Source organism: Endozoicomonas sp. G2_2 (genome assembly GCF_017744135.1).
GTDB lineage: Bacteria > Pseudomonadota > Gammaproteobacteria > Nevskiales > Salinisphaeraceae > Salinisphaera.
The window spans coordinates 57,447-111,946 of record NZ_JAGHQU010000009.1 but is presented as its reverse complement, the minus strand read 5'-3'; the positions used below and the strand labels follow the sequence as shown (position 1 = coordinate 111,946).

Below are 54,500 nucleotides of genomic sequence, written 5' to 3'. Positions count from 1 at the left end.
CGACGATGTCTTCGCGGTGCTTGATCTTGCCCTCGGAAAGCCAGCCGGCCATTGCCTGGGCGCCCTCGCCGTATCGCTTGGCGTAGTCGAAGACCACGAAGCCCTCCATGCGCGCCCGGTTCACGAGCAGCGACATGTAGTTCTTGGGCGCGTACATGCCGTCGGTGGCGTTATACTGCGAGATCGCCCCGCAGATCACCACCCGGCCCTTGAACGCCAGATTGGCGAGTGCCGAGTCGAGGATCTCGCCGCCGACGTTGTCGAAGAACACGTCGATACCCTTGGGGCAGTGCTGCTTCATGCCCTTGTAGACGCTTTCGTTCTTGTAATCGATAGCGGCATCGAAGCCGAGCTCGTCGGTGACATAGGCGCATTTTTCGGCGCCGCCGGCGATGCCCACCACGTGGCAGCCCTTGAGCTTGGCGATCTGGCCGACGAGCGCGCCGACCGCGCCGGAGGCCGCAGACACGACGACCGTATCGCCGTCGCTCACGCCGCCGACATCGAGCAGGCCGAAGTAGGCCGTCATGCCCGGCATGCCGAGTACGCCGAGATACGCCGGGAGTTCGGCGATGCCCGTGTCCACCTTTCTGGCGTCCTTGCCGGCGACCACCGCGTGGGTCTGCACGCCGAAGTTGCCGCTCACCTTGTCGCCCTCGGCGAAGTCCGGGTGATTGGATGCGAGCACCGTGCCCGCGGTGCCCGCGCGCATGACTTCGCCGATTTCCACCGGCTTGATATACGAACGCCCGGCGTTCATCCAGCCGCGCATGGCCGGGTCCAGCGAGATGTATTCGATGCCCACGAGGATTTCGTCGCTACCCGGTTGCGGGATGTCTTCGGTGACGAACTCCCAGTCGGTCTTTTTCGGAAGGCCTTCCGGGCGTTGGGCAAGCCGGAACTGGCGGTTCTGATCTGATTGGGTCATGGCGGTTTTCGCTTATCGGGACGTTGTTTCGTGCAGGCACCATAGAAGCTCCCCGCAGTGGCGGCAAGCGAAATCGAACGAACGTTCACCGCATGCTGCGCGGTCGTGCGGTGCACGCACAGCGCGACCGGGCTAGGCTGGCGCGCACGGGGCAGCACGGCACCGCGGTTGGTGTGGCGCCGGTCTCGCGCCCGTCGTCTGCGTTTTCAGGACATGCCATCAATGCTTTACGCCGCGCTTGCCGATGCCGTTCTGATATTGCATCTGGGCTTCATCCTGCTCGTGGCCTGTGGCGGTGTGCTCGTGCTCTTTCGGCCGTGGTTCACGCTCGTGCATCTGCCGGCCGTCTGCTGGGGGGCTACGTGTCGCTCGCCGGCCAGGTCTGTCCGCTTACGCCGATCGAGCAACAGTGGCGTATCGCGGCCGGCCAGCGGGGATATGACGGCGGGTTCATCGATCATTACCTCATGGCCGTGATCTATCCCGCCGGGCTCACACGTGAGGTGCAGATCGCGATCGGTATCGCGGTGATCGGCTGCAACATTGTGCTCTACGGCCTCGCGGTCGCCCGGCGTCGCCGTGCCGGATCACCGCGACGCTGACACGCGGTCGTTTCAGCGCGCGCGGATCAGCAGATTCTGATGCGCCATGCCGATGCGGCCCTGACTGTCGTAGAGCGTCGAGGTGCTCAGGCCGACCCCGTTCGGCTGGGCGATGGTTTCGGCATCGAGGCCGATCCATTCGCCGACCGGCGCGCGGTGCAGATACATCGTGAGGTCGGTGTTGGTGAACAGGTACTCGTCGAACGGCAGTATCCAGCTCAGGCCGTTGCCGAAATCCGATGCCGCGGCGGCGCGCATGGTCGGGGTTGTTTCGACGCCGTCGATCAGCGGATAACGCAGCCGAAACCAGGCCGCCGCGCTTCCCGGCGCATGGGTGCTGCCGTGCGCGACGCGAATATCCATGGTTTCGTGGTGGAAGTATTCGCCGCTGGGCATGCCCGGCGTGGCGAAGCGCTCGGTGCAGGCGGTCGGCCCGGGTTCGAGCCGCATCTCTCGGGCGTCGGGTACCGCCACGGTCTGTTCGCGCAGCAGCAGCGCGATCGCGCGCCCGACCGGCGCCCCGTCGTGCTCGAGCGTGAGGTGAACCCGCCGCGCACTGCGCCCACGACTCGGTTCGGCCACGACGTTCAGTGCCGCGATCGGGATCGGCCGCGACAGTTCGAAGGTGAGCCGGGCCAGGAAGAACTCGGGGCCGGCCGCCTGTGCGGCGACGTGGGCAAGCAGCGCCGCCGGCGCGCCCCCGTGCTGGGCTCGGTCATCCCACGGCCCGCGCGACAGGCCGGTCGCCACAAAGGTGTCGTTGTCACGAATGAATACGCTCTGTGCCGTGGTCGTTGTCATGCGGCTGCTCCTGTTGCTCGCGTACCGGGTGATTTGCTGCGCATCCTGCCACGGTTCGACGCGGCCGGGCGTTGCCGCCGCCGCTGCTCATGCCGCACTGGCGACGATGAACGATCGTTCGATTTTACGCGTCATGTGCTTGACGCCGCTTGCGCTCGCCAAAGATACTCGCCGGCGAAACGCTGTTTCACGCAATAACAAATACGCAGGTGCTTCATGAGCGATTTGGAGGAGTTCCGGGCCGAAGTCCGAGCCTGGTTGGAAGACAACTGCCCGGAGGAGATGCGCCAGCCGCTGGCCTCGGACGCCGAGCACGTGTGGGGCGGGCGCCGCTGGCAGTTTTCGTCCGAGGCCCAGCGTGTCTGGTTCGAGCGCATGGTCGCCAAGGGCTGGACCGCGCCGGCCTGGCCGGTGGAATACGGCGGTGGCGGCATGAGCGCCGACGAGCATGATGTGTTCAAGGCCGAGATGAAGCGTATCAACGCGCGCAGCCCGGTCAGCAACTTCGGTTTCTGGATGCTGGGGCCGGCGCTGCTCAAGTTCGGTTCCGAGGAACAGAAACGCAAACACCTGCCCGAAATAGCGCGCGGCGAAATCCGCTGGTGCCAGGGTTATTCCGAGCCCAACGCCGGTTCCGATCTGGCCAGCCTCAAGACCTCGGCCGAGATCGACGGCGATCATTTCGTGGTCAACGGCCGCAAGATCTGGACGTCCTATGCGGATCGCGCCGACAAGATGTTCTGCCTCGTGCGCACCGACCCGGATGCCAAGAAGCAGGCCGGCATTTCGTTCATCCTGCTCGACATGGATACGCCCGGGGTATCCACCCGGCCGATTCAGCTCATTTCCGGCGAATCGCCGTTCTGCGAGACATTCTTCGACGACGTACGCGTACCGCGCGCCAATCTCGTCGGGGAAATGAATCAGGGCTGGACGATCGCGAAGTACCTGCTCACCCACGAGCGCGACAACATCGGCGGCGAGCCGCCGGGTCTGCTCAAGGGGCGCGATCTGGCGCAGATGGCGCTGCAAGCAGTCGGTGCCGATGACCAGGGCCGGCTCGACGATCCGATGCTGCGCTCGGATATCGCGCGTCTGGAGATCGATGCCATGGCATTCCGCGCGCTGGTCGAGCAGACCCGGGCGAAGGCGGAAGCCGGCGAGGGCATGGGCGCGCGTTCGGCGATGCTCAAGTACTACGGCACCGAGCTGAACAAGCGCCGCTACAACCTGATGATGGATGCCATGGGCGGACTCGGCCTGGAATGGGAGAGCGAACAGACCGGCGGCGGGCGCTATGCCCGCGAATGGTTGCGTTCCAAAGGCAACTCCATCGAAGGCGGCACCTCGGAGATCATGCTCGGCATCATCTCCTCCGCCGTGCTCGAACTCCCTAAAGGTTAGCGAGGCATCCCGATGATTTTGAACGAAGAACAGCAGATGCTCGCGGATCTTTCCGAGCGTCTATTCGCCGACAAGGCCAGCGTCGATACCCTGCGCGCCATCCGCGGCGGCAGTCTCGGTGCGGACTACGACACCGATCTCTGGCAGGCGATGGTCGAGTCCGGCCTGACCGGCATTCTCGTGCCGGAGGCGCATGGCGGCATGGACTTCGGGCTCGTCAGTGCCGGGCTGGTCGCGCGCGAGACGGGCCGGCGTCTGGCCCTCACCCCGTTTCTGTCGACCGCCGTGCTCGGCGCGATCGCCATTGGCCGCGCCGGCAACGCCGAGCAGCACAAGCAGTGGCTCGGCCCGATCGCCGAGGGGGCGCTCATCGTGGCCCTGGCGGTCGACGAGAGCGGCAAGCACCGGCCCGAGCGGGTCGCCGCCGGGGCAACGGCCGAAGGCGATGCGTTCGTCCTTGGCGGCGAAAAGACGCTTGTCGTGGATGGCCCGAATGCCGATCTTTTCGTGGTCAGCGCCCTGCATGACGGCAAGCCGGCGCTTTTCGCCGTCGATGCCGCGGATGCTGGCGTAACGGTCGAGGCCGTCACGTCCGTGGATACCCGCAGCATGGCCAATGTGCGATTCGACAACGCCAGCGCACAACGGCTCGACGCCGAGGACGACGCGCTGGACGATGTGCTGAACGCGGGCCGCGCGATGCTGGCCATGGAACTGGTGGGGCTGTCGCGCGCGGTGTTCGAACGCACGCTGGCCTATCTCAGCGAGCGCAAGCAGTTCGGCATGCGCATTGGTGCCTTCCAGGCGTTACAGCATCGCGCTGCGCATCTGTCGGTCGAGATCGAGATCAGCGAGGCGATGGCCTTTCAGGCGCTGGCAGCCTTCGATGCCGGTGTTGCCGATGCCTCGCAGCAGATCCTGGCGGCCAAGGCCCGCGCTGCCGACACCGCGCGACTGGCGGCGGCTGAGGGCGTGCAGATGCACGGCGGCATGGGGATGACCGACGAGTTCGATATCGGGTTTTTCATGAAGCGCGCCCGCGTGGCGAGCGAATTGCTCGGTGACGCGAACTTCTGTGCCGAGCGTTTCGCCCGAGCGCGGGGGTACTGACCGCGCGTCGTTTCACACCGTGCGGGCGACCACGATCACGCGGGCTTTAGAGGGCCCGCGTGATTCGGCCCGATCGACGGCAGGGCGTTCGCGGGTTACTTGCGTGACGGGTTCGGCTGCAGCTTGCCTTTCGCATCGGCGCCGGTGCCCTTGACCCGTTCCATCGTGCCGTCCGGATAGACGAGATAGGTTTCGCCGCCGGACACGGGCGGGCCGATCGCGCCGCTGCGCGCGGCGTCCTGCATGCCGGCTTCGAACTGCTCGAGCGTGATGCCGCCGGCGCGCGCGTTGCTCGCGCTGTCCTCGATCGTGTTGGTCGTATCGAAGGATTCGTAGGCCGCACCCACGGTGGGGTCGGCCTCGGCTTCGGCCGCGCTGAGCAGGCCGTTTCGATCGGTATCGAGCTCGGCGAACTTGTCCGCCAGCGATGTCACCACGTCGGCCTCGGCGGTCGTCGGGCCGCTGGCCTGCGTCGATGCCCCGGCTTCGGCCTCGCCCGCGGCGGTGTCCTGCGCCAACGCGACGCCTGCGACGCCGGTGAGCAGCGCGACGCCAAGCACGGGCATGATTCGGAATAAAGACATCATCGGACTCCACGCCAACCTGTGGGTTGTCGGTTCAATCTACGCCGGCACGGCCGGTACCGCCAGTCGCCCCGCACAGCGCGCCCGTCGGGCATGCAATGCGCCTCCATGCGCTGCCGACGTCGCGGCGTTTTATTTGAGTGACCGTTCAGGTATTGTCGATTGGCATTTTCCTGCCCGATCAGTCGAAAGGGCCCAGTCGGAGTACGACATGATCAAGTTCTATTACCACCCGTCACCCAATCCCGCGAAGATCGCGCTGTTCCTGGAGGAGTCCGGGCTCGACTACGAGCTGATGCCGGTCGATACGCGCAAGGGCGAACAATTCGATCCCGCGTATCTCGAGATCAACCCCAACGCGAAGACCCCCGCGATCGTGGATACCGATACCGGCGCGACCGTGTTCGACAGCACCGCGATCCTGCTCTATCTGGTCGACAAGACCGGCCAGTTCCTGCCCGAGGATAGCCCGGCGGTACGCGGCGAGATGCTGTCCTGGCTGATGCTCGTGGCGACCGGCATCGGCCCGTATGCGGGCCAGGCCGTTCACTTCAAGCACTTCGCGCCCGAGAAACTCGACTATGCGATCAACCGCTACGACTTCGAGGCGCGTCGCCACTGGGGCCTGATCGACGCGCATCTGGCCGACCGCAAGTACATGTGTGGCGACACCTACACGATTGTCGACATGGCCGTCTGGGGCTGGGCCGGGCCGGTGCCGTTCGTGATGGGCGAGAACGCCTGGGACGAATTCCCGAACGCCAAGCGCCTGTTCGACGAAATCAGCGCCCGCCCGGCGGCGCAGCGCGCCGGCGAGCTCAAGCAGAGGCATGCGTTCAAGACCGAGATGGACGAGGATGCACGCCGTCATATGTTCCCGCAGAACAAGGCTTCGTAAACCAATACCGTGTCGCCCGACGCGGTGTCCGGCGACACGCTTTTCCGCCCAGCCAGCGGTAGTCGGTGTGCAGCGGTTTGGCGTCAGGAGCGCCGTCTCTGCGGTCGGGATGTCTTCCGCGCGCTGCCCGCGGTTTTTTTCTCGTCGCCACGTCGCGCGTTATATGTTGCGAGCTGGTCGGCAGCGCCGGCGATTTCGTCACGCAGCTTCTTGTAGTTGTCAAAGCGCCCCGGCTCGAGCGTGCCGGCGTCGATGGCGGCGCGCACCGCACAGCCCGGTTCGCTGTCGTGATGGCAGTCGCGGAAGCGGCACTCGGTCGCGAGTGCTTCGATGTCGGCGAACCCGTCTTCGGCCAGATCCTCCTCGCCGGTCGGCTTGAGCTCGCGCATGCCGGGCGTGTCGATCAGGCAGGCGCCGGAGGCGAGCGGGATCAGCGCGCGGTGGGTGGTGGTGTGGCGCCCGCGCGCATCGCTCGCACGCACGGCGCCGGTTTTCATGCGGTGCACGCCGGACAGGGTATTGGTAAGCGTGGACTTGCCGACGCCGGAGCTGCCGACGAAGACCGCGGTGGTGCCCGGCCCGAGCCAGCGTTCGAGGCCAGCCGTGCTTTCGGGGTTTCTCGCGTCGACCGCGCAGACGTCGACCTGTTGCGCTTCGAGTTCGCCCACGGTTGAGCGGGCGTCGGCGAGATCGGTTTTGGTCAGTACGACCACCGGGTGGGCACCGCCGCGCACGAGCAGCAGATAGCGCTCGATGCGACGTGGATTGAAGTCGCCGTCGAGGCTGCAGACGATGAACACCACATCGATATTGGCCGCGATGATCTGCTGTCCGTAGTGCTTGCCTGCGCTACTGCGCTTGATGGTCGTGCGCCGGGGCAGCAGCGCGAGCGCATGGGCGTTGCCACCGGCTTCGCCCGCGACCAGCAACCAGTCGCCCACGGCGGGTCGCCGATCCGCGGGCAGCCGCGGCCGCTGCCAGTCGGGCAGGGACTCGATGGCGTAGCTCGTGTCGATGTCCTCGGCCACGACATAGCCGCTGCGATGCTGTTCGACCACGCGGGCCGGGCGCCCCGCGGGATATGTCGCCGTCGACGCCGCCCAGGGGGCGTCCGCGGGTGGCCACCCGTCATGCGGCCAGCCGATGGCCCGCAGGGCGGCGAAATCGGGGATCAAGCTGTAGGCGCTGCGTCGTGCATGCGGTGATTTTACCCGCCACCGGCGATGCCGTGCCGGTGCGTCGCGTTGCCCCGGCAGGCATGATCGTGACGCCACGAACACGACAGGCAACGAGGACCGAACATGAAGGCGCTTGCGTACCGCCGCTTTGGCGCCCCCGAGGTGCTGCGCTGGGAAGCGGGTTGGCCGGTGCCCGAGCTGCGGCCGAAGACCGTTCTGGTCGATGTGCATGCCGGGGGCATCAATCCGAAGGATGCCCTGCTGCGCAAGGGACACTTCAGCCGAACCCTGGCCCGCGCGCCGCTGCCGCGGGTATCGGGTCTGGAAATCGCGGGTACGGTAGGAGCGGTCGGGCCCGGTGTAACCGATGTGGCGGTCGGGGATGCGGTATTCGGCATGACGAACCGCTTCGTCGGTGGCGTTCATGCGCAACAGGCGTGCCTGGCGATCGACGAGATCGCGCCCCGACCGGACGGTCTGACATTCGTACAGGCCGCGGCCGTGCCGCTTGCCGCGCAAACCGCACTTCAGGCGCTGCGCGACTGTGCGCAGCTGCGCGCCGGGCAGCGGGTGCTTATCAACGGCGCGACCGGCGGCGTCGGCCATTTTGCGGTCCAGATCGCCAAGGCGATGGACGCGGAAGTCCATGCGGTATGCAGCGGCCGCAATGCCGGGTTCGCCGCAATGCTCGGGGCCGACGCCGTGTACGACTACAACGCCACGCCGGCAGCCGCCATCGATGCGAGCTTCGATGTCGTGTTCGACGTTTTCGGTCGCGACGAGCGCACCGCTTACCGTCGTGCGCTGGGCCGTACGGGCGTGTATGTGAGCACTGTGCCCAAGGCGCCGACCTTGCGGGGCGAATTGATGGCCGCGCTGCGCATCGACCGCCGCAGCCGGCTCGTTCGGGTGCACTCGAATGCCGCGGATCTCGGCCAGCTGGCGGGCTGGATCGAGGACGCCCGGCTATACCCGCATATCGATACGACGTATCCGATCACCCGGGCCGTCGCGGCCCATCGGCATATCGAATCCAAGCATGCGACCGGCAAGATCGTGCTCGATATGGCAGTCGCGGAATGACCGGGTTTCTAATCATGTTGCCGTACGCGCGACCTGCGTCCGTTTCGTCGGTTGTCACCACGCCTTGGCGGCAGATAGGCGTTGGCCCGAGCCGGTATCTCGTCGTGAATCGCGCCGGTTAAAGGCGCGCGGGCTGCCGGCATGGCGTTCACCCATAACTGAAAAGATGACTTGTCGGAGTGTCGCAATACGGTTCTAATGACGCCATGTCGGCGCGAGCCGTATGCCGCGCCGCGAGATAACAACGAGGGGAGAGGGCGCATGAACCGGTTTCGATGGACGACATGGGCGTTGCTCATGGCCGCGCTGCTGGCGCTGTCGGCGTGCAAGGACGACGCCAGCGTGAATCTGGGCGGGGCGAACGGGGCCGACGAACCCCCGGCGAGTACGGTCGATGAAGAAACCGGCGGCGAAACGCCGGAAACCCCGGACGAATCCGAGACGCCCGATGCGGGTGGCGATGACGCCGAACCGCCGCCGTTGCCCGATCCGGACGGTCAGGGTGAGCCGGGGCCGGCAGAGGGCGAGCAGCGCGCCGGGGTGAGCTACGACGTGACGCTCACCGGCTTCGACGGTGAAACCATCGCCTTTACCGTGCACGAACCGGCAACACTGGTCGGGGGCGAAACCTACCCGCTGCTGTTGTTCGGCCACGGCTTTGGCGCGCAGCGCATCCCCGCGCTGGGGCGCGACACGTTGCTGTCCGATCAGCCCGGCGCGAGCATCGTCGGGCCGCCGCAGGCTTATCTACAGGCCGGCTACGGCGAGATATCCATCGACCAGCGCGGGTTCGGCCAGTCCACCGGCAGCGTGCGCGTGCTCGATCCGGAGATCGAGGGGCGTTATCTGGTCCAGATCGTCGACTGGGCCGAGGCCAATCTCGACTGGCTGGCCTATCGCGACGACAACCTCGTGCTCGGTGCGCGTGGCGGCTCCTACGGGGGCGGTTACCAGCTGCTGCTCAACAATGTCGATCCGCGCAAGCGCCTCGACGCCATCATCCCGCAGATCACCTGGTATGACCTCAACTACAGCCTCAACGTGGGCAACGTGCCCAAATCCGGTTATGCCACCGCGCTGACCGGCCTGTCGGGTACGGGTGGGTCGTTTCTCGACGAACAGTTCGTCAACGCGCTGCTCGAAGGGCTGGCCACCGGCACGATTGGTGAGGCCGCACAGCAGGAATTCACCTATCACAGCAATCGTTATTTCTGTGAAAACGTGCAGCAGCCGGGCCGCGAAGTGGCGCCGGATTCGCCACCGCCGGTGGACGCACTGTTCCTGCAAGGCTCGTTCGACGTGCTGTTCAACATGAACGAGGGGCTGGCGAACTACCAGTGCATGGAAGACGCCGGCGGCGACGTGCGTCTGTATACGTATCCGGTGGGGCATGTGCTGCCCAGCGGTGGATCGATCCTGCTCACGCCGCCCGATATCCGCGAGGCGGGGTTGTTCCAGTGTGGCTCGCTCGACGAGTTCACGCTGTCGATGAACTGGTTCGATGCCAAGCTCAAACAGGATCCGCAGGCGATCGCGTACGTCGAGAACCTGCCCGAGCACTGCCTGGTAACCGATGGCACCGGTCGCGGGGTGGTGGTCGACGAAATCGCCGTCGGCGGTACGCCGACCACGGCCTTCGACATGCTCGTGCCGCAGAGCGCGCTGGCGCTGCCTACGGGTGTGGCGACGACAATCTACACCGCGCAGGAACAGGGCGAGGTGGTCGCCGGCATTCCGACGGCGAATATTACCGTGGAGCCGCTGGCAGTCGGCGATCCCGACGGTGACGCGATCATATTCGTGGCGCTGGCACGCGGCCGCGACGGCCAGCCCGGCAATCTCGAGATCATCGACGATCAGGTTCGCCCGGTACGCGGCCTCGGCACGTTCGAGATCGAGCTGCACGGTATCGCCGAACGGCTGGATGCCGGTGACGAGATTCAGGTCATCGTGTCGGGCACGTCTCTGCCGCAGTACCCGCTCGAGTTCAGCCGCGATCTCGCAAATGCGACCGTGCGCGTATCCGGTGAAATCGAACTGCCGTTGCTCGGGGTGCTGCCCGAGGCGCCCTGAGCGCAATCGAACCCGCCGCGGCTTGCAAAGCGTTTGGCTTAGCGCGTTTCATGTCTTCGGGACAGGACCGAAAAGACAGGCGCGGGCCGTATCATCGCCCGCGCGGGAGGCGCGACGATGGTGGAGGCCGTGGCACGCGGGGTGGTAACGCCCTCGGGTTACTCGGTGCCCGTGACCTGGTTTGCCGGGCGCGAGGGCGCACCGGTGATCATTGTTATGGCGGCATTGGGCATGGGCAGCCATTTCTATGCACCGCTGGCCCAGGCGATGGCCGCAACCGGCTTCAACGTGGCGCTGGTCGAACAGCGCGGCCAGGGCGACAGCACGCTGCGCCCGTCGCGCCATGACGACTGGGGTTTCGCGGAAGTGCTGTGCAACGACCTGCCGGCGGTCATGTCCTGGGCGCGGGGCGACCGGGCGACCGGGCGGCCGTCTATCTGATGGGGCACAGCCTCGGCGGTCACTATGCGGCCATGGCCGCGGGCCTCTATCCGCAACGTATCGACGGCGTGATCCTGGTGGCCACCGGCAGCCCCTGGCGGGAGGCGTTTTCCGGGGCCATGCGCAACAAGGTGCGTTTTCTCATCGGCGTGATTCCGGTCTGCGATCTGTTGCTCGGCTATTACCCCGGCGCGCGTATCGGCTTCGGCGGCAACGAAGCGCGGTCGGTGATGGACGACTGGCGCGTACTTGCGCGCAGCAATTGATATCGCGCCTCAGGTCTGGACCAGAACCTGGATGCGCGGGTTGCAGGCTATTCCGGCGGGGTGCTCGCGATCCGCCTCGCGGACGACGCCTTCGCGCCGCCGGCGTCCATCGATGCCGTCACGGCCAAGTTCGTGAGTGCGCGCCTGACCGAAAAGACGCTGGACGCCGAGACCATCGGCGACCGTGCCGATCACATGCGCTGGGCGCACACACCGGCCGCGGTGACACAGGCGGTGCGGGACTGGATCGGTTTCTTCGTCTGAACGGGCACGCCCGCGCTCACCACATCAGGTCGTCGGGCACCTGATAGGCCGCATAGGGGTCGTCCGGATCCGGGGTGTCGTCTTCGGGCGTGGCCAGCCAGACACGTTCAGGAATCAGCGGCTGGAGGCGCTCGGCGATCGCGGCCGTGACCAGCGCCGCATTGCCCCGGTGGCGCACGATGGCCATCCTGCCCGCCGCGAGGCTGCGGCGCTGGGCATCGCTCACCATGATGCGCTTGATCTTGCCCTTGACGGTGTAGTTGTAGGCCACCGCGTTGTCGCCGTCGCCTTCCGCCTTGATGCGGTTCTGATCGATGATCTGAGCCGCCATCTGCTGTTTTTCCTGCGCCTCGCGCTGGGCCTTGCGCTGTTCGTTGAGGCGCCGGTCGTAGTCGCGCTTGCCTGCGTCCTTGGCGGCGATTTCGCGCGCGAGTGCCGCCTGTTCGTCAGGCGTCTTGCCGTCGCGGCGTGCGGCCTGGGCCTGGCGTGTCTTCTCGCGGCGCGCCTTCTTGGCCTGCTTGGGCTTGGCAATGCCGGACTGAAGCAGTTGTTCCTGTAGCGTTTTCGACATCGAGGTCTCGTGCGCGGGCTGCAATCGTGTTGCCCCATTCTATCGAAGGCTGCCCTGGCCGGGCATTATCAGTGGCGACATCATCCGCCCATCGCGGCGCGCACGTAGATTTGGGGGACACGCTTCGCCTCGGCGCCTTGTGGATTGCCGTAGGCTCGTCATTCACGCTTTTGCGCACAGGTTCGCCATGAGACGACTCGCCATTCTGATAACCGGTCTGCTGGTGCTGGCCAGCGGTGTTCTCCATGCCGCGCCCCGGGGCGAAACGCTCGTCGAAACCGACGCCGGCCCGGCGACGCTGTACCCGATCGCCCACGCCAGCTTCGTGCTCGAATGGAAAGACCGCACGATCTATGTGGACCCCACGGGTGGCGCCGAAACCTATGCTGGATTGCCGACCGCCGACGTGATCCTGCTCACCCATTCCCACGGCGATCATCTCGATCGCGACACTCTGGCCGCGCTCGATACCCGAGAGACCATCGTGGTCATGCCGCAGTCGGTGGCCGACGAGATCGGCGAGGCCTACGGGCATACCCGCACCGTGATGGCCAACGGCGAGACCGTGCATACTGATGCCGGCCTCGGTATCGAGGCGGTGCCCATGTACAACCTGCCGGAAGGCCCCGAATCGCGCCATCCCAAAGGCTGGGGTAACGGCTATGTGCTCACCCTGGGCGACAAGCGTGTCTATATCTCCGGGGATACGGAAGGTACCCCGGAAATGCGCGCGCTCAAGGATATCGACGTGGCCTTCGTGTGCATGAATCTGCCCTACACCATGGGTGTCGAGCAGGCGGCGGATGCGGTCGCCGAATTCGCGCCGGCGGTGGTCTATCCCTACCACTATCGCGGCCAGGACACGGAAGTCTTCCGCGATCTGCTGGCGGCGAAGGACGCGCCGACCGAAGTGCGTCTGCGCGACTGGTACGGCGAGTAGGGCGCTGCCTCAGGCGTTGACGACCTGGTCCCGACCTTCCCGCTTGGCCGTGTACATGGCGCGATCGGCGCGTGCGATCAGTGACGGCAGTTCCTCGCCGCGTACATACTGGGCCGCGCCGACGCTGATGGTGCAGTCGATCGTCTGATCCGCGGCGCGGATCGTATGGCCGGCCACGTCCAGCCGGATGGCGTCGGCCACCTTCATGGCGTTTTCGAGCGTGCAGTCGCCGAGCAGGATCAGGAATTCATCACCGCCCCAGCGGCAGACCGTGTCGTTGTCGCGCAGATGCGCGCGGAAGATATCCGTGAGCGTGAACAGCACCAGGTCGCCGGCCGCATGGCCGTACTGATCGTTGATCTGCTTGAAACGGTCGACGTCGATGGCCAGCAGCGACAGCGGCACGTCGTTGCGCAACGCGTTCTTGAGCGCCTGGGTGAAAATCGCCTCGAACACTCGGCGCGTGGTGCATCCGGTCAGGGTGTCGGTACCGGCCATGGCTTCCAGTCCGGCCTGGTAGTTGCGCACGGAAAACCAGCCGATCGCGGTCACCACGGCGGCGATCGCCAGCGCGACGGCGATGTTGATCAGCAGCGCGCCGAGTACGCGGGTCTCCGCCGAAGACTGGGCCTGCTGGACGATGAGGTACCAGTCGAACTCCGGAATCAGCCGGCTGTTCACGTACACCCGGCGCCCATCACGACCCTCATAGCTTACCGAGGCGCTGGGCGTCGCCAGAATGGTGGTCGCGATCTGGCCCATGCCGTGACGCTCGCGCAGTCGTTCCGAGCCCTCGAAACCGGGACCGCGCAGGGTGACGTTGCCTTCGCGATCGGTGAGATAGATCTCGCGGCCATAACGGTTCTGATAACTCGCGATCAGGGCGGCGACCGAATGCACCGACAGGCCGATGCCGGTCACGCCGATGAAGCGGTCCCGATAGTCGGTCACACGGTAGTTCACGAAGATGGTCAGCCGGCTCGGATCGGCGGTATCGGTATCGACGTTGATCTCGTAGGGCGCATTCATGGCGCGCGTCCGGAAGTACCAGTCGTCCTGCGGATCTTCGCTCGATACCTGCTTGAGCACGCCGCTGGCGTGATAGTAGTTGCGGGTCTTTTCGGATACGTAGAAGGCGGTGGTGGTGTCGTACTTCTGCTGTATCTCCCGAAGATAACGCACCATTTGCTCGGCGTTGATTTCGCCGTCCAGCGTCCAGTCGCGCAGGAGCGTGTCGTGTGCCATCAGGGACGAAATCAGCACCGAGCGCAGCAGATCCTGCTCGATCTCGGAATAGATGTTGTCGCTGGTCAGCGGCAGCGTCTCTTCGGCGATATGGTCGCTGACTGATTCCTGCGCCAGGAAATAGCTGATCACGCTGGTCGCGATGAAGCCGAACACGAGCACGCCGGCGAGCGCGATCGCCGAATAGAGTTTCTTTTGAGCCAGCATGGATTGGTTTTTTCCGAATTCGGTCGGATGGCCGCAGGCCACCGGCATGGCCGGTCGCCGTTTCGCCCCACAGATTCCCCCGCTCAGAGAGTAATCGTTCGATCACGCCTTGGGTAGAGCAGGCGGCTTGTCGCGTTCGGCGGCGTCTGGCGATACCGTGCTGCGAAACGCATCGACCAACCGAGACACCACCATGGCCCGTTATTCGTGGCAGCGACCGGTACGACACACGGTTGCCGCGCTTGCTCTGGCATTCGCGCTACTGCTGGGCGGCTGTTCGGGGGCGCCGGACGCCGGCGATCTTCAGCCACTGCTGCAGACCCAGTTGCGCGCGAATCTGCAGAGCGCGCAGTCGGCGATGCAGGCGCTGGGCGGCGATCAGGGGGTGGCGTTCATGCGTGCGCTCGGCGCGCCCGATCCCGCACAGATCCGCGTCGAGAACGTCGAGATATTCGAGTCGCGCGAACTCGACAACGGCGACTACGAAGTCCGCCTGCGCTATGACATCGTCGCCGGCGACCGGCGCGACATACAGACCCGGACCGTGGTCTCGGACAAGGCGGACAGCGGCTGGCGATTGCTGCCGGACTGACCGGCCGACGCCGCCGGGGGCAGACGCGGCGGGCGCCGAATCGATTACCGCGTCTTGCGTGCCTTCGGCGGCGTGTCCTCGAGATCGGTGTCGGTACGGCCGTAGAACAGGATCGACGACCGGTCGTAGTGCGAGTAGCCGTAGAGGGGCATGCCGCCACTCTGCAGCGTGCCGGTCTCGGCGTCGTAGAAGCTCAGCAGCACCTTGGCGATGCCGGTACGGCGCTTGCTTTTCCACAGCGCGACCTCGGGCGTGGTCGCGTCACCGGCCAGCGGAATCGGAATGTCGGCGCTGGGGATCCCGAACAGTTTCTCGGTACGGTCGATCGACAGCGCGCCATTGCTGACATCGAGAATGGTGTCGGCGTTGCCGATGTCACGTGTCAGCCCGTAGCCCTGACGCAGCAGCTCGGCCTTGATCGCGCTGATCAGATACTGGCTGCGGTATTCGCCTTCCGAGCCGAAGTTCGTGGTGTCGACATAGATCCGGGTGCCCGCCGGCAGGTTCGGCGCGACCCGCGCGCTGACGTCGTCCGCGGCGTTGCTCAGCAACAGTTGATGCCGCGCCGTCTGGCCGGGTTCGGTTTCGCGAATGGTGGTGCAGCCGGCCACGACGATCATCAGGGGTAGGAGCAACGGGAGAACGCGGTTCATCGACAAGCTCGGAGTGAAAGAGGGTAATCACGCTAACAGACCGGCCGTCGGGCTGCCTCCGGCTTTCGTCGTACGTCTTATCCCGATTTTACGGTGGGCCTGGCGGCTGTGAAACCGGTGGTCTGTCACGGCGTGGGTTGCGCAGAAAGTCCGGTTTTTCGCGTTTTCGGGCGTTTGTTCCGATACCGGCCGATGCCGCGCCAGGGCCCGTGGGCGTATGGCTGCGCCGCGACAGACATCGCAGACACCACATGAGCAGATGCGGCTATACGGATGACAACATGATAATAATTGATACCGAACACATCGGCGTTTCGTGGTATTCGCCGGCATGGAGAAATCGATGACGAACACGCAGACGTTTCCCGCACGCGGTGCCTGGATCGCCGGGCTCGCCATGGTTTTCGGTGTGATGGGGTGCGCCAGTGAAGAGGCGGACAGCGCGGTCGCCTGGGAGACGATGGAGGTCACGGCGACGTCCTTCACCCTCGCCGAAGAGGAAACCAAGCGCGGCAACGTCGGCCTGACGGCGTTTGGCGACCAGCTCGAACCCGGCGACAAGGCGATCGCCGTGTCGCGCGATCTCATCCGCATGGGCCTGACGCACGGCACCAAGGTGCGCGTCGAGGGTCTGCCGGGTACCTATACGGTGCAGGACAAGATGAACAAGCGCTGGAAGAACAAGATCGACATTCTGTTCAAGAAGCGTTCGCGGGCGCTCGAGTGGGGCCGTCAGAATATCGAGATCGAGTACCAGGTTGCCGATGCCTCATGACTTGAGGCGGTAGCCGGTCTTGAATATCCACGCCACGATGACGAGACAGGCCGCCAGAAACACGCCGATCATCAACAGGCTGATGCCGACGTTGACGTCGGCCACGTCGTAGAAACTCCAGCGAAAGCCCGACACCAGATAGACCACCGGGTTGAGCAGGGTGATCTTCTGCCAGATCGCCGGCAGCATGTCGATTGAATAGAACGTGCCGCCGAGAAAGGTCAGCGGCGTGACGATCAACAGCGGCACGATCTGCAGCTTTTCGAAATTATCGGCCCAGATGCCGATGATGAAGCCGAACAGACTGAACGTGATCGCCGTCAGCGCCAGAAACAGCAGCATCATGAACGGGTGCGCGATGCTGATATCCACGAAGAAGAACGACGTACCGAGGATGATCAGCCCGAGCGCGGCGGACTTGGTCGCCGCGGCCCCCACATAGCTGATTACGATCTCCACGTAGGAGATCGGCGCCGAGAGCAGCTCGTAGACGGTGCCGATGAACTTGGGGAAGTAGATCGCGAACGACGCGTTGGAGATGCTCTGGGTCATCAGCGACAGCATGATCAGGCCGGGTACGATGAAGGCGCCATAGCTCACCCCCTGCACCTCGTCGATCCGCGAACCGATCGCGGAACCGAACACCACGAAATACAGCGAGGTGGAAATCACCGGCGACACCACGCTCTGGAACAGCGTGCGCCAGGTGCGCGCCATTTCGAACTTGTAGATGGCCGCGATGGCGTGGAAATTCATGCGTTGTCCTTGGCCGTGGCCTGCGCGTCGGCGGCCGGCTCGGGGGTGGGTGTCTTGACCAGATCCACGAAGATCTCTTCCAGCGAACTCTGTTTGGTATCGACATCGCGCAGGCGAATGCCGGCGCTGTCGAGGTCGCGGAACAGCGAGTTGACGCCGGTACGCTTGTCGTTCGCGTTGTAGGTATAGAGCAGGGCGTGGCCGTTATCGACCAGATCGAGTTCGTGGCGCGCCAGCGTGTCGGGCACGGTGTCGATGCTGTCCTGCAGATGAAGGGTAAGGCGTTTTTCGCCGAGCTTCTGCATGAGTTCGTTCTTTTCCTCGACCAGGATGATCTCGCCGGCGTTGATCACGCCGATGCGGTCGGCCATCTGCTCGGCTTCTTCGAGGTAATGGGTAGTGAGGATGATGGTCACACCGTGCGCGCGCAGCGAGCGCACCACCTCCCACATGCTGCGGCGCAGTTCCACGTCGACGCCGGCCGTGGGTTCGTCGAGGAAAAGAATCCTGGGCTCGTGCGAGAGCGCCTTGGCGATCATCACGCGCCGCTTCATGCCGCCGGAGAGCGTCATGAGCATGTCGTTGCGTTTGTCCCACAGCGACAGATCCTTGAGCACCTTTTCGATATGGGCCGGGTTCTTGGGCTTGCCGAACAGCCCGCGCGAGAAGCTCACCGTGGCCCAGACCGTCTCGAAGGCGTCGGTGGTCAGCTCTTGGGGCACCAGGCCGATCAGTTCGCGTGCGCCGCGATAGTCGGCAATGATCTCGTGGCCGTCGACACGCACCTCGCCGTCGCTGGGGTTGACGATGCCGCAGATCACGCTGATCAGCGTCGTCTTGCCGGCGCCGTTGGGGCCGAGCAGGGCGAAGATGTCGCCGTCGGCGATATCCAGATTCACGTTTTTCAATGCGTGGAAGCCGGAGTCGTAACGCTTGTTGAGGCCCCGGATCGAGATAATCGGCTGCACCGCGTCGTCCTTGTCACTGAATGGCGGGCCCGCCGGCAAGCGACGGGCGTCCGGCCGGGTTGGCCGAAAGGGCGTAGGTTACGGCGGTACGTGTCGAAGTGAAACGCGGGATTCAGCCGCGGCGCGTCCAGCGGGCGAATGGGCTTCGGCGATACGTGCTCGCGTGCCCGTCACGGCGCTGGTGTACGCTCAGCGCTCGACAACAAAGAGGAGAGGCCGATGATCGGCTATGTAACCATTGGCGTGAGCGACATGACGCGCGCGAAAAGCTTCTACGAATCCCTGCTTGCGGACATGAACGCGCGCGTGCTGCTGGACATGGGCCGTATCTGTTTCATCGGCGAGAAGATGAGCCAACCGATGCTGGCCGTGTGCATCCCCTACGACGAGCAGCCGAACCATCCCGGCAACGGCAACATGCTGGCCCTGCAACCCGGTTCCAAGGCCGCAGTCGACACGTTCTACCACAAGGCCATCGAACTCGGTGCCACCTGCGACGGCGAGCCGGGCCAGCGCATACCCGATCAGTTCTACGGCGCCTATATCCGCGACCCCGACGGCAACAAGATCGCCTTCTTCCACTTCGGCTGATCGGTCGCGCCGCCGGGCCCGGCGGCGCGTGCCCTGCAACCATGTGCCACGCGCATGGCGTAGCCTGAAGGAAACGGCGAATCGCCGGACCGGGAGGAAACGCATGCCAAAGCAATCCGTCTCATCCTTTCACCCGCTGGCCAAGGGTTTTCACTGGATCATCGCGGTGCTGGTATTCGCCGTCTGGCCGCTGGGCGCGGTGATCGGGTTCATCAAGGACGACGCCAAGACGTCGTTCTATCTCTGGCACGAATCGCTGGGTTTTCTGGTGCTCTGGCTCATGCTGGCGCGGCTGTGCGTGCGGTTTCTCAAGACGCCACCGCCACGCCCGGCCATGCCGGCAGCCCAGGCGCGTCTTGCGGATACCGTCCAGTGGGCGCTTTATATCGCGCTGATCGCGATGCCGGTCAGCGGTTTTCTGGCCACCAACGCCCACGGTTTTCCTCTGCAGTGGTTCGGCCTGATTCCGGTCTGGAGCCCGATCGGCAAGTCGCCCGATATCGCGCCCGTGATATCGGCGGTGCACTACTGGCTGAGCTGGACGATTATCACGCTCGTGGTCCTGCATGTCGCCGGTGCGCTCTATCACCGCGTGATCCGGCGCGACGACACGCTCGAACGCATGCTCTAGCGTTCGCCGGTATTAATGCGGATAGTCGGCTGCCTGCAACCGTTGCATATTGAACCTATGCGGCCTGCGAAGGTCGGTATGTAAGCGGCATCCCGCCGCCGTATGCGCCGTGCATTCCTGCCCCGGAAAGTCCCGCCGGCGTATCCGTGAACCCAGCGTCGAACGCTGCAGGAGTCGCGTCGACATCACACGGAGTCATTCCATGGTTGATGAACATCGCAAGAAAGGCACTGCCGAGCGCGTCAAGGGCGCCGTGAAAGAAGGTATCGGCAAGGTTACCGGCGACGAGCAAAAGGAAGCCGAGGGCAAGGCCCAGCGCAAGAAAGGAAAGCTTCAGGACAAATACGGCGAGGCCAAGGACAAGGTGCGCGACAAGCTGTAGATCGCGGCCGAGAACGCACTACAGAACGGCGCGCCGGGGTCATTCCCGGCGCGTTTTTTTGTCCGCCGCCAATCGAGGTCGATGCGAAGTCGATTAAGGGGGACTTTTAAGGCTCGACCACCTCTTTCTGCTCTGCAGCCGCTTCCGGCAGCAGATCGGTTTCGGTCCAGCCGAGCATCAGGATCTTGCGACGGTTCAGATGCGAGAAACCGTAGACGGGGCCGACCGTGTCCTGCAGTTCGCCGGTCTGCGCGTCGTAGAAGCTCAGGCCGAATTTCGCCACGCCCGTGCGGTCGATGGTGCGGAACAGATCCAGACCGGGCGTTTCCAGCGGCCCGGCCAGGGGTACCGGCACGGTGATGGTCGGAATGCCGAGCCAGAGCTGGCTTTCCTTGTTGATCGACAGGGCGCCGGAGCGAATGGCGACGATCGTATCCGCCTCGCTGCGGGACGGCACCAGCCGGTAGCCGCGTTCCAGCAGCCGGTCGTTGATGGCGCTGATCGCGTAGTGGCGATCGGATTCGGTCTTGAAATCAGCCTCGTCGACGAAGACGTTGGCGTCCCTGGCCACGGTCGGGTCGATCTGCTGCGTCGCCTCGTCGACGGCCTTGGACAGCAGCAGTTCCTCGTTCGCCGTGCGCGGCGGCTGGGTCTCGCGCATCGACGCGCAGCCGCCGAGCAAAACGCCCGCGGTCAGTAACGTGATCAGCGTAATCCGGCGCATGGACTCCTTCGGACGGACTCGAGATGTGTCGCTGTGACAGGCGGTCCGGGCGAAAGTTTTATCCGCCGCCATGCGCGCGCATGGCGATCAGGCATGTCCGCGGTGGAAACGCGGCGCGTGCTGTCGGTCAGTTACCGCTTTCGAACGCCTTGCGACGCTGTTCGATGGTGTCGCTGAGCGGTCGGGAATCGCTCTTGAACCGTTCGCGTCGCTCGATCACGGCGCCGCTGCTGCCACTCGAGCCGTTGAGGGTCGATCCGCTGCTGCCGGTGTCGGGCGCGCTGCGCAGCCGCGCGGGTGCGGATTCGCGTTGCTGGGTCGGCGGGGTGATCGCGCGCCCGCCGTTCGACGTTTCCGGCTGTATGGCGCGTTGGCCCGAGGTGGCGCCGTCGATGGCGTCGGCCGCGAACGTGGTCACGGGCAGCGCGAAAAGACCGGCGATACAGACAATCAGGGCAGGCCGCAGGGTCATGGTGAACTCCGTGTTGCGCGGCGCGCGTCAAAGGCGCCTTCCGCATGAACGATCATGGGATTATCAGACGCCCACGCCGCTCGGATGTAAAGCCGGGGCCGGGTGGCTCATGTTTCTGTCGCGGTTTTTCGCGTCACCGCCACGCCCCAGATCGCCAGGCCACCCAGCGCCAGCGCACTGCCTACGATGCCGGTCGACGGCAGGCCGTAGCCCGCGGCGAGGGCCAGCCCGGCCAGCCATGGGCCGAGCGCGTTCGCGGCATTGAAGGCGACATGATTGAGCGCGGCGGCGAGGTTCTGGGCATCGCCGGCCACGTCCATCAGCCGGGTCTGCAGCACCGTGCCGAGCGCGCCGCCGATGCCGATACAGAACACGTCGATGGTGATGCCCACGGGGCTGTGCGCGACCAGCGGGAACACCGCCAGTGATAGCGCGCTCCATACCAGCAGGCCGCCGGCCGTGGGCATGAGCGCCCGGTCCGCAAGGCGGGGCAGCACGATATTGCCGAGCGTCATGCCGATGCCGAACACGGCCAAAACCAGCGGCATCCAGTAGGCGTTCATGCCGGTGACTTCATCCAGCGTGGATGTGAGATAGGTATAGACCGCGAACAGGCCGCCGAAACCGATTGCGCCGATCGCCAGCGTGAGCCATACCGAGGCACGCGCCAGTGCGCCCAGCTCGCGCAGCGGGCTTGCCGTTGACGAGGCCCGGTCGCGCGGTGCGAACAGCGCGATGAGCGTGGCGGCCAGCAGGGCGAGCGCGGCGATGACCCAGTAGCCCGAACGCCAGCCGGCGAGATTGCCCAGCCAGGTCGCCAGCGGTACGCCGACCACCGTGGCCACGGTCAACCCGAGCATGACGTAGCCCACGGCCTGGGTGCGCTTGCCGGGATCGACCACCGACGCGGCCACCAGCGAGGCCAGGCCGAAATAGGCACCGTGCGGAACACCGCTGAGAAAGCGAAACACCATCAGCCAGCCATAGCTGGGCGCGAGCGCGCTCAATGTATTACCGAGCGCGAATACCGCCATGAGCACGATCAGCAGCGGCTTGCGTGCCACGCGCGCGGCCAACACGGTGATGACCGGCGCGCCGAATACCACACCCAGCGCGTAGGCGCTGATGATATGACCGGCCGTGGACGGATCGAGATCGAAACCGCGCTGGATGAACGGCAACAGGCTCATGGTGGCGAATTCGGTGGTGCCGATCGCAAAACCGCCGGTGGCGAGCGCGATCAGAACAGGCAGGGCACGGGTCGAGCTCGGCATGGGGCTCCGGGTGGTGATACAGAACGTGGATAGATCGTTTCTGTATGCAGCAATTTCAAGGCCAGGCCGGCAATCGGTTCAAAAGGCCGGCGAGGGCGAGAGTGGCGTGGCTCGCATGACGCCGTGATGACGCCGGCACGCCAGGCTGGCGGCCGGCCTGCCGGACAGGGCTAGTCCCGGGCGCGCGCGGCGGCGAACTCGGGCTCCAGCTGTTCGGCGCCGCGTACCTCGGCGAGCAACCACGGGTCCAGGGTGTCGCCGCGGCAGAGCACCGAGCAGTCGCCGGTGGTCTCGAAAACCACGGCGAGCACCTGTCGTCGGTCGGTCACCCCAGCCATGCGCAGTTTCGAGCGCAAGTCGTCTTCCGTGACCCGAGCAATGCGCAGATTGGCTTCCAGCACCCGTTCGCGGGCCATGAGCAGCAGCGGCTCGTTATCGACCAGCCGCTGGATGCGCGGGCTGACATGGCGCGCCCGCGACACCGTATATTGCAGGCCATAGAGCACCGCGAGCCCGAAGGCCGCGCTCGCCAGCGGTGGGTTTTTCGACAGCAGTGTCGACGCGATTATCGAGCCGAACGCGACCGTGGTGGCGAAATCGAAGCTCGACATCTTGGAAAAGCTGCGCAGTCCCGCCAGCCGGGTCAGGGCGAGCAGGGCGACATAAATGCCGATGCCGGAGACGAGCACCATCGCCAGCGTGGTGCCGGTGGCGGTAATCCATTGCCAGTTCATGCGGGGTGTGTCCTGTTCGTTCGGCTTCGGGCGGCGTCATTCGGCGCCGGCATGGACGAAAGTCGCGTGAGGCCGGCCGCGCGTGCCTGCTAGCGTCAGGCCCACGATAAAGCACGAGGAGATGGGTATGGCGCGTTTCGATACATGCCGCGCGCGAACGGCAACGATCACCGCGACCGTGATGATGGCGCTACTGGTGTTCCCCGCCTGGGCGGGTGCCGCGGCCGAGTCACACCGCGTACAGAGCACGACCGACGAAAACATCGCGCTTCACGTGGTCGAGCGCAGGCCGGATGACGCCAGCGACCGCGATGCCGCGGTGCTGTTCGTGCACGGTGCGACCTATCCGGGGGTGACGTTCGACACGCCGCTGAGCGATGGTCCGAGCTGGCTGCAGCGCACCGCCGAAGACGGGTATCACGCCTTCGCCATGGACGTGCGCGGCTATGGTCGTTCCACGCGCCCTGCAGCCATGGCCGCGCCCGCCGAGGAGAACGCGCCGTTCGCGCGCGCCGAGACCGTGATCCACGATATCGACGACGTGGTCGAGTTCATCCGCGAACGCACCGGCGTCGACAAGGTCAATCTCGTCGGCTGGTCCTGGGGCACGGTGACCACCGGCATGTATACCGCCCGTCATGGCGACAAGGTCGAGCGGCTGGTGCTCTACGCGCCGGTCTACAGCGACCGCAACGAAGCCTGGACCGCCAAGCTGGCCGACCCCGACAACCCGGAGCAGCTGGCCGATGTCGGCGCCTATCGCACGGTCACGCGCGAGCAGGCCGACGAGCGCTGGGCCAGCCAGATCGATGCCGACGATAGCACCGAATGGCGCGATCCCGCCGTGTTCGACGACTGGTTCAGCGCCATGCTGCGCATGGAACCCGGCGATGACGTGACCCAGGTCAAGGCGCCCAACGGCGTGCTGGTGGATATCTGGGAGATCTTTCACGAACGCCCGGTCTACGATGCGGCGAAGATCGACGTGGCCACGCTGGTTATCCGCGGCGACGACGATCCGACCTCGACCGACGCGGACGCCCGCGGGCTCTACGCCGCGTTGTCCTCGGCGACCAAGCGCTATGTCGTCATCGGCGACGGCACGCATTTCGTGTGCATGGAAAAGAACGCGCCGCAGCTGTTTGCGGAAACGGCGCTGTTCCTCGACGGCGCCGAGTAGCCGATACGGGCCGACGCGCCGCCCGGCGTCGCCGGGTCAGGCGCGTTCGCGCTTGGGTGTCACCCACATGGTGATCACGGCACGGAATACGGTCGTGCCCCGGGTATCGGTCACATCGACGTGGACGGGGTAGTCCTGGCCCTCGGGAGCGTCCGGCACATCGCCGGCCGAGGCGGTCGCGAGCAAGTCGGTCTCGGCCTTGGCCAGATACTCGACGGTCATGCCCTTGGGTATCCACCGGTGGGTTGAAGGCACGGTCACGTCCGTCATCACGCCGCCGGCCAGTTCGGCCATGTTGCACATCGCGATCGCATGCACCGTGCCGATATGGTTGTGCACCGCGCGGCGCTTGCCCATGCGTACGCTGGCGCGGCCCGGTTCCAGCGTGTCGAACGTCGGGCGAATGGTCGCGAAGTAGGGCGCGCGCAGACAGATCAGGCGAGTGAACAGCCATTTGCCGCCCGGTTTGGCGGCCATGCGATGCCAGAGATCGAGTACACGGTTGGAAGTGCGGGTCATGCCGGTGGGCAGCCGGGGAATGGGTACGTGCATGATAAGCACAAACCGGCGCGGACTTTTGCACACCGGCGCTGAACAGTGCTGTGGATAAACCGTGTACGCAGATGCTGATCGCTTATATGCCAACGCCCTCGCCTGTTCTGCTTAATTTTTGATCAGCGCGAATAGGCGGTAGCGAAGATGCCAGAGCGGGCCGCGACCAAGGCACGACTACCGCTGGTGTGACGACGCGGTTTGTTTGCCCTGCGATAGTCGCTTGGCGCTGAAGCGAGGCGCCCGCCGATAAATCGATAAACGAACGACCGCCGGCGAGGCAGGTAGGGCGGCCCGGCGCATCGTGTCGCCGGGCCGCGCGGTTGCATCAGTCGTCTCGGCTCACGCGATAGATCACGCCGTTCTCATCGTCGCTGAATAGCAGCGATCCGTCTTCGGCCACTGTCAGGCCGGCCAGCCGGCCGATCTGCTGCCAGCCGTCATCGGTCTGTTGCACGAAGCCGGTGATGAACGGTTCGATGGACTGCGGTTCGCCCTCGTCGAAATCGACGCGCACGATCTCGTAGCCGGACGGCGGCTTGCGGTTCCAGGAACCGCGCATGGCCACGAAGGCGTCGCCGCGATACATAGTGCCCAGGGCGTCGCTTTCGTAGAAACGCATCTGCATGGGCGCGGCGTGGGGTGTCCACATCAGCATGGGCTCGACGCTCTGCTCGGCCCATTGCTTGTTCGTACCTTCGGGCGGCACATCCTGCGGGTTGAGTTGGCTGTCGGCATAGACATAGGGCCAGCCGTACTGCTTGCCCTGCTGGAGATGGTTGAACTCCTCGGGCTGTTCGTCGTCGCCGAGCCAGTCGATGCCGTGGTCGAAACCGTAGAGTTCGCCGGTCTGCGGTTCGAAGTCGAAACCGATGGTGTTGCGCAGGCCCGATGCGAAGATCTCGCGCTCGCTACCGTCACGAGACATGCGCACCATCGTGGCGCTGAGCTTTTCGGTTTCATCGCAGGCGTTACAGGTCGAGCCCACCGACACATAAAGCGCGTCGTCCGGGCCGAGGGCCAGTGTGCGATTGGGATGCTGGCCGCCGGAGGGGAAACCGGTGGCGATTTTTTCGAGTTCGCCGAAACTGCCGTCGTCTTGGATCGTGGTCCGATACACGTCGTTGACGGTCATGAGCCAGGCTGTGTTGCCGTCGATTTCGATGCCGTGCATCGCGTCTTTCTTCGCCACGACCTTGCGATCGTCAGCGCGACCGTCGTCGTCACGGTCGACCAGCATGAGCACGTCCCCTTCTTTGCGACGGGTGACGTAAATTGCGCCGTCCGGGCCCGTGGCCATCATGCGCGCATTACCCAGATCCTTGGCGAACACATCGACCGATAGCCCGTCGGGCACCGACAATGAGGCACGGTTGGCCGCGTTCGGTGCCACCGGCCGCGGCTTGAAGACATGGCCGGTCACGGTAACGTCTGCGGTCGTGGGATCGTCGAGCTGAGCCGGGACATTCGAAGGGTTCTGGCCGTCTTCCTCAGCGATGCCGGCCCGCGCGTTCGAAGGCGACGTGTCGGCCGCCGTGGCCAGCCCGGCGGCGGCAATCAGGCTGCCGAAGAGCAGGGCATGGGATCGATTTCGGTTCGGCTTGATCATCATTCGGTTCGAAGGTGGGTCGATTGCAGGCCCTAGTAGTAATCGTGTTTACCTGAGTTTGTCTAGCGCGATCCGGTACGTTCGCCCGTGCCGCACGCGGGGTCGTAAGCAGCAAATGCGCGGCGATAACACACGATATAAGCGCTGAAGAAGCCGGCCGCGATATAGAACGGCGCGGCGAGCATGCCGCTGCCGAACATCAGGCCCGCGAACAGGGGGCCGGCCGCGCGCGGCAGCTGGATCGCCACGCTGCCGGTGCTGACCGCCGTGCCCCGACGGTGTGCACGCACCAGGCTCACCGTGAGCGCCTGGCGGGCGCCCGCGGTGCCGCGATTGAACGCCGAGCGCACCACGTGCAGCGTCGCGGCCATCCAGAAAGTGGGCACCAGCGGCATGGCCACGAGAATGAGCACGCCCACGGCACGCATCCACACCACCGCGCGAATCACGCCGATGCGTTCTACCAGCCGGCCCGCGCCGACCGACGACAGGGCGGTGGCCGCATAGGCGCTCGCCATGACCGGACCGATATCGGCCGGCCCCTGGCCGAAGCGCACCGCGAACCAGTAGGCCATGAGCGGCCCGACCAGGCCGATACCCACGCCGTTGAGCGCGTTGATGCCGAACAGGCGCAGCAGCAGGCCGTTCTCCTGTTGGCGCGTGGTGGCGTCGTCGTCTGCATCGACATGTTCATCGGCCGTCGGTGCATGCGCGGGCGTGATGTCGTCCGGGGTGCAGGCCAGCAGCACGAAACACGTCAGCGAGCCGCCCAGCGAGAGCGCGAACAGTGGCCGGTAGGCCAGTGCGCCGGCGAGTACGTCGTCGAACAGGGCGGGCAGGCCGCCGAGCAGGGCGCCGCAGGCCATGCCGCCGAACCCCACGGCCATATTGAGGCTGAACACCGGACCGCGCGACGGCGCCGCCAGCGCCTGGGTGAGCCACGACAGCTCCACGGGCGCGAACGGGCCGCTGCCGCCGTTCGCACCGCGCCCGAAACCACCCACCACGGCTGCCGCGGCGAGCGCGATCGGCGCGCTGGTGCTCAGCGCCACGATGGCTGCGGTGGCCTGGGCGGCTTCGTAGACGAGCAGAAAACGCTTGCGGCCCACGCGATCGCTCAACGGGCCGAGCAGGGTGATCAGCGTGGCGTCGATCAGCAGCCCGGTGGTGAACAGCGCGCCGATGGCCGGTGCCGACCAGTCCAGCGCACGCAGATACAGCGCAAAGGTCACGATCAGCGCGCCCTGGCCCACGCTGCGCGCAGCGCGTGCGCCCAGCAGCAGGCGTGTGGCACGGGGCAGCCGGGACCAGGTGTTGAACATAGCGTGGAGCACGCGGGGCGAAGGCCGTCGAGCCTAGAGGCTGTTGCCGTTTCGTGCGAGCGCCGCGTCATCGGCCGCCATGCGTGTTCCGCTTCCGCCGCGCGAGTCGCCGCGCAACGGTCTGTCGCGATCAGGGGCTGCTAAACGGCATGCCGCGTACCGTCTCGTTTTTCCGACCCATGCAACCGGCGACCGCGGGCCAGCGTTACCCACCGGGTGATTTTTCCGGGCGCGTTTGGCAACCGCACAATGTTGAGGCGAAGCCTCGCAGGCAGGCATTGCAACGCAGCGTGCCAGGGCGCAGGTCGGGTATCGTGGCGGTATGGGGATCGCGCCGAACATGCCATGAGCGAGGCACTGAAGCCGCTGCGCCCGGTGATGGCCACTTTCGCTGTGCTCGGCCTGCTCTGGTGGGGCTTCGATGCGCTGCTCGAGCGCCGCGCGCACCCCAACGCCGGCATCGTCACCGGGCCCGAGGGCGACCGGCGCCTGACCCTGGAAGCCGGGCCGGGCGGGCACTATCTCGTGCCCGGCGAGATCAACGGCGCGACCGTGGATTTTCTCGTCGATACCGGCGCGAGCCACGTGGCGGTGCCGGCGCACATGGCCGAGCGGCTGGCGCTGACGCGCGGGCGGCGCATGCAGGTCAACACCGCCGCCGGACGCGCCGTGGCCTGGGACACCACCATCGACGAGATTGCCGTGGGCGGGCTTCGCGCACGCGACATCCGGGGCTCGATCAATCCGAACATGGACAGCGACTTCGTGCTGCTGGGCATGACCTTCCTGCGCCATGTCGACATGCGCCAGCGCGGCGGCCGGCTGATTCTGAGCGCCGACGACGATGCGGGCTGAGGGCCGGGCAGTACAGCCATGACCGGCCCGGATATCGCCACGGCCGATATCGACACGCTGCTGCAGGCGTTGACCGCGCGCACACTCAGCGCGCGTGACCTGGTGGATGCCACGCTCGCGCGCATCGCCGCCCTGGATACCGCGGGCCCGGCGCTGCGGGCGATCACGCATATCGGCGCGACGGATGCCTATCGCGATGCCGCCGCCAGCGACGCGCGTCGTGCGCGCGGCGTGCGGCCACGGCTGCTCGAAGGCATTCCGGTGCTGGTCAAGGACAATATCGAAGTGGCCGGCTGGCCGACCCGTGCCGGCTCGCGTGCGCTCGACGGTTTGGTGGCAGCCACCGATGCCGCGATCGTGACGCGGCTGCGCGCCGCCGGCGCGATCGTGGTGGGCAAGACCGCCATGCACGAACTGGCGTGCGGCATCACCGGCGCTTCATCGCTCACCGGCTTCGCCCGCAACCCCCATGCGCTCGATCGTTCGCCCGGTGGTTCCAGCAGCGGTGCCGGCGTAGCGGTGGCCGCCGGCTATGTCGCGCTCGCGATCGGCACGGATACCGCCGGCTCGGTGCAGATTCCCGCGGCCTTCAACGGCTTGTACGGGCTGCGGGCCACCCGCGGCGCGCTGCCGCTTGATGGCATTGTGCCGTTATCGCCCACGCAGGACATGCCCGGGCCGATCACGCGCCATGCCGCCGATCTCGAGCGCGCGTTCGCCGCGTTGACCGCGCGCACGCTGACGCCCGGCATGGCCGGCGCGCCGCTGGCCATCGGCCGTCTGGTCAGCGCCTTCGAGTCGGACGGCGTCGGCGTCACCGATGCCTGCGACCAGGCCCTGTCGCGCCTGGCGGCGGCTGGTGCCTCCTGGCGCAACATCGCGCTCGACGGCCTGCATGCGCAGCTCGAGCGCGCGAATGTAATCGCCTACGAGTTCGACGCTGCACTGCGCCGCTTTCTCGCTGCCCGGCCCACGAGCCCCTGCGACAGCCTGGCCGCGATTCGCGCGAGCGGATGCGTTCATCCGCAGCTCGCGCCCGTGCTGGCGAAACGCGATGGTCATCTGGGCACGGACAGCCCCGGCTATCGACAGGCGCTGGCCACCCAGGGCGCGCTGCGATGTCGCATCGACGCCGTTTTGAACGACCACGGGCTCGACCTGCTCGCCTATCCCACCGTCCGGCAGCCGCCGGTCGAGCGCGGTGGCCTGCAACCCGGCAGCAATGGCCTGATCGCCCCGGTGGCGGGCCTGCCGGGGTTGAACCTGCCCGCGGGGCGAGATGCCGACGGCCTGCCCGTGGGCCTGCACCTGCTGGCGCGTGCCGATGACGAAGCCACGCTGTTGCGCGCCGCCCGGCAATGGTCGACGCACGGGCATGGCTGGCAGCCACCGGCGGCAATTGCCGCGGCGCTCGCGCCGACCCGCACGGGCCCAAACGGCGAGGGACCGGCCGGTTGAAACATGCCACGCCATGGGTAATGCTGATCGTTCAACCCTGACGGGAGCACAGCATGGCAACCGGTTGGGCGCGCGAGGGCGCGGTACAGGAACAGATCGACAGCACGGTGGCCGAAGGCGTGGAGCTGGCCCGCGCCCGCCTGGGGCAGGCCGGCGAGAGCCTGGAACATTGCGAGGAATGCGGCGACCCCATCCCGCCGCGCCGCCGCGAGGCGATACCGGGTGTGCGTCTCTGCGTGGCGTGTCAGGAGGAAGTCGATCGCGATCATCGGCACAATGCCGCGTTCAATCGCCGGGGCAGCAAGGACAGTCAGCTGCGCTGACCGGCCGCCCGGCCCAGACAGGATCGCGCCATGTTCGACCCGAACCAATCCTTGAGTCCGTCGCCCTCGCGCTTCGTATGCGAGATCGGGGGGCAGGAATATCTGATCGACGCCGACACGTTCGAGGCCGCCGCGCAGCAAGCCGCACAACGCCACGCCGCCGAACGAGATATTGAACAAGGCACGTTCACGGTCAATGTCGCGGAGGCGAACGAGGCCGATTTCCCGCTCATCGCCGGCAACGACTACACCGTCACCCTGCCGGCTTGAAGCCGCACCGCCGCCGCGAGCGGATCCGTGGACCCGACCGCCCGGCATGCGCCGGAACACGGCGGGCGATCGCGCAATCATGCGGGCGAAGCATGTTGCCTGTGGCAGGATGCGCGGGAGTCCTGATCACATGAAAGAGAAGCCCGCATGGCCGACGCCAACCCGTTCGAAAGCCTGCCGCAGAACGCGGCGAACTATGCCGCGCTGTCGCCGACCAGCTTTCTGGCCTGGTCCGGCGAGGTCTATCCCGAGCGCACCGCGCTGATCCACGGCGAACTGCGCCAGAGCTGGGGCGAGACCTACCGTCGCTGCCGCCAGCTGGCCAGCGCGCTCGACAAGCGGGGCATCGGCGCGGGCGACACCGTGGCCGTGATGGCGCCGAACATTCCGGCCGCCTATGAGATGCATTTTGCGCCGGCGATGGTCGGGGCGGTGCTCAACGCGCTCAATATCCGCCTGGATGCGGCCACGCTGGCGTTCATGCTGGAGTTCGGCGAGGCGAAGATGGTGTTCGTGGATCGCGCCTTTGCGCCGGTGATGGCCGAGGCGATCGGCCAGATGGACCGCCCGCCCACCGTGGTCGATATCGACGACCCGGTCTACGACGGCGACGAGGCGCCGATCGGCGAGATCGAGTACGAAGCCTTTCTCGCCGAAGGCGATGCCGATTTCGACTGGCGCCTGCCGGAAGACGAATGGAACGCGATCTCGCTGAACTTCACCTCCGGCACTACGGGTAATCCGAAAGGCGTGGTCTACCACCACCGCGGCGCCTATCTGAACGCTATGACCAATGCCATGGCCTGGGATATGCCCACCCATGCGGTCTATCTGTGGACGCTACCGATGTTCCACTGCAACGGCTGGTGTTTCGCGTGGACACTGGCGGCCAAGGCCGGCACCAACGTCTGCCTGCGCCAGGTCGCCGCGGACCCGATCATCGATGCCATGACGGAGCACAGCGTCACCCATTACTGCGGCGCGCCGATCGTGCATTCCATGCTCATCAACGCCGACGAGAACAAGCTGGCCGGCATCCAGCAGACGGTCTATGGCCTGGTCGCAGGCGCAGCACCACCGGCCGCGATGATCGAGGGCATGGAACGTATCGGCTTCAAGCTCACCCATGTCTATGGTCTGACCGAAACCTACGGCCCGGCCGCGCTCTGTGCCAAGCATGAAGCCTGGGACGACGTGAGCCTGGAGGAGCGGGTGCGCCTGAACGGCCGCCAGGGCGTGCGCTACCCGACTCAGAGCGCGCTTACCGTGGTCGATCAAGAGACCGGCGAACTCGTGCCCCACGACGGCGAGACGCTGGGGGAACTGGTGTTCGCCGGCAATATCGTGATGAAGGGCTACCTCAAGAACCCGTCGGCCACCGACGAAGCGTTCGCCGACGGCTGGTATCACACCGGCGATCTGGGGTACGTGGAGCCGGACGGCTATATCAAGATCGCCGACCGCGCGAAGGACGTGATCATCTCCGGCGGCGAGAATATCTCCTCGCTGGAAATCGAGAGCGTGCTCTCGCGGCACCCCGCGATCGCCGCCTCCGCTGTGGTTGCCAGGCCGGACGAGAAATGGGGCGAAACGCCCTGTGCCTTCGTTGAGTTGCGCCCCGGTGAAGAAACCACCGAGGACGAGATCATCGCCTACTGCCGCGAGCGGCTGGCGAAGTTCAAATGCCCGAAAACCGTGGTGTTCGGCCCGCTGCCGACGACCTCGACCGGCAAGGTGCAGAAGTACGAACTGCGTTCCAGCGCCGAGCATCTGGACGACTGAACGGGGTTGCCCGCCGCCGGGGCGAAGAAGTAATCGTGGCGACGCTGCAGGCATTCCAGGGCGCCTGCAGCGCCTGCGCCGCAATGCTTTAGTGGATCAGCTCTTCAGACGCCGGTTATAGACCGCCTCGTCCAGTTCGCCCTCGCTCTTGCCCACGAGCACCGTAACCATGAGATCGCCGGCCACGTTGACGCTGGTGCGCGCCATGTCGAGGATGCGGTCGATCCCGGCCACGAGGCCCTCGGCTTCCAGCGGCAGGCCGACCTGGGTGAGCACGATCGAGAGCATCACCAGTCCCGCGCCGGGCACGCCGGCAGTACCGATAGAGGCGAGCGTGCCGGTGAGAATGATCATGCCGTAGTCGGCCCAGGACAGATCGATGCCCACGAACTGGGCGACGAACAATGCCACCACGCCCTGATAGAGCGCGGTGCCGTCCATATTGATGGTCGCGCCCACCGGCAGCACGAAACCGGCCACGCTGCGCGATACGCCCATATTGTCCTGCGCACAGCGCAGCGACACGGGCAGCGTGCCCGACGACGAGGCCGAGGAATAGGGGACCACCAGCGCATCGATACTGCCGCGAAAATAACGCACCGGGTTGAGCCGGCCGAGCAGGGCGATCAGCCCGGTATAGACCACCAGCACGTGCACCACGCAGGCGAGATAGGCCACCCCGATCACCTTGGCCAGCGGCAGCAGCACGTCGATACCGTACTGGCCGGAGACGTTGGCGATCAGCCCGAACACGCCGAACGGCGCGAAGGCCATGACGATTTCGGTCAGCTTGTACATCGCTTCCGCGAAGCTTTCGAACACGCGGTTCATCGGCGCGCCGCGCTCGCCGATCAGCAGCAGCGATATGCCAAGGCCGATCGCGAAGATGATGATCTGCAGGATGTTGCCGTTCGCCAGCGCATCGATCGGGTTCTGCGGGACCAGGCCGACCAGGATCTCGACCAGCGACGGCGCTTCCTTGGCTTCGACCGAGGATTCATAGGCCAGATCCAGGCCCGCGCCCGACTGGAAAATCGTGGAGGCCAGCAGGCCGATCGCAATCGCGAACGCCGTGGTGAACAGGTACAGCGCGATCGTGCGCAGGCCGATCCGGCCCATCTTCTGGGGATCGCCCATGCCGGTGATGCCGACGACCAGCGTGGAAAACACCAGCGGCACGATCAGCATCTTGATCGCGCTGATGAAGATATCGCCGAGCGGTTTGAGCACCGTTGCGTTGTCGCCCAGCAGCGCGCCGGCGATTGCGCCGAGCCAGGGCCTGTCGACGTTTCATCCGAGCGCCGCGTTGGAGACCGCAAATCGTGTCCTGCAAGGCGCGAGTCGCAGGTCGTGGCGCGCCACGATCAAGACTCGCAACGCCGCAGGGCGCGATTTGCGGCCCAACCCTTAGGGACAAGGGCCCAAAAAATAAAGATACGCCGGCAATCCAGCGTTCTAGCACGCTTGCGCAGAATGACTGCGCGGCGCGCGCTACGCCTCGTCTTGCCGCAAAACAGCGCTTGGCGCGGGCTCGTATGAAACGTCGACAGGCCCTGGCCCCGCCAGAATCTGGGCCCAGACCGGCACGCCCGGGATGAAGCTCATGGGCGTTTTCTTGTCGGTATGGCTCATGTTCGAAACGTGTCGGTTGGAGGGCCAGTCACGATTGTGCGCGTCGCTCGGGTTTCACGAAAATCGATCGCTACGGCACGCGGAATAGCCGCCATCGTTCATGCCCAGGGCAGGCGTTGCAGATCGACATTGCCGCCGGTGAGGATCACGCCGACCCGTTTGCCGGCGAATACATCGCGATGGCGCAGGATCGCGGCCAGCGGCACCGCGCAGGAGGGCTCGATGATGATCTTCATGCGCTGCCAGGTCAGACGCATGGCTTCGATGATCTCGTGTTCGTCGGCGAGCAGGATGTCGTCGATTTTGCTAGCGACGAACTGCCACGTCAGCTCGCCGATCGAGGCCTTGAGGCCGTCGGCGATCGTGTTCGGTGCGTCCTCGACCAGGCGCGCGCCAGCCTCGCGTGAACGCTTGGCATCGTCTGCATTGGCCGGTTCCGCAGCGATCACGCGCGTGGCCGGCGACAGGGCGCGGGCGCTGAGTGCGGTGCCGCTGATCAGCCCACCGCCGCCGACCGGGGCGATGACGATATCCAGATCGGGCACGTCCTCCAGCAGTTCCTTGGCACAGCTGCCCTGGCCGGCGATCACACGGGCGTCGTCGTAGGGCGGCACGAAGTTCGCGCCGCTGTCGGCGATGACGGCGTCCAGCGTTTCCTGGCGCGCGGCGTTGCGGGGTTCGCAGAATACGATCTGGCCGCCGTAGCCGCGTACCGCATCGATCTTGGCCTGCGGGGCGGTTTCGGGCATGACCACCGTGCAGACAATGCCGCGACAGGCCGCGGCGCGTGCCAGCGCCATGCCGTGGTTGCCGCTGGAGTGCGTGGCCACGCCGCGTCGCGCCTCGGCCTCGCTCAGGCCGAACACGGCATTCACCGCGCCGCGCGACTTGAAGGCGCCAGCCTTCTGAAAGTTCTCGCATTTGAACAACAGCTGCGCGCCGGTCATGCGGTCGAACGTGGCGCTGGTGAGCACCGGCGTGCGATGTATCCAGGGCGCGATACGTGCCTGCGCGCGGCAGACGTCGTCGAAGGTCGGTAGCGACATGGCGGGCTCGGATGAGATCACCGGCCGCATTCTGCCCGAGCGCTCGAACACAAGGAAAAACGGTGCGATCGGCAAAACGCTCGCGCAGGCGGGCCACGGCTTGGTTGGTGCGCGATCACATGGCGCTTGAATTGCTGCCGGTCGCCGCTCTAATAATGCGGTATCGCCCATATGCCGGCAGGCCGCCGCCCGAGGAATTCATGAACGACGCATCAACGGCGCAGCCGCCGCGCGAGGATATCGATGGCCAGGCGCCGGCCGATGCGGCGCGCACGCTCAGCGCGCTGCCGCCGGACGAGATCCAGGCTTTGTTGGCCCAGATGCCCCACGACGAAGCCCTGGCCGTGGCCGCGCAGCTGTCGGGCGCCGCCACGGCGCAGGCCCACGATGCGAATGCCGCCGCGGCTGCCGCCGATATCGATGCCCGCATCGACGAGCTGATCATGCCCGCGCCGGCAATCCTCGCGTCGACGCAGACGGCGGCCGAGGCCGTCGCGTTTCTGGTTCACAGCGAGGCGGTCGCCGAGATCACCTATATCTTCGTGGTCGACGATGAAAAGCTGGTGGGCGTGGTCGGCATGCGTGATCTGGTGCTGGCCAAGCCCGGACAGCGGCTGGCCGAAATCATGGTGGCGGAGCCGTTCGCTTTCGAAAGCGGTACCGGCATCGACGCGGCGGTACGCGCGGCGCTCGCCCGACATTATCCGGTCTACCCCGTGATCGACGACGAGGGCCGGCTGATCGGCAGCGTGCGCGGCTGGCAGCTGTTCCAGCGCGTGGTGGTCGAAGTCACCGGTCAGGCCGGCGCCCAGGTCGGTGTCTCGCGCGAAGAGCAGGTCACCACGCCCATTCTCGGCGCGTTTCGCATGCGTCACCCCTGGCTGCAGGTGAACCTGCTCACGGCGTTTGCGGCGGCTTTCGTGGTCGGCCTGTTCGAAGACACGATCACCCAGATCGTGGCGCTGGCCGCGTTCCTGCCGGTGCTCGCCGGTCAGAGTGGCAATACCGGCTGCCAGGCGCTGGCGATCACGCTGCGTGGCCTGACTCTCGGTCAGCTCGACGAATACCCGGTGCGCAAGCTGCTGCGCAAAGAGATTCTGCTCGGTGCGCTCAATGGCTTCGTGGTCGGCATCGTCGCGGGCATCGCCATGTGGCTGTATGCCTCGATGTCGGGCGAGGCGAACGCAATGATGCTCGGCGTGGTGATACTGGTCGCCATGCTGGGCGCCTGCACGGGCAGCGGCATCTTCGGCGTGGTCGTACCCCTCACGCTGAAACGTCTGGGTGCCGATCCGGCGATGGCGAGCAGCATCTTCCTGACCACGTTCACCGATATCCTCGGCATGGGCCTGATGCTGTTTCTGGCCAGTTCGATCCTGTTGTGAGTCGCACCGGCCCGCACGATGAGGATACCTTCGGCTGGCACTATCGCGGCGGCGAGCGCCCGCCGTTCGCGATCGCGCCGCGGCCCGGTCAGGAGTCGGTGTGGGACTATCCGCGCCCGCCGGCAATCGTGTCCAGCGAGCGGCGCGTCGAGGTGCGGCTCGACAGCCGCGTCATTGCCAGTACGCGCAATGCCTTTCGTGTCCTCGAGACCGCGGGCGCGCCGACCTGGTATCTGCCGCCGGAGGCGATCGATTTCGATGCGCTGGTCGCGGTGGAGTCGGCCAGCTTCTGTGAATGGAAGGGCGTGGCGCAATACTGGGACGTGACCGACGGACGCCGGCGCGTGGCGCGCGCGGCGTGGGGCTATCCCGAGGCTGGCGGACGCTTCGCCGCGCTCGCTGGCTGTGTCGCTTTCTACTGCGATCGGCTCGATTGTCGTGTCGACGGGCGTCGCGCCTTCGCCCAGCCGGGCGGGTTCTATGGCGGCTGGGTCACGCCGGACGTGGTCGGCCCTTTCAAGGGCGAGCCGGGCACGGAAGGCTGGTAGCGCTCAGCCGACGCCGCGTTCGGCGAGGAACACGCGATAGTCGTGCTTCGCGCATCGTGCATAGGTGAAAGTCACGTCTACGACCATCGCCTTGAAGGCCTCCTGCTGGTTGTTGCAGCGCGAGAGCACTGCGCGGCAGAAATTGGCCGGGTCTTCCGGGCGCAGGGCGTGCGCGCCGCGAATATGCTCGCGGGCGAGGATTCGGCCCCATTGCCGGGTCAGGCGGCGGTACTGTTTGAAGCCGTCGACCTTGTGAGTGGGGAAATCCTTTTTGAAGGGCGAGCGCTCGCGCACAGAAAATACCTTGCGTCCCGCCGTGATCCAGCCGAGATAGTCGTCGGGGTGATTGGCCAGGGCCTGGAAGGCCAGGGCATGGCGCTGGGCTTCGTGGTCGAAGGTCTTGCGCCAGGCGCGTTTCTCGCGCGCGTTCATGAATCGGTAGGCGGGCGGGGCGGTCTGCTGCTTGATATCGAGGATGATGTCGTCGTCGACGCTGTCGGTATCGCCTTCGATGAGCGCGTAGTAGCGCAGCAGGCCGAGCGAGCCGGTGCCGGCATTCAGACGTCGGGCAATGTCCTTGACCGTGAAGTGCGAACGCGGCCGGTCGGCGCGGCTTTGCAGTGTCTGCAGATATTCGTTTTCGAGCGCGGCCACGAGGCGGCGTTTCTCGGCGGCGCTCACCGAACCCATCTTCTTCTTGTCCAGGTTGAAGTGACGCCGGCCCTCATCGTCGATCTTCGTCCACTTCGCCAGGTGTTTGGCGCGGCCTTTCTTGCGCATCACTTTGCGTATGAAGGGGCCGAGCGGCTTCTTGATGTACTTGACGTGGATGTCTTCCGGGCTGCGTCCGTCGGCATGGTCTGCGAGCGTGTCCAGATAGGTGCTCAGCAGATGTCGTATCGCGCGGGCAGTCTTGTCGGGTGCCAGGCCGGCGTTCTCCTCGGCGTCGAGCACCATGCTTGCCGCATGGCGCCATAGGTCGTACTGGTAGTCGCCGATCACGGCATCGTCGAAATCGTCCATGCCGTAGTGCACGCCCTGGCGCGGGTCGCCATAGGCGCCGTGATTGTGCACGTGGGCGTCGCCCTGCAGCCAGGTCAGGGTGTCCTTGAGGCCGCCGAACAGGTAATAGCGCCAGTCCTGCCAGACGTCGCCCCAGTACAGGTGGTTGGTGCCGCGAAAGAAGCGATAGGGCGAGCGCGACATCTTCTCGTACTTGCGCGCCCGGTCGGCGCGGCTCAGCCGGCGGTTGTGGGCGTCGATCTCGTCGAGCACCAGTTCCTCGCGGCTCGACCGCATGAAATGAAAAGCCATCGACGCTTCCTTGCACAGTTAGCGGGAGCATGCGTTAACCACCCGCACGAATCGCGCCGGGTTCGCGCCCCGAGGTGGTGATCAGCCGCGAATCCCGCGCGTGAAATCGGCCACGGCCGTGCCGATCGCCTCCGGCGAATCCTCCTGGATGAAGTGCAGCCCCGGCACGGTGATTTCCTGCTGGTTCGGCCAGCTGCGGCAGAACTCGCGCTGCGCGCCGACCAGCACGATGCCGGGGTCGGCGTTGATGAACAGTTTGGGCAGTGCGTCGTCGCTGGCCAGCCATTCGGCATAGTCAGCCATCACGTCGTGTACCGCGGCCGGTTCGCCGTCGAACGGAATCTGGCGCGGCCAGGACAGGGTCGGCCGTCGGCGCTCGCCCGCCTGCGCGAACGGCCGGCGATATTCCGCCATTTCGGCCTCGCTGAGTTCGCGCAGTATCGAACTGGGCAGAATGCGTTCCACGAACACGTTCTTTTCCAGGCAGACCTGCTCGCCCGCATCGCTGCGCATGGCGGCGAAGATGTCCTTTGCGCCGTCCGACCATTCGGCCCAGGCCAGCGGGCGTACGAACGCCTCCATGTAGACGATGCCCTGCACGCGCTCGCGGTGGCGGTTGGCCCAGTCGAAGCCCAGCCCCGAGCCCCAGTCGTGTAGCACGAGGATCACGTTTTCGGTCACGCCGAGCGCGTCGAGCAAGCCGTCCAGATAGTCGCGGTGCTCGAAGAAGGCGTAGGCGTCGGGGCCGGCGGAACCGCTGGGATCCGAATCGCCCATGCCGATCAGATCGGGTGCGATGCATCGGCCGTACGGTTCGGCATAGGGGATGATGTTGCGCCAGAGATACGACGACGTCGGGTTGCCGTGCAGAAACACGATCGGATCGCCGGTGCCGGTCTCCACACAAGCCATGCGGCGACCGTCGATCGTCACATGGCGCTTTTTGTAGGGCATGGCTTCGTCGCTCATCGACCGTCTACCGTTGGGATGACTAAATTCACCCTAGCAGAGCGGATGTCGGCCGTGCGGCGCTTATTTCAGCACACACCGTCGCTTAGTTTGGGCACGCCGAGGCCGAACAGCGGCCGCAATTTCAGGCCGAGCATGGTGCCGCCGAGCGCGACCACGCCCCAGAGCCAGCCGTGCAGGCTGAAAGATGCGATGCCGCCGAAATAGGCGCCGATATTGCAGCCGAAGGCGATACGGGCGCCATAGCCCATCAGCACGCCGCCGATAAGCCGGGCGATCACGGTGCGCCAGGGAATATGGCTGGCGATGGAAAAACGCCCGCCGATACTCGCGGCCGTCATCGCGCCGAGGATGATGCCGAAATCCATCACGCTCGTGCGGTCGGCAAGCACGGGCTTGTCGAGCACGCCGGCGTGCAGTTCGGACCAGTAGAACCATTGGCCGACATCGGCACCGGTCGCGGCAACGGCCTTCGAGCCCCAGAGCGCGAAGGCGCTGGTGATGCCCCAGGGTTTGCCGCTGGTCCATAGCGTGAGTGCATTGAGCACGGCGAGTGCGATGGCACCTGCCCACAGCGGCCACGCACCGCGTAGTATCCGCGCCCAGCCGTGGGCGTGTGGCGGCGCCTGTCGACGCGGCGGGCGCAGCCGTTTTTCGATGGCGTAAGTGGCTGCGGCGATCACCGCGAAAACGCCCATCTGCATCACGATCGCGCCCGGATAGCCCCAGTTCGTATCGGCCAGCGATACCGTGCGCCACTGCAGGGATGGCTGCATCCAGAACGCGAAATCATGGGCAGCCCATACCGAGCCGACGATGAAGCCGGCCAGGGTAATCACGATCGAACTCTGGCCCGAGCCGACCGTATACAGCGAGCCCGAGGCACAGGAGCCGCCGAGCTGCATGCCGACACCGAACATGAAGCCGCCAACCGCCACGCCGAGACTGATCGGAAACACATAGCCCTGCAGATCGCCACCGAACAGGGTGCTGCCGTATGCCAGCAGCGGCGCGAACAGAATGCAGGCGACGGTGAGCATGAGCAGATGCGCGCGCAGCGTCGTGCCCTGGCCGACAGCCATGAGCTGGCGAAACGCCGAAGTGAAACCGAAGCGCGCGTGATAAAGCGACACGCCCAGGCCGATGCCAATCAGAAAGAACAGGCCCTGTTCGATGCCGTGCATGGCGAACAGCCAGGCGCCGAGCAGCGCGCTGGCGCCAAGGCCGACCGTGGTAGCGCCGATCTGGGGTGCCGGCAGGCTATGGTTCGGCGAAAGCGTTGTCTGGCTCATGGCGTTCTGCGACTGGGTTACTGGAATCGAGCATAGCGCGAGACAAAACGCGCACCGTCCATGCCTCGACCCCGAAATGACGAATGCGCCGTACCGCAAAAACGATACTACGCATTCGGCTGACCGTTATCGATAGCCGATCAGGCGATGCTGTCGACCACGCCGCCGTCCACGCGCAGGGCCGCGCCGGTGGTTGCCGAGGCCTGCTCGGAGGCCGCATAGACCACCATGTTGGCGACTTCCTCGACCGTTGCCGCGCGCTGGATGATGGAACTCGGACGGGCCTGCTGCACGAACTCGGCGGCGACGTCTTCCATGGGTTTGCCGCTTTCCGCCTGCTTGTCGGCGAGCATGGACTGCACGGCTTCGGAGAGCGTCGGGCCGGGCAGCACCGCGTTGACGGTCACGCCGGTACCGGCCAGACGCTTGGCCAGGCCGCGCGAGACCGACAGATTGGCGGTCTTGGTCATGCCGTACTGGATCATTTCGTCGGGGATGTTGAGCCCGGACTCCGACGACATGAAGATCACGCGGCCCCAGCCGGCCTCGACCATGGCCGGCGTGTAGGCACGCGACAGGCGCACGCCCGACATGACGTTCACGTCGAAGAACTGCTGCCATTCGTCGTCCGGGATCTCGTAGAAATCCTTGGGGCCGAAGATGCCCAGGTTGTTGACGAGAATATCCACCCGCGGCTCGGCCTCGACCACCGTGTTGCAGCCTTCGGCGGTGCCGAGATCGGCCGCAATGCCGCGTGCATCCGTGTCCGGCACCGCCTCGCGCAACTTGTCCAGTGCCGTATCGACCCGATCCGGCTTGCGGCCGTTGAGAATGACCGTGGCGCCCGCGCGCGCCAGCCCGGTGGCAATGGCAAAACCGATGCCGTGCGTCGAGCCGGTGACCAGCGCTGTTTTGCCGTTGAGTTCGATCTGCATGGGGAAGCCTGTGTTGGTAAAAGTACTAGGGAATGATGCGTTTGGACTTGAGCCGATCAAGGGCCGCAAGCAGCGAGCGCGAGGAATCCATGCGCTCGGTGAAGCCGTGGCGATAGATCTTGTTCACGTCCGAAACCACGTCGGTCTCGGTATTGAAGATGAAATCGCCAAAGCCCCAGCCGACCAGCTTGTCGAGATCGGGCTCGACGAGATCGTGTTTCTCGGCGAGTTCGCGCCAGAGCGGGCCCTTGTCGGCCATGTGTTCGGTAAGCGTGATCGGTACCGGGCGGGCCGTTTCCAGGCCCAGATGCGCGGCGACGTTCTCGAACATGCGCTCCCAACGGAAGGTGTCGGCATTGGTTACGTTGAAGGCCTCGCCGCCGGCGCTGGGCTCGCGCGCGGCCCAGGCGCTGGCGCGGCCGAGCAGGGCGGCATCGGTGGTCTGCACCATCTGTACGAAGGCCTGGTCGCTGCCGGGAAAACGCAGCGGTATGCCCAGCGCCCGAGATATTTCGGCATAGACGCCGATCACCAGCGCGATGTTCATCGGGTTGCCGTGGATATCGCCCACGACCACATCGGGGCGCAGGGCGACATAGTCCCAGGCGGCGCTATCGGCGCGGGCCTTCAGCTGGGCTTCCTGGGCCTGGTAGAGATTGGGGGGCATATGCGGCGGGTCGCTCTCGCGTGCCGGGGTCCGTACGTTCGCGCCCAGATGGATGCCGTAAATCTTGAAGCCCTGATAGATGACCACGCGCTGCAACGGCGCGCCCACGGCCTCGAGCGCGTCCAGCAGGTTGCCGAGCATGTCGGCGTTGCGCGTGGCTTCCGTGGCCAGGTCGGCATCGGGGTTGAGTGCCGCATAGAACAGATGGGTGGTGTCGCCGGCCTGTTCGACAGCGCGCCGCGTGGCGTTCGCATCGGTGAGGTCGGCCTGTACGGTCTCGAACCCTGGCACGGCCCGGCGGCCCTGGGCACGTACGGTCCAGCCATGATCGGCCAGTTCGTGGGCGGTCGCGTGGCCGATGATGCCGCCGGCGCCGGCCACCAGGGCGACGCCGGTTTCGCTTTCATTCGTCATGGTCTACCTGTGTGTCTGTGCGAAGCCTGTTATCGGGTACGCGTTCCACCAGTTCGATGCGCAGGCCGGTCGGTGTCTGCACGAACAGGCGGCGTTCGCCGAGCGCGGGGAGATCGCTACGGCTGTGCACGTAGCCGCCGGCGACGGCGCGCTGCGTGGCGCTGTCGATATCGTGAACCCGGAAGGCGATGTGATCGATCGTCTCCTTCGCATCGCGCTGCTCGAGGTCCTGATTCGGGATCAGATGCACCAGCGGTGTTTCGCCTGCATAGAGCCAGTAGCCGGGGAAGCCGAAATCCGGTCGATAGCCGGGCTGCAAGCCCAGCAGACGCCGGAAGAACTGCCGATGGCCGGCGAGATCTCCGGTGCGCAGCGTCGCGTGGTCGAGCGTGACGGCGACCGCAGTTGCCGCCGGCGACGTCTCGTGGTTTGCGCTATCGCTCATGTGCGTAGTTTGGGCTTTGTTAGCGGCGGCGAGAACGGGCGTAAGCGCCAAGGGTTTGTTGTGCTTTGTGCAATAATCGCGGCCTTGCCGATGTCTGCCGCGCGCGGCAGGCCGAGACGCGGGCCAAACGGGAGTGCAGCAAGTCGATGGCGGACCAACTCATCCAGATGCGTGTCTTCGTGCAGGTGATCGACGCCGGCAGCTTGTCGGCCGCGGCCCGTGAGCTCGAACTATCGCCGGCGGTGGTGAGCCGGCGTCTGGCTGCGCTGGAAAAACGCCTTGGCGTGCGCCTGATCAATCGCACCACGCGCAGCCTCTCGCTCACCGACGAGGGCGCGGATTTTCAGGCGCGGTGTCTGCGTATCCTGGCCGAGATCGAGGACGCCGAGGCCCAGGCCGCGATCGGCGCACGGGCGGCCAGCGGCGAGTTGCGGGTGACCACCTCGGTTGCGTTTGCTCGCCGCCTCGCGCCGCTGCTGCAGGATTTCCAGCGTATCCACGACGGCCTGCGCGTGCGCCTGCATGCCAGCGACGCGGTGGTGAACATCGTCGATGGCGGCTTCGACCTCGCCGTGCGTTTCGGCGCGCTTGCCGATTCCAGCCTGATTGCTCGCGAGGTTGCGCCGAACCGGCGTGTGATCTGTGCCGCGCCGTCCTATCTAAATCAGCGCGGGCGCCCGGCCAGTCCGGACGAACTCGTGCACCACCGCTGCGTGCTGATGGGGGATCCGCCGCCGACGACGTGGCAGTTCGCGGACGGCACCAGCGTGCGCGTGGGCGGCCGCTTTACCACGAACGACGGCGAAATCGCCCATCTCTGGGCGCTGCAGGGGGCCGGGCTGGTGCTCAAATCGATCTGGGACGTGCAGGCGGATCTCGCGAGCGGGCGTCTGGAAACGGTGCTCGATGCGCATCCGCTGCCCTGTGCGGCCATCCACGCCATGTATCCGCATCGTCGATTCGTCGCACCCAAGGTGCGTCTGTGTGTGGACTATCTGCGCGAGCGCCTGGCCGAGCAGGCGGCGGCGTTGCCCGATATGACAGCGATTCCGGCCTGAACGGGCGGCGTCGCGCGGGCGCCGGCGGCTTCTGGCGCGCTCCTTGCGTTTATCCCGGCCTCGGCTAGACTCGATTCATGGCCGCCTCGCGCTCGCGACGGCCGATTCAACATAAACACAGGGGGCCGCCACCATCATGTTTTCCCGTATTCTCAAGACGCTCGTCGTCGCCACGCTGGTCTTCGGCTGTGCGCAGCTCGCCAGCGCGCGTACGTTCATCACCATTGGCTCCGGCTCCACCACCGGCCTCTACTACCCGACCGCGGTCGGCATGGCCAAGATCGTGAACGAGGCCGGCATCGATATCCGCGCCAACGCGCGTTCCACCGGCGGCTCCGTGTTCAACGACCGCGCGGTTGGCGCCGGCCAGCTGCAGATGGGCGTGAGCCAGAACAACGTCGCCTATTACGCCTATAACGGTTCCGGCGTCGAGGCGTTCAAGGACAAGCCGATCGAGAACCTGCGCGGCGTGGCGGTGCTGTATCCGGAAACCATCCAGGTGCTGGCGCGCAAGGATGCGGATATCGACAGCCTCGACGACATGAAGGGCAAGCGGGTCTATGTCGGCGATATCGGTTCGGGCACGGAACAGGACGTCAAGAACCTGTTCGGCGCCTTCGACATGAGCATCGACGACCTGAAGGCGCCGGTGCGCGGCAGCGCCGGCAGCGCCGTGGGCCTGCTGCGCGACGGCCAGATCGACGCCATGTTCTACACCGTCGGTCTGGGCGCCTCGGCGATTACCGAGGCCGCACAGACCGCGCCGATCGAACTGGTGTCGATCGCGCCCGAAAAGATCGAGGCGCTCAACGCCAAGTATCCATTCTACACGCAGATCGACATTCCCGAAGGTACCTATCCCGACATGGGCGCGGCCACGGCCGTCACGCTCAAAGCCATGCTCGTGACCTCGTCCGAGCTGCCCGAGGAGGCGATCTATCAATTCATGAACACCGTCTTCAACGAGAAGAAGGACGCCTTCTACAACGATATCCAGAACCCGAACCTGAAGAAGTACTTCACTCTCGACAGCGCGCTGGAGGGCATGTCCATCCCGCTGCACAAGGGTGCGGTGAAGTTCTTCAAGGAACAGGGCATCGAAATCAAGGACAGCCAGATGCCGCCGTCCTGATCGGTCCATAGAGACCGGATGGACGAAACCCGAACCCCGGTCGTTGCGGCCGGGGTTCTTGCGTTGCGGCGCGTGGGTGCAACCACGCGAGAGCGACGACCAGGATCAGTGCAGGGATGATCGATGATTGAACACGTGAAGCCGGAAGCCGAGGACATCGTCAAGGCCAGCGAATACGGTGGCCGCGAACCGGCGATCGCATGGCAGCGCTGGCTGCTGGTCACGATTGCCGTGGGGTGGAGCCTGTTCCAGCTCTATGCCAGCTATTTCGGCACCCTCAACCCGCAGAAGATCGGCTCGATTCATCTGGCCTTCGGCTTCGCGCTCGCGTTTCTGGCCTATCCGCGCAAAGGCGGCGCGGTCGATCGTATCCCCTGGTACGACTGGCTGCTCGCGGCGGCCAGCGTGGCCAGCGCGCTGTATATCCTGTTCAACTACTACAACATCGTGGTCGTGCAGGGCGGGCTGCCCGAGCCGCGCGATATCTGGGTCGGTACCGCGCTGCTGGCGTTTCTGGCCATTGCGGCGACGCGGCTGCTCGGCCTTGCGCTGCCCATCATCGCCGCTCTGGTGGTCATCTACGGCATTACCGGGCCGGCCGGCCTCATCCCGCTCACGCCGCCGGACGTGATCTATCTGCACAACGGCTACGACTGGCCGCAGATCATCCAGCAGCTCTATATCACCACCGAGGGCATTTGGGGCACGCCCATTCAGGTGTCGGCGACCTTCGTGTTTCTGTTCGTGCTGTTCGGCGCGCTGCTGGACAAGGCCGGGGCGGGCCAGTATTTCGTCGATCTCGCCTATAGCGGGCTGGGGACGTTTCGCGGCGGGCCGGCCAAGGCTTCGGTGGTGGCGAGTCTGCTCACCGGCGTGATCTCCGGTTCGTCGACCGCGAATACGGTCACCACGGGCACCTTCACGATCCCGCTGATGAAAAAGATCGGCTATCCGCCGGTCAAGGCGGGGGCGACGGAGGTAGCCGCCTCGGTCAACGGCCAGCTGATGCCGCCGATCATGGGCGCGGCGGCGTTCATCATGGCCACCTTCATCGACATGCCGTACTCGCAGCTGATCATCCACGCGCTGGTGCCGGCGGTGCTGACTTATCTCGGGCTGCTCTATGTCGTGCATCTCGAAGCGCTCAAGCTCGGCCTGCAGGGGCTGCCGCGTGCCGACCTGCCGCCGTTCTGGCCGACCTTCGTGCGCGGTGTGCACTACCTGATCCCGGTCGCCTTTCTGCTCTATGAGCTGATGTGGGCCAACCTCACCCCCGAGCGCAGTGCGCTGAACGCCACGGTCGTGCTCACGGCGCTGATTCTGGTGCAGGAAGTGGTCAAGGGCGTGCGCAGCGGCAATCTTGTTGCCGGGTTGTGGCAGGGCCTGCGCCTGATCGTGTCGGGGCTGGAAACCGGCGCGCGCAACATGACCACGATCGCGATCGCCACGGGTGCCGCCGGTATCATCGTCGGCATGGTCACCATGACCAATCTCGGCTATGGCCTGACCCAGGTGCTTGACGTGCTCTCGGGCGGCAATATCTGGATCGTGCTGCTGCTGAGTGCCATCACCTCGCTGATTCTTGGCATCGGTCTGCCGACCACGGCGAACTATATCGTCATGGCCGCGCTGGTCGCGCCGGTGATCGTGAATCTGTCCGGCGAAGCGGGCCTGGTCGTGCCGCTGGTGGCGGTGCATCTGTTCGTGTTCTATTTCGGCATCCTCGCCGACGACACGCCCCCGGTCGGTCTGGCCGCCTATGCCGCCTCGGCGATCTCGCGGGCTGACCCCATCGCCACCGGGGTTCAGGGCTTCATCTACGACCTGCGCACGGCGATCCTGCCGTTCATGTTCTTCTTCAATCCGGAACTGCTGCTGATCAATGTCGGCAGCTGGTACTACGCGGGCTGGGTGATCGTGACCGCGCTGGTCGGCATGCTCGGCTTCGTGGCCGCGACCCAGGGTTATCTGAAGATCCGCATGTACTGGTACGAGCGCCTGCTCATGCTTGTCGGTGCGCTGCTGTTGCTCAAGCCGGGCAGCTGGACGGATCTGGTCGGCATCGGCTTATTGGCCGCGGTGGTGTTCTGGCACCGCCATCGCGCCGGGGCGCCGCTGGTGCCCACGACGGGGTGATGACCGGCGCAGTGGCCAGCGCACCGCGCCGTGCGGCCCGTCGCGGTATCCTCTCGTCGCCATGAACACGGTCACGCCGAATATCAGCGCCAGCACCAGCGAAACCGACCGGCGCTGGATGCAGCACGCGCTGGCGCTGGCGCGTCGTGCCGAGGCCGCGGGCGAAGTGCCCGTGGGCGCGGTGGTGGTACGCGACGATCAACTGCTCGGCGAGGGCTGGAATTGCCCGATTGCCGAACACGACGCCACCGCCCATGCCGAGATTCGTGCGTTGCGGGCCGCCTGTGCCGCGGTCGGCAACTACCGGCTGCCCGGCGCCACGCTTTACGCCACGCTGGAGCCCTGTGCGATGTGTGCGGGCGCGATCGGCCATGCCCGTATCGAGCGGGTCGTCTACGGTGCGGATGATTTTCGCGCGGGGGCGGTCCATTCCATCTTTTCGGTGTTCGACGAAGCACGCCTGAACCACCGCGTGGCCCATGTCGGCGGCGTGTTGGCCGAGGAGAGTGCGGCGCTTCTGCGAGCCTTTTTCCGCGCCCGCCGCGAAGCGCGCTGAGACGGTCGTAAAAAAGGCCTGCGCAGGGCGCGACGACAGTGATAGCCTGCCGCCCATGAACAAGCAAAAGACATGGCGCGTCGCGGTTCTGCCCGGCGACGGTATCGGCCCCGAGGTCATGGCTCAGGCCACGCGTGCGCTCGAGGCGCTCTGTGAGAAGGAGCCGGATCTTTCGATCGAATGCGAGACCTTCGAATGGCCGTCGCATGCCTGGCACGAAAAGCACGGCGAAAGTGCGCCGGCGGATTATCTCGACCAGCTGGCCGCTTTTGATGCGATTCTGCTGGGTGCGCTCGGCGACCCCGGCCCGATCGACGACCCCAACCGTTATCTGCTTTCGGATGCCGTGTCGCTCGGGCCGCTGCTGCAGATTCGCAAGCACTTCGACCAGTGGGCCTGTGAGCGCCCCTGTCGGCCGTTGCCGGGCGCGCCGCAGTTCCTGGCGGACCCGCGGGCGAAGGATATCGACATGCTCGTCATTCGCGAGAACAGCGAGGGCGAGTACGTGAACCAGGGCGGGCGACAGGCAGTAGGCACGCCCAACGAGATCGCCACCCAGCTGGCGCTGTTCACGCATCGTGCGACCGATCGCATCATTCGGCATGCCTTCGAGCAGGCGCGGATGCGCGCAGCGGAGCGCAAGGCCGAGGGCCGGACGCGCCGCTTCGGCCGCGACGAACGCGAAAGTCAGGTCTGCGTGATCACCAAGCGCAACGCCCAGGCGCATTGGGGCGACATGTATACCGAGATCTTCGCGCGCATCGCCACGGAGTATCCGGACGTTGCCACCCATCATGAGCTGGTAGACGCGGCCTGCATGAAGTTCGTCAGCCACCCGTGGATGTTCGACGTGGTAGTGGCTTCGAACCTGCACGGCGACATCCTCACCGACCTTGCGGCCGTGCTCAACGGCGGCATGGGCGTATCGCCGTCGTGCAACGTCAATCCGGCGGATCGCTCGCGCCCGCCGATGTTCGAGCCGACCCACGGCAGCGCGCCGGATATCGCCGGCAAGAACATGGCCGGTCCCACCGCCATGCTGCTGACCACGGCCATGATGCTGGACTGGATGGGCGTGGAGGATCCGAGCGCCGCGCGGGCGGCCAACCGACTGCGCGACGCCGCATCGGCGGATCTGCTCGCCCACGGCCAGGAGCGCCGGGCGACCGACGCCATCGGCACGGCGATCATCGAAGGCTTCTGAAGCCGCGGGCGGGGCGGTCGCCCAGCGTGTCGCAGCGCGATCGGCCCGTCTGCGTGCGGTGCTTTAGTACGCAAGGCCTGACGGGCAATCGGCAGGGTGTTCACGCAGTGATTGAATCCCCCGTTCATCAGGTCTAGTCTCGCGCGAAGCGCCATCACGAACACCATCTGGAGAACCGCCATGACGGCAAACCGCCCCGGCCACCTGTCCCCGCTGCTCAAGCAGGCCACCCGCGTCGAAGTCGAACGCGGTGAAGGCTGCTATCTGTACGCGAAGGACGGCCAGCGCTATCTGGACTTCACCGCCGGTATCGGCGTGACCAGTACCGGCCATTGCCATCCCAAGGTCGTGGCGGCCGCCCAGGAACAGGTCGGCAAGCTGATCCACGGTCAGTACACCACGATCATGCATCAGCCAATCCAGGATCTGTCCGCGCGTCTGGGCGAGAAGATGCCCGGCGATATCGACGCGGTGTTCTATGCCAGTGCCGGTACCGAGGCGGCCGAGTCGGCGATGCGCTTGATGCGTCACGCCACGGGCCGCCCGAACATCGTCGTTTTTCACGGCGGTTTTCATGGCCGCACCATGGGCTCGGCCTCGATGACAACGTCCGGCACGGCCTACACCGCCGGCCTGCAGCCGATCATGGGCGGCGTGGTCGTGGCGCCGTTCCCGAACAGCTATCGCTATGGCTGGTCCGAGGAAGAGGCCACGGACTTCTGCCTGCGCGAACTGGACTACATCCTGCAGACGATCAGCGCGCCGGGCGATACCGCCGGCATGCTCATCGAGCCGATCCAGGGCGAGGGCGGTTTCATTCCGGCCAATACCCGGTTCATGCAGGGTCTGCGCGAGCGCTGTGACCACCACGGCATGCTGCTGGGCATGGACGAAGTCCAGGCCGGCTATGGCCGTTCCGGCAAATTCTGGTGCCACAGCCATTTCGACGTGCAGCCGGATGTCGTGGTCACGGCCAAGGGCCTGGCCAGCGGCTTTCCGCTGTCGGCCTGTGCCGCGCCGCAGGCGATCATGGAAAAGGGCTGGCCCGGTTCGCAGGGCGGCACCTACGGCGGCAACGCCGTGGCCTGTGCCGCGGCGCTCGCCACGCTCGACGTGATCGAGGGCGAAGGCCTGGTCGACAACGCCGCCGCTCAGGGCGCCCATCTGGGCGAACGCCTGAACGCGATCAAGGACAAGGATGCCGGCATCGGCGACGTGCGCGGCAAGGGCCTGATGATGGGCGTCGAGTTCACCAAGGACGGCAAGCCCGACGGCGACCGCGCCGGCGCGGTCGCGGCCGCCTGCGAAGAGCACGGCCTGCTGCTGCTGCGCTGCGGGCCCGGCAAGCAGGTGGTGCGCTTCCTGCCGCCGCTGGTGGTCAGCCGCGAGCAGATCGACGAAGGGGCCGACATCTTCGCCAAGGCGGTAGAGGCCACGGCCTAGGGCGCTGCGAAAAAACGCGAAGCCTGAAAAGGCCGCCATCTTCGGATGGCGGCCTTTTTTTATGGTTTTCGCATAATTTCTTGTAACGGGGCCAGCGCCGGCCCGCGAACAAACGCCCCTAAACGCAAATCAAAAAAACCAGTGAGTCCCCGGTGAGTGCGTTCTCCCCTGCGCCGTTCAAGCGCTGCAGTAATCATTAGTCCGGTGCGACAGGTTTGTGCACGTACACTAATCGCGCTGATCTTGCGATCGATGGAACGCTTCTGCGAAAGGTTTGCTACTGACCCTTAGCAGACATTTATCGATCCCGACGCAAGCGAAACGCTAGCGAATTGAAAAGATATACAGACCCCGTTATTTTACGGATAGACACCGCCGTTTATTCGCCACCCCCCCCCCCATGCGTGGTGGGTGGAAAATCGCGAGCTGGTTTCACAGCGACGTCCGCTATGGGCGGCGTTAGCACACGCAAGGCCCAATGAACTCACTCATCGAAAACGCGACCGGAGGCAATACGCTGCCCTTTGGCGACGACGCCCTACAGCTGTTGCTGGCCCACACCTTCGCCGATATTCCAGAAGCGGTTGTCGTCGCTGATGCGAACCGGCACATCATTCTCGTCAACAATGCTTTGGTGTCGCTGTTTCGGTATAGCCGGGAGGAGTTGATTGGACTGAGCACGGCCGAGCTGTATGAGGACACGGCCGACTTTCGTGAGCAAGGCCGGAAACGCTTCAATCGAAATGCGCAGGGGCCACACGAGGCCTATCTGATGCGCTACCGGCGCAAGGATGGAAGTGTCTTCGATGGCGAGACGATCGGCGGACGCATTCCCGCTTCGGATGCCTCCGGTGTGCTGTATCTCGGCATTATTCGAGATCTGTCCGGTCGCGTAGCTTCGGAAAAGGCGTTGCACGGCCTGCATGAAATCACGTCCAACCCCGAACTGAGTTTCGCGCAACGGCGGACGGCGATCCTGGAGCTGGGCTGTAAGCACTTCGGGATGCCGATTGGTATCGTCAGTCGCATCGACGGTGATCGCTACGAAATTATCGACGCCGTGGATCGCACAGAATCTTTGGAGGCCGGGCAGGTCTTCGATCTGCCTGAAACCTACTGTTGCAACATGCTTGTCGAAGATGGCCCGTATGCCGTCGATCGAACGGGCGAAAGCGCGCTATGCAACCACCCTTGCTATCAGCGGTTCGCTCTAGAGTCCTACATCGGCGCGCCACTGAAAATCGATGGTGAAACAATCGGGACGCTCAATTTCTCGAGCACCTCCCCGACCGGTGAGTTCACGCAGAACGATCTCGACCTGATCGGCATGTTCTCTCAGTGGCTCAATCACGAGTTGCTTCGTGAGCGAGATTTGGCGGAACTGCAACGCGCACATGATCAACTTAAACAACTGGCCACGCTCGACGAGCTCACAGGTCTAGGGAATCGGCGGCTGATTGCCCAGCAGTTCGAGCGTGAGATTGAACGTGGCCGTCGCTACGCTCGCGCGCTAAGCGTCGTCGTGGTCGACTTCGACAACTTCAAACGCTTGAACGACCGCCACGGCCACGCCGTAGGCGATCGCGCACTCAAGCTGTTCGCCGAACTCGCCAAATCGACACTTCGCGGGGCCGACGCGATCGGCCGCTGGGGCGGCGAAGAGTTCATTCTGCTGTTACCCGACACAGCCGGCGCCTCGGCCATGATTACGGTAGAACGACTGCTGGGTCGTGTTCGTGCCGCAGGCCTGGAAGTCAACGGGGAAAACGTGCCGTTCACTGCGAGTGCGGGCGTCACGACGACGCTGTGCGATGAGCCACCAGAAATTGTCATCGATCGGGCCGACAAAGCGCTCTACGAAGCCAAAGCGCAAGGACGTGATCGGGCGGTACGCAGTGAGTCTACTCTAGGCTGATATTAAGACCTCTAGATCGTAGAACTCTGGTTCGCCGCCAAAGCGATACTGCCGAATACAACCCACGGCAGACTGCGCCTGCTGCGCTGAGAACTTTCCGATCATTAAGTCATTAAACGAGGGAGAGCAGCCGTACGCGTATTTGATATGGCAAGCCAGTCGAACGCTATGGGTTCCCCGAACGGTTGAGAACCCTGTTGGCGTAGCCGGCTTCGGGGGTATCCGAAACCTTGGATTGGTCGCCGTTGGCGCAAGCCATGAACGCCTCGGCGACGCTCGTCGGCGCCCGCGTCGCCAGGCTGACGCCGGCAAAGATCAGGGTGCTCATGGGCAGCCCCCAGACCCCAGTTGGCAGACCGAAGAAGTCGATGCCGCTGACCTCGCTCACGAGCACGCCGAGCCCGGTGATCGTCACACTCGCGAGCACCCCGGTCGCCGTGCCGCGGCGCCAGAAAAACGCGCCGATAATGGCAGGCACGACCACCACCAGCCCGGCCGAAGCCGCAACCGAGAGCACCACGATCAGATCGAGCCTGAGTTGGGCAAACACGAACGCGGCCAATGCGATCACCGGGATGACCCACTGGCCCACCTTGAGCTGGGTGCGCTCAGAAACCGTGGTGCGGCGGTTGGCGTACACGTCGCGCGCCAGCATCGAGGACAGCGTCAGCATGATCGAGTCGATGGTCGACACCGCCGCGGCAAGAATGCCCACCATCACAATCACGGCCAGCACCGGCGGCACGAAGTCCGAACCGAGGAGCGTCGGGGTCGCCTGGTCCGCGCTGGCCAAATCTGGAAACGCGACAATGGCGGCCAAGCCCCAGATCACCGCGACCAGCGTGTAGATCAGGCCGAAGACCATGAAACCGAGAATGAGGCGTCGCATCGCCGTCAACGAGGCCGGCATGAACAGCCGCTGGCTGACCTGCGGGTTCGACAGGCTGAAAAAGAACCACGGCATGGTCAGTCCGACAAACGTCAACAGAGTGAACCGCCCGCTGCCGGGCACCGCCAGCGCTTGCGGATGATCGCGTGCCAGCGTGGCAAACAGCGTGCCGAATCCGCCCAGGGCCTTGACCACGACGATCGCGACCAGCGTTGCCGCCACGATCATGAACGCCGCCTGCAGCGCATCGGTCCACATCACCGAACGGATGCCGGAAATCCAGGTGAACACCACCGCCAGCGCGGTCGCGACCACAGTACCGGTGGTAAACGAAATCGCGCCGTCGGTCATGCCGGATAGCAGATAGCCGACGCCCGCGAGCTGTACCGCGGCGTAGGGGATGAGAAACAGGCAGCTCGTGAGCGTGACCACCACTGACACCGCCCAGCTTTGATACCGGTGGCCCAGCATCTCACTGGGCGTAACGAAGCCGTAGCGGCGGCCGGCCGCCCAGAAACGCGGCCCGAATACCGAAATCAGCGACACGCCGGCGAAATAAACGATCTCGAAGCCGAATGCGCCGATGCCGCCGGCGTAGGTCAGCCCGGCCAGGCCGACGAGCATGAAAGCGCTGTAGGTGGTCGCGCTGTAGCTGAGCGCGGAAACCATGCCGCCCATGCGCCGGCCACCCAGAAAATAGGCGCTCATATCGCTCGACGCACCCGACCGCGCGGCCCAGGCGGTTGCCAGCGCGATTACCAGATAGACGCCGATGGCGAGCCAGATCAGGCCGCTACTCATCGAGTTCTCGATCGTCGGTAAAATCTCGGGTGATCAATACGTTGACGGCGAACACGGCTATTCCGATCAGGGTCCAGACTAGAAAACTGCCGTACCACGCATGAACGTCGCGAAGCGGCCCGTAGGGCAATACAAAGGCAACGACGACCAGGGCCCAGACGGCCCAGATCCAGCGGCTCGTTCGCGTGTACTCCTCATCCGTTGCAGGCTCAGCGGCCCTA

The 54,500-nt window shown here is 65.4% G+C and carries 58 protein-coding genes (1 of these 58 only partly in view); 32 read left to right on the top strand and 26 right to left on the bottom strand.

The window, feature by feature from the left end:
- Positions 1 to 928: the 5' portion of an NADP-dependent oxidoreductase gene (locus J7355_RS12245; RefSeq protein WP_209063111.1), read on the bottom strand. Its footprint begins 80 nt before the window's first position; 928 of the gene's 1,008 nt are visible here — the first part of the coding sequence; the start codon lies at positions 926 to 928; its stop codon lies off the left edge, out of view.
- Positions 929 to 1,245: 317 nt separating this feature from the next.
- Here J7355_RS12245 and J7355_RS12240 point away from each other — a divergent pair, with 317 nt between their 5' ends.
- The gene (locus J7355_RS12240) at positions 1,246 to 1,530 is read left to right on the top strand and encodes a DUF2784 domain-containing protein (protein ID WP_348523034.1); all 285 of its coding nucleotides are present in this window, start codon (positions 1,246 to 1,248) and stop codon (positions 1,528 to 1,530) included.
- 12 nt (positions 1,531 to 1,542) lie between these two features.
- Here J7355_RS12240 and J7355_RS12235 read toward each other — a convergent pair whose 3' ends face one another.
- Positions 1,543 to 2,331 carry a thioesterase family protein gene (locus J7355_RS12235; RefSeq protein WP_209063110.1) on the bottom strand — a complete coding sequence of 263 codons (789 nt, stop codon included), beginning with the start codon at positions 2,329 to 2,331 and terminating at the stop codon, positions 1,543 to 1,545.
- Here J7355_RS12235 and J7355_RS12230 point away from each other — a divergent pair.
- The 3 genes from J7355_RS12230 to J7355_RS12220 are packed head-to-tail and all read left to right on the top strand — an operon-like array spanning position 2,330 to position 4,845.
- Positions 2,330 to 2,551 carry a hypothetical protein gene (locus J7355_RS12230; protein ID WP_209063108.1) on the top strand — a complete coding sequence of 74 codons (222 nt, stop codon included), beginning with the start codon at positions 2,330 to 2,332 and terminating at the stop codon, positions 2,549 to 2,551. The two genes, J7355_RS12235 and J7355_RS12230, sit on opposite strands and share 2 nt — an antisense overlap.
- The gene (locus J7355_RS12225; protein ID WP_209063106.1) at positions 2,548 to 3,735 is read left to right on the top strand and encodes an acyl-CoA dehydrogenase family protein; all 1,188 of its coding nucleotides are present in this window, start codon (positions 2,548 to 2,550) and stop codon (positions 3,733 to 3,735) included. The genes J7355_RS12230 and J7355_RS12225 overlap by 4 nt, the downstream gene beginning before the upstream one ends.
- A gap of 12 nt (positions 3,736 to 3,747) precedes the next feature.
- Positions 3,748 to 4,845: an acyl-CoA dehydrogenase family protein gene (locus tag J7355_RS12220; RefSeq protein WP_209063104.1), complete on the top strand. Its 1,098-nt coding sequence runs from the start codon at positions 3,748 to 3,750 to the stop codon at positions 4,843 to 4,845.
- Between the two features lie 95 nt (positions 4,846 to 4,940).
- Here J7355_RS12220 and J7355_RS12215 read toward each other — a convergent pair whose 3' ends face one another.
- Positions 4,941 to 5,429, bottom strand: a complete 489-nt coding sequence (locus J7355_RS12215) for a hypothetical protein (RefSeq protein WP_209063102.1) — start codon at positions 5,427 to 5,429, stop codon at positions 4,941 to 4,943.
- A 211-nt stretch (positions 5,430 to 5,640) separates the two neighbouring features.
- Here J7355_RS12215 and J7355_RS12210 point away from each other — a divergent pair, with 211 nt between their 5' ends.
- Complete coding sequence (locus J7355_RS12210; protein ID WP_209063100.1) at positions 5,641 to 6,327, top strand: glutathione S-transferase N-terminal domain-containing protein; 687 nt, start codon at positions 5,641 to 5,643, stop codon at positions 6,325 to 6,327.
- A gap of 83 nt (positions 6,328 to 6,410) precedes the next feature.
- Here the strand turns inward: J7355_RS12210 and rsgA are convergent, their stop codons facing one another.
- On the bottom strand, positions 6,411 to 7,502 hold the full coding sequence (rsgA, locus tag J7355_RS12205; RefSeq protein WP_209063098.1) for a ribosome small subunit-dependent GTPase A: 1,092 nt from the start codon (positions 7,500 to 7,502) through the stop codon (positions 6,411 to 6,413).
- A gap of 126 nt (positions 7,503 to 7,628) precedes the next feature.
- Between rsgA and J7355_RS12200 the strand changes: the two genes are divergently transcribed.
- The 5 genes from J7355_RS12200 (at position 7,629) to J7355_RS12180 (ending at position 11,632) form a co-directional block, all read left to right on the top strand.
- A complete protein-coding gene (locus tag J7355_RS12200) occupies positions 7,629 to 8,588 on the top strand; it encodes an NAD(P)-dependent alcohol dehydrogenase (protein ID WP_209063096.1) in 960 nt (319 codons plus the stop codon).
- Positions 8,589 to 8,849: 261 nt separating this feature from the next.
- On the top strand, positions 8,850 to 10,661 hold the full coding sequence (locus J7355_RS12195) for a CocE/NonD family hydrolase (protein ID WP_209063094.1): 1,812 nt from the start codon (positions 8,850 to 8,852) through the stop codon (positions 10,659 to 10,661).
- Positions 10,662 to 10,778: 117 nt separating this feature from the next.
- The gene (locus J7355_RS12190) at positions 10,779 to 11,102 is read left to right on the top strand and encodes a hypothetical protein (RefSeq protein WP_209063091.1); all 324 of its coding nucleotides are present in this window, start codon (positions 10,779 to 10,781) and stop codon (positions 11,100 to 11,102) included.
- On the top strand, positions 11,033 to 11,368 hold the full coding sequence (locus tag J7355_RS12185) for an alpha/beta fold hydrolase (protein WP_209063089.1): 336 nt from the start codon (positions 11,033 to 11,035) through the stop codon (positions 11,366 to 11,368). The genes J7355_RS12190 and J7355_RS12185 overlap by 70 nt, the downstream gene beginning before the upstream one ends.
- A gap of 60 nt (positions 11,369 to 11,428) precedes the next feature.
- Complete coding sequence (locus J7355_RS12180; protein ID WP_209063087.1) at positions 11,429 to 11,632, top strand: hypothetical protein; 204 nt, start codon at positions 11,429 to 11,431, stop codon at positions 11,630 to 11,632.
- 16 nt (positions 11,633 to 11,648) lie between these two features.
- Here J7355_RS12180 and J7355_RS12175 read toward each other — a convergent pair whose 3' ends face one another.
- Positions 11,649 to 12,203 carry a DUF2058 family protein gene (locus tag J7355_RS12175; protein WP_209063085.1) on the bottom strand — a complete coding sequence of 185 codons (555 nt, stop codon included), beginning with the start codon at positions 12,201 to 12,203 and terminating at the stop codon, positions 11,649 to 11,651.
- Between the two features lie 187 nt (positions 12,204 to 12,390).
- Between J7355_RS12175 and J7355_RS12170 the strand changes: the two genes are divergently transcribed.
- A complete protein-coding gene (locus J7355_RS12170; protein WP_209063084.1) occupies positions 12,391 to 13,143 on the top strand; it encodes an MBL fold metallo-hydrolase in 753 nt (250 codons plus the stop codon).
- Positions 13,144 to 13,152: 9 nt separating this feature from the next.
- Here J7355_RS12170 and J7355_RS12165 read toward each other — a convergent pair whose 3' ends face one another.
- Positions 13,153 to 14,595, bottom strand: coding sequence for a sensor domain-containing diguanylate cyclase (locus J7355_RS12165; RefSeq protein ID WP_209063082.1), 1,443 nt, complete (start codon positions 14,593 to 14,595; stop codon positions 13,153 to 13,155).
- Positions 14,596 to 14,788: 193 nt separating this feature from the next.
- On the opposite strand from J7355_RS12165, the gene J7355_RS12160 reads away from it, so the two are divergent.
- Complete coding sequence (locus J7355_RS12160; protein ID WP_209063080.1) at positions 14,789 to 15,187, top strand: hypothetical protein; 399 nt, start codon at positions 14,789 to 14,791, stop codon at positions 15,185 to 15,187.
- Positions 15,188 to 15,231: 44 nt separating this feature from the next.
- Here the strand turns inward: J7355_RS12160 and J7355_RS12155 are convergent, their stop codons facing one another.
- Positions 15,232 to 15,840, bottom strand: a complete 609-nt coding sequence (locus J7355_RS12155; protein WP_209063078.1) for a DUF6655 family protein — start codon at positions 15,838 to 15,840, stop codon at positions 15,232 to 15,234.
- 343 nt (positions 15,841 to 16,183) lie between these two features.
- Between J7355_RS12155 and J7355_RS12150 the strand changes: the two genes are divergently transcribed.
- Positions 16,184 to 16,615, top strand: coding sequence for a 3D domain-containing protein (locus J7355_RS12150; protein WP_247739958.1), 432 nt, complete (start codon positions 16,184 to 16,186; stop codon positions 16,613 to 16,615).
- On the opposite strand, the gene J7355_RS12145 is transcribed toward J7355_RS12150, so the two are convergent.
- Positions 16,610 to 17,371, bottom strand: a complete 762-nt coding sequence (locus tag J7355_RS12145) for an ABC transporter permease (protein ID WP_209063076.1) — start codon at positions 17,369 to 17,371, stop codon at positions 16,610 to 16,612. The two genes, J7355_RS12150 and J7355_RS12145, sit on opposite strands and share 6 nt — an antisense overlap.
- A complete protein-coding gene (locus tag J7355_RS12140) occupies positions 17,368 to 18,339 on the bottom strand; it encodes an ABC transporter ATP-binding protein (RefSeq protein WP_209063073.1) in 972 nt (323 codons plus the stop codon). The genes J7355_RS12145 and J7355_RS12140 overlap by 4 nt, the downstream gene beginning before the upstream one ends.
- Before the next feature lie 219 nt (positions 18,340 to 18,558).
- Here J7355_RS12140 and J7355_RS12135 point away from each other — a divergent pair, with 219 nt between their 5' ends.
- The 3 genes from J7355_RS12135 to J7355_RS12125 all read left to right on the top strand — a co-directional run bounded on the left by J7355_RS12135 (position 18,559) and on the right by J7355_RS12125 (position 19,943).
- A complete protein-coding gene (locus J7355_RS12135) occupies positions 18,559 to 18,930 on the top strand; it encodes a VOC family protein (RefSeq protein ID WP_209063071.1) in 372 nt (123 codons plus the stop codon).
- Between the two features lie 103 nt (positions 18,931 to 19,033).
- Positions 19,034 to 19,561: a cytochrome b gene (locus tag J7355_RS12130; protein ID WP_209063069.1), complete on the top strand. Its 528-nt coding sequence runs from the start codon at positions 19,034 to 19,036 to the stop codon at positions 19,559 to 19,561.
- Between the two features lie 202 nt (positions 19,562 to 19,763).
- Positions 19,764 to 19,943 carry a CsbD family protein gene (locus tag J7355_RS12125; RefSeq protein ID WP_209063068.1) on the top strand — a complete coding sequence of 60 codons (180 nt, stop codon included), beginning with the start codon at positions 19,764 to 19,766 and terminating at the stop codon, positions 19,941 to 19,943.
- Between the two features lie 106 nt (positions 19,944 to 20,049).
- On the opposite strand, the gene J7355_RS12120 is transcribed toward J7355_RS12125, so the two are convergent.
- The 4 genes from J7355_RS12120 to J7355_RS12105 form a co-directional block, all read right to left on the bottom strand.
- Complete coding sequence (locus J7355_RS12120) at positions 20,050 to 20,667, bottom strand: DUF6655 family protein (RefSeq protein ID WP_209063066.1); 618 nt, start codon at positions 20,665 to 20,667, stop codon at positions 20,050 to 20,052.
- 127 nt (positions 20,668 to 20,794) lie between these two features.
- Positions 20,795 to 21,139, bottom strand: coding sequence for a hypothetical protein (locus J7355_RS12115; RefSeq protein WP_209063064.1), 345 nt, complete (start codon positions 21,137 to 21,139; stop codon positions 20,795 to 20,797).
- Positions 21,140 to 21,246: 107 nt separating this feature from the next.
- Positions 21,247 to 22,413: an MFS transporter gene (locus J7355_RS12110; RefSeq protein WP_209063063.1), complete on the bottom strand. Its 1,167-nt coding sequence runs from the start codon at positions 22,411 to 22,413 to the stop codon at positions 21,247 to 21,249.
- Positions 22,414 to 22,583: 170 nt separating this feature from the next.
- Positions 22,584 to 23,147 carry a YetF domain-containing protein gene (locus J7355_RS12105; RefSeq protein ID WP_209063062.1) on the bottom strand — a complete coding sequence of 188 codons (564 nt, stop codon included), beginning with the start codon at positions 23,145 to 23,147 and terminating at the stop codon, positions 22,584 to 22,586.
- A gap of 127 nt (positions 23,148 to 23,274) precedes the next feature.
- Between J7355_RS12105 and J7355_RS12100 the strand changes: the two genes are divergently transcribed.
- A complete protein-coding gene (locus J7355_RS12100) occupies positions 23,275 to 24,327 on the top strand; it encodes an alpha/beta fold hydrolase (RefSeq protein WP_209063060.1) in 1,053 nt (350 codons plus the stop codon).
- A gap of 36 nt (positions 24,328 to 24,363) precedes the next feature.
- Here the strand turns inward: J7355_RS12100 and J7355_RS12095 are convergent, their stop codons facing one another.
- From J7355_RS12095 to J7355_RS12085, 3 genes are all read right to left on the bottom strand, one after another.
- The gene (locus J7355_RS12095) at positions 24,364 to 24,879 is read right to left on the bottom strand and encodes a hotdog fold domain-containing protein (protein WP_247739956.1); all 516 of its coding nucleotides are present in this window, start codon (positions 24,877 to 24,879) and stop codon (positions 24,364 to 24,366) included.
- A gap of 328 nt (positions 24,880 to 25,207) precedes the next feature.
- Positions 25,208 to 26,488 carry a PQQ-dependent sugar dehydrogenase gene (locus J7355_RS12090; RefSeq protein ID WP_209063058.1) on the bottom strand — a complete coding sequence of 427 codons (1,281 nt, stop codon included), beginning with the start codon at positions 26,486 to 26,488 and terminating at the stop codon, positions 25,208 to 25,210.
- 62 nt (positions 26,489 to 26,550) lie between these two features.
- A complete protein-coding gene (locus J7355_RS12085; RefSeq protein WP_209063055.1) occupies positions 26,551 to 27,810 on the bottom strand; it encodes an MFS transporter in 1,260 nt (419 codons plus the stop codon).
- 345 nt (positions 27,811 to 28,155) lie between these two features.
- Between J7355_RS12085 and J7355_RS12080 the strand changes: the two genes are divergently transcribed.
- From J7355_RS12080 to J7355_RS12060, 5 genes are all read left to right on the top strand, one after another.
- Positions 28,156 to 28,665, top strand: a complete 510-nt coding sequence (locus J7355_RS12080; protein WP_209063053.1) for a TIGR02281 family clan AA aspartic protease — start codon at positions 28,156 to 28,158, stop codon at positions 28,663 to 28,665.
- A gap of 18 nt (positions 28,666 to 28,683) precedes the next feature.
- Positions 28,684 to 30,123 carry an amidase family protein gene (locus J7355_RS12075; protein ID WP_209063052.1) on the top strand — a complete coding sequence of 480 codons (1,440 nt, stop codon included), beginning with the start codon at positions 28,684 to 28,686 and terminating at the stop codon, positions 30,121 to 30,123.
- Between the two features lie 53 nt (positions 30,124 to 30,176).
- Positions 30,177 to 30,446 carry a DksA/TraR family C4-type zinc finger protein gene (locus J7355_RS12070; protein ID WP_209063050.1) on the top strand — a complete coding sequence of 90 codons (270 nt, stop codon included), beginning with the start codon at positions 30,177 to 30,179 and terminating at the stop codon, positions 30,444 to 30,446.
- Between the two features lie 30 nt (positions 30,447 to 30,476).
- A complete protein-coding gene (locus tag J7355_RS12065; protein ID WP_209063047.1) occupies positions 30,477 to 30,716 on the top strand; it encodes a hypothetical protein in 240 nt (79 codons plus the stop codon).
- A 147-nt stretch (positions 30,717 to 30,863) separates the two neighbouring features.
- Positions 30,864 to 32,498 (top strand): acyl-CoA synthetase, encoded by a 1,635-nt coding sequence (locus J7355_RS12060; protein ID WP_209063045.1) that lies wholly within the window; start codon positions 30,864 to 30,866, stop codon positions 32,496 to 32,498.
- 96 nt (positions 32,499 to 32,594) lie between these two features.
- Here J7355_RS12060 and J7355_RS12055 read toward each other — a convergent pair whose 3' ends face one another.
- From J7355_RS12055 to bhcB, 3 genes are all read right to left on the bottom strand, one after another.
- Positions 32,595 to 33,761, bottom strand: a complete 1,167-nt coding sequence (locus tag J7355_RS12055; protein WP_209063239.1) for a dicarboxylate/amino acid:cation symporter — start codon at positions 33,759 to 33,761, stop codon at positions 32,595 to 32,597.
- Between the two features lie 228 nt (positions 33,762 to 33,989).
- Entirely contained in the window at positions 33,990 to 34,130 is a 141-nt protein-coding gene (locus tag J7355_RS12050) for a hypothetical protein (protein WP_209063043.1), read from the bottom strand.
- 98 nt (positions 34,131 to 34,228) lie between these two features.
- On the bottom strand, positions 34,229 to 35,176 hold the full coding sequence (gene bhcB / locus J7355_RS12045) for a beta-hydroxyaspartate dehydratase BhcB (protein WP_247739955.1): 948 nt from the start codon (positions 35,174 to 35,176) through the stop codon (positions 34,229 to 34,231).
- Here bhcB and J7355_RS17895 point away from each other — a divergent pair.
- The 3 genes from J7355_RS17895 to J7355_RS17735 all read left to right on the top strand — a co-directional run bounded on the left by J7355_RS17895 (position 35,175) and on the right by J7355_RS17735 (position 37,109).
- Entirely contained in the window at positions 35,175 to 35,306 is a 132-nt protein-coding gene (locus J7355_RS17895) for a hypothetical protein (protein WP_280637611.1), read from the top strand. The two genes, bhcB and J7355_RS17895, sit on opposite strands and share 2 nt — an antisense overlap.
- A 70-nt stretch (positions 35,307 to 35,376) precedes the next feature.
- Positions 35,377 to 36,561 (top strand): magnesium transporter, encoded by a 1,185-nt coding sequence (locus J7355_RS12040; protein ID WP_209063042.1) that lies wholly within the window; start codon positions 35,377 to 35,379, stop codon positions 36,559 to 36,561.
- Positions 36,558 to 37,109, top strand: a complete 552-nt coding sequence (locus tag J7355_RS17735; protein WP_209063040.1) for a DUF427 domain-containing protein — start codon at positions 36,558 to 36,560, stop codon at positions 37,107 to 37,109. The genes J7355_RS12040 and J7355_RS17735 overlap by 4 nt, the downstream gene beginning before the upstream one ends.
- A 3-nt stretch (positions 37,110 to 37,112) precedes the next feature.
- On the opposite strand, the gene J7355_RS12030 is transcribed toward J7355_RS17735, so the two are convergent.
- The 6 genes from J7355_RS12030 to J7355_RS12005 all read right to left on the bottom strand — a co-directional run bounded on the left by J7355_RS12030 (position 37,113) and on the right by J7355_RS12005 (position 43,145).
- Positions 37,113 to 38,423, bottom strand: coding sequence for a DUF2252 family protein (locus J7355_RS12030; protein ID WP_209063037.1), 1,311 nt, complete (start codon positions 38,421 to 38,423; stop codon positions 37,113 to 37,115).
- 81 nt (positions 38,424 to 38,504) lie between these two features.
- Positions 38,505 to 39,392 carry a haloalkane dehalogenase gene (locus J7355_RS12025; protein ID WP_209063035.1) on the bottom strand — a complete coding sequence of 296 codons (888 nt, stop codon included), beginning with the start codon at positions 39,390 to 39,392 and terminating at the stop codon, positions 38,505 to 38,507.
- A 68-nt stretch (positions 39,393 to 39,460) separates the two neighbouring features.
- Positions 39,461 to 40,684, bottom strand: a complete 1,224-nt coding sequence (locus J7355_RS12020; protein WP_209063033.1) for a YeeE/YedE family protein — start codon at positions 40,682 to 40,684, stop codon at positions 39,461 to 39,463.
- 140 nt (positions 40,685 to 40,824) lie between these two features.
- Positions 40,825 to 41,619 carry an SDR family oxidoreductase gene (locus tag J7355_RS12015; protein WP_209063031.1) on the bottom strand — a complete coding sequence of 265 codons (795 nt, stop codon included), beginning with the start codon at positions 41,617 to 41,619 and terminating at the stop codon, positions 40,825 to 40,827.
- Between the two features lie 25 nt (positions 41,620 to 41,644).
- On the bottom strand, positions 41,645 to 42,700 hold the full coding sequence (locus tag J7355_RS12010; RefSeq protein WP_209063029.1) for an SDR family oxidoreductase: 1,056 nt from the start codon (positions 42,698 to 42,700) through the stop codon (positions 41,645 to 41,647).
- Positions 42,690 to 43,145 carry a VOC family protein gene (locus J7355_RS12005; RefSeq protein WP_209063028.1) on the bottom strand — a complete coding sequence of 152 codons (456 nt, stop codon included), beginning with the start codon at positions 43,143 to 43,145 and terminating at the stop codon, positions 42,690 to 42,692. The genes J7355_RS12010 and J7355_RS12005 overlap by 11 nt, the downstream gene beginning before the upstream one ends.
- A gap of 146 nt (positions 43,146 to 43,291) precedes the next feature.
- On the opposite strand from J7355_RS12005, the gene J7355_RS12000 reads away from it, so the two are divergent.
- From J7355_RS12000 to J7355_RS11970, 7 genes are all read left to right on the top strand, one after another.
- Complete coding sequence (locus J7355_RS12000; RefSeq protein WP_209063026.1) at positions 43,292 to 44,203, top strand: LysR family transcriptional regulator; 912 nt, start codon at positions 43,292 to 43,294, stop codon at positions 44,201 to 44,203.
- Positions 44,204 to 44,339: 136 nt separating this feature from the next.
- Entirely contained in the window at positions 44,340 to 45,335 is a 996-nt protein-coding gene (locus J7355_RS11995) for a TAXI family TRAP transporter solute-binding subunit (RefSeq protein ID WP_209063024.1), read from the top strand.
- Positions 45,336 to 45,458: 123 nt separating this feature from the next.
- On the top strand, positions 45,459 to 47,471 hold the full coding sequence (locus tag J7355_RS11990) for a TRAP transporter permease (protein ID WP_209063022.1): 2,013 nt from the start codon (positions 45,459 to 45,461) through the stop codon (positions 47,469 to 47,471).
- A gap of 61 nt (positions 47,472 to 47,532) precedes the next feature.
- Positions 47,533 to 48,027 (top strand): tRNA adenosine(34) deaminase TadA, encoded by a 495-nt coding sequence (gene tadA / locus J7355_RS11985; protein WP_209063021.1) that lies wholly within the window; start codon positions 47,533 to 47,535, stop codon positions 48,025 to 48,027.
- 55 nt (positions 48,028 to 48,082) lie between these two features.
- A complete protein-coding gene (locus J7355_RS11980; protein ID WP_209063020.1) occupies positions 48,083 to 49,231 on the top strand; it encodes an isocitrate/isopropylmalate family dehydrogenase in 1,149 nt (382 codons plus the stop codon).
- A gap of 180 nt (positions 49,232 to 49,411) precedes the next feature.
- Positions 49,412 to 50,674 (top strand): aminotransferase class III-fold pyridoxal phosphate-dependent enzyme, encoded by a 1,263-nt coding sequence (locus tag J7355_RS11975; protein WP_209063019.1) that lies wholly within the window; start codon positions 49,412 to 49,414, stop codon positions 50,672 to 50,674.
- Between the two features lie 478 nt (positions 50,675 to 51,152).
- The gene (locus J7355_RS11970; RefSeq protein ID WP_209063018.1) at positions 51,153 to 52,589 is read left to right on the top strand and encodes a diguanylate cyclase; all 1,437 of its coding nucleotides are present in this window, start codon (positions 51,153 to 51,155) and stop codon (positions 52,587 to 52,589) included.
- A 166-nt stretch (positions 52,590 to 52,755) separates the two neighbouring features.
- On the opposite strand, the gene J7355_RS11965 is transcribed toward J7355_RS11970, so the two are convergent.
- Complete coding sequence (locus J7355_RS11965) at positions 52,756 to 54,279, bottom strand: sodium:solute symporter family protein (RefSeq protein WP_209063017.1); 1,524 nt, start codon at positions 54,277 to 54,279, stop codon at positions 52,756 to 52,758.
- Positions 54,280 to 54,500 lie beyond the last annotated feature (221 nt).

Coding starts and splice junctions, on each gene's coding strand:
- J7355_RS12115 (WP_209063064.1), bottom strand. CDS start 21,139: ATGACCCTGCGGCCTGCCCTGATTGTCTGTATCGCCGGTCTTTTCGCG.
- J7355_RS12070 (WP_209063050.1), top strand. CDS start 30,177: ATGGCAACCGGTTGGGCGCGCGAGGGCGCGGTACAGGAACAGATCGAC.
- J7355_RS12075 (WP_209063052.1), top strand. CDS start 28,684: ATGACCGGCCCGGATATCGCCACGGCCGATATCGACACGCTGCTGCAG.
- J7355_RS12145 (WP_209063076.1), bottom strand. CDS start 17,371: ATGAATTTCCACGCCATCGCGGCCATCTACAAGTTCGAAATGGCGCGC.
- J7355_RS12025 (WP_209063035.1), bottom strand. CDS start 39,392: ATGAGCGACGAAGCCATGCCCTACAAAAAGCGCCATGTGACGATCGAC.
- bhcB (WP_247739955.1), bottom strand. CDS start 35,176: ATGTCGCTACCGACCTTCGACGACGTCTGCCGCGCGCAGGCACGTATC.
- J7355_RS12160 (WP_209063080.1), top strand. CDS start 14,789: ATGGCCCGTTATTCGTGGCAGCGACCGGTACGACACACGGTTGCCGCG.
- J7355_RS11965 (WP_209063017.1), bottom strand. CDS start 54,279: ATGAGTAGCGGCCTGATCTGGCTCGCCATCGGCGTCTATCTGGTAATC.
- J7355_RS12175 (WP_209063085.1), bottom strand. CDS start 12,203: ATGTCGAAAACGCTACAGGAACAACTGCTTCAGTCCGGCATTGCCAAG.
- J7355_RS12220 (WP_209063104.1), top strand. CDS start 3,748: ATGATTTTGAACGAAGAACAGCAGATGCTCGCGGATCTTTCCGAGCGT.
- J7355_RS11990 (WP_209063022.1), top strand. CDS start 45,459: ATGATTGAACACGTGAAGCCGGAAGCCGAGGACATCGTCAAGGCCAGC.
- tadA (WP_209063021.1), top strand. CDS start 47,533: ATGAACACGGTCACGCCGAATATCAGCGCCAGCACCAGCGAAACCGAC.
- J7355_RS11995 (WP_209063024.1), top strand. CDS start 44,340: ATGTTTTCCCGTATTCTCAAGACGCTCGTCGTCGCCACGCTGGTCTTC.
- J7355_RS12050 (WP_209063043.1), bottom strand. CDS start 34,130: ATGAGCCATACCGACAAGAAAACGCCCATGAGCTTCATCCCGGGCGTG.
- J7355_RS12090 (WP_209063058.1), bottom strand. CDS start 26,488: ATGATCAAGCCGAACCGAAATCGATCCCATGCCCTGCTCTTCGGCAGC.
- J7355_RS12005 (WP_209063028.1), bottom strand. CDS start 43,145: ATGAGCGATAGCGCAAACCACGAGACGTCGCCGGCGGCAACTGCGGTC.
- J7355_RS12000 (WP_209063026.1), top strand. CDS start 43,292: ATGGCGGACCAACTCATCCAGATGCGTGTCTTCGTGCAGGTGATCGAC.
- J7355_RS12155 (WP_209063078.1), bottom strand. CDS start 15,840: ATGAACCGCGTTCTCCCGTTGCTCCTACCCCTGATGATCGTCGTGGCC.
- J7355_RS11975 (WP_209063019.1), top strand. CDS start 49,412: ATGACGGCAAACCGCCCCGGCCACCTGTCCCCGCTGCTCAAGCAGGCC.
- J7355_RS12235 (WP_209063110.1), bottom strand. CDS start 2,331: ATGACAACGACCACGGCACAGAGCGTATTCATTCGTGACAACGACACC.
- J7355_RS12110 (WP_209063063.1), bottom strand. CDS start 22,413: ATGCCGAGCTCGACCCGTGCCCTGCCTGTTCTGATCGCGCTCGCCACC.
- J7355_RS17895 (WP_280637611.1), top strand. CDS start 35,175: ATGGCGGGCTCGGATGAGATCACCGGCCGCATTCTGCCCGAGCGCTCG.
- J7355_RS12105 (WP_209063062.1), bottom strand. CDS start 23,147: ATGAACTGGCAATGGATTACCGCCACCGGCACCACGCTGGCGATGGTG.
- J7355_RS12170 (WP_209063084.1), top strand. CDS start 12,391: ATGAGACGACTCGCCATTCTGATAACCGGTCTGCTGGTGCTGGCCAGC.
- J7355_RS12165 (WP_209063082.1), bottom strand. CDS start 14,595: ATGCTGGCTCAAAAGAAACTCTATTCGGCGATCGCGCTCGCCGGCGTG.
- J7355_RS12030 (WP_209063037.1), bottom strand. CDS start 38,423: ATGGCTTTTCATTTCATGCGGTCGAGCCGCGAGGAACTGGTGCTCGAC.
- J7355_RS12060 (WP_209063045.1), top strand. CDS start 30,864: ATGGCCGACGCCAACCCGTTCGAAAGCCTGCCGCAGAACGCGGCGAAC.
- J7355_RS12010 (WP_209063029.1), bottom strand. CDS start 42,700: ATGACGAATGAAAGCGAAACCGGCGTCGCCCTGGTGGCCGGCGCCGGC.
- J7355_RS12135 (WP_209063071.1), top strand. CDS start 18,559: ATGATCGGCTATGTAACCATTGGCGTGAGCGACATGACGCGCGCGAAA.
- J7355_RS12230 (WP_209063108.1), top strand. CDS start 2,330: ATGCGGCTGCTCCTGTTGCTCGCGTACCGGGTGATTTGCTGCGCATCC.
- J7355_RS12065 (WP_209063047.1), top strand. CDS start 30,477: ATGTTCGACCCGAACCAATCCTTGAGTCCGTCGCCCTCGCGCTTCGTA.
- J7355_RS12215 (WP_209063102.1), bottom strand. CDS start 5,429: ATGTCTTTATTCCGAATCATGCCCGTGCTTGGCGTCGCGCTGCTCACC.
- J7355_RS12195 (WP_209063094.1), top strand. CDS start 8,850: ATGAACCGGTTTCGATGGACGACATGGGCGTTGCTCATGGCCGCGCTG.
- J7355_RS12095 (WP_247739956.1), bottom strand. CDS start 24,879: ATGCACGTACCCATTCCCCGGCTGCCCACCGGCATGACCCGCACTTCC.
- J7355_RS12120 (WP_209063066.1), bottom strand. CDS start 20,667: ATGCGCCGGATTACGCTGATCACGTTACTGACCGCGGGCGTTTTGCTC.
- J7355_RS12125 (WP_209063068.1), top strand. CDS start 19,764: ATGGTTGATGAACATCGCAAGAAAGGCACTGCCGAGCGCGTCAAGGGC.
- J7355_RS12020 (WP_209063033.1), bottom strand. CDS start 40,684: ATGAGCCAGACAACGCTTTCGCCGAACCATAGCCTGCCGGCACCCCAG.
- J7355_RS11970 (WP_209063018.1), top strand. CDS start 51,153: ATGAACTCACTCATCGAAAACGCGACCGGAGGCAATACGCTGCCCTTT.
- J7355_RS12040 (WP_209063042.1), top strand. CDS start 35,377: ATGAACGACGCATCAACGGCGCAGCCGCCGCGCGAGGATATCGATGGC.
- J7355_RS11980 (WP_209063020.1), top strand. CDS start 48,083: ATGAACAAGCAAAAGACATGGCGCGTCGCGGTTCTGCCCGGCGACGGT.
- J7355_RS12200 (WP_209063096.1), top strand. CDS start 7,629: ATGAAGGCGCTTGCGTACCGCCGCTTTGGCGCCCCCGAGGTGCTGCGC.
- J7355_RS12150 (WP_247739958.1), top strand. CDS start 16,184: ATGACGAACACGCAGACGTTTCCCGCACGCGGTGCCTGGATCGCCGGG.
- J7355_RS12015 (WP_209063031.1), bottom strand. CDS start 41,619: ATGCAGATCGAACTCAACGGCAAAACAGCGCTGGTCACCGGCTCGACG.
- J7355_RS12225 (WP_209063106.1), top strand. CDS start 2,548: ATGAGCGATTTGGAGGAGTTCCGGGCCGAAGTCCGAGCCTGGTTGGAA.
- J7355_RS12100 (WP_209063060.1), top strand. CDS start 23,275: ATGGCGCGTTTCGATACATGCCGCGCGCGAACGGCAACGATCACCGCG.
- J7355_RS12130 (WP_209063069.1), top strand. CDS start 19,034: ATGCCAAAGCAATCCGTCTCATCCTTTCACCCGCTGGCCAAGGGTTTT.
- J7355_RS12085 (WP_209063055.1), bottom strand. CDS start 27,810: ATGTTCAACACCTGGTCCCGGCTGCCCCGTGCCACACGCCTGCTGCTG.
- J7355_RS12080 (WP_209063053.1), top strand. CDS start 28,156: ATGAGCGAGGCACTGAAGCCGCTGCGCCCGGTGATGGCCACTTTCGCT.
- J7355_RS12190 (WP_209063091.1), top strand. CDS start 10,779: ATGGTGGAGGCCGTGGCACGCGGGGTGGTAACGCCCTCGGGTTACTCG.
- J7355_RS12210 (WP_209063100.1), top strand. CDS start 5,641: ATGATCAAGTTCTATTACCACCCGTCACCCAATCCCGCGAAGATCGCG.